Source organism: Methanobrevibacter sp., from assembly GCF_017431965.1.
Taxonomy (GTDB): domain Archaea; phylum Methanobacteriota; class Methanobacteria; order Methanobacteriales; family Methanobacteriaceae; genus Methanocatella.
The window spans coordinates 1-56,207 of sequence record NZ_JAFRKB010000049.1 but is presented as its reverse complement, the minus strand read 5'-3'; the positions used below and the strand labels follow the sequence as shown (position 1 = coordinate 56,207).

The window sequence follows — 56,207 nt, the reverse complement described above, 5'->3', positions numbered from 1 at the left end:
TGTGGATTTGATAGACAAATATCCGAATTTATCAGAAATTACATGTCCTCCAAGCGTCTATAACAGAACTTCAAAAAATTATATTGGAGCATTGAAGCAGCTGGATATTGAAGTCAGCAAGAAATATAACTGGGGAGCTAAAAGCAGAACAAATGGCATTGAGAAGACAGTTTTGAATTTGGCAAAAGATGGGATTACAGCTCGTGAAATTTCAAGGAAATTAGAAATTAATATCAATCGCGTTTATTATTTGCTCAGAAAAAATAAAGAAGATGTAAAATTTGATAATTACAAAAGAAAAAATAATCACTCCGAGGTTAAGGCTCTAAAAGATGAGGGCTTTTCTGCAAAGGAAATCTCTCAGAACTTGGATATTCCATTAAGAAGTGTTTATTATATTTTAAATAAGAAGTGATACTATGGTGATTCTTCCGCAACTTCCGTTATACGCAATTGCAATAATCTGTGGGTTACTTTCATTTTTTGTAACCAGATTTTCAATGCCTAGGATAATTAAGAAATTAGAAAATGCAAACATTGTTGGAAAAGATATTCATAAGTCATGGAAACCGATTGTGGCTGAAATGGGTGGATTCGGAATTCTGTTCGGATTTGTCATTGGAATATTTTCAGGAATATACATGCACGATATTTTGGCATATCCGTTATGTGTCGTTTTAATTGTAATCTTGCTTGTGGGCATTATAGGAATAGTTGATGATTTGCTTGCTCTGTCTTCAAAGGAAAAGTTTTTCCTATTGTTTTTAGCAGGCCTTCCTTTGATTTGGGCGGCTCCAAATAATGTGGGAATAATATATCTAATTTCAATTCCTATTGCCTTGTCTATTGGATCCAATTTAACAAATATGTTGGCAGGTTTAAACGGAATTGAATCCGGTTTGGGCATTATTTCAATGGCTTCCCTTACAATAGCATGCATAATCTTGGGAAAATATGATGTGACAATCATTTCCATGAGTATGCTTGGGGCATTGATTGCATTTTTATACTTCAACAGATATCCTGCAAAGATTTTCCCAGGAGATACTGGTACATTAATCATAGGAGCGGCTATCGTATCAATTGCATTTATCGGAAGGGTAAAACTGATTGCATTGATTGTTTTGATGCCGAACATCATTGACGCTGCCTTAAAATTCTATTCAGCAGGCGTAATGAATCGTTCCCAACAAAAACCAACACAACTGAACGATGAAGGTAAACTGGTCAGACCGGAAACAGGATTCAAATCATTAATCAGATTAATCTTAAGAAAACCGATTGCTGAAAAGGATGCTGTAAGAATAATTTGGGGTATTGGCATAGTATTTGGAATATTAGGTATTTTGGTAGCTTTAATAATGCCGGGAATGCTTGAAAACCAAACATTGGCTAATTTTTTACATGTTAAAGAAATGTTTTATCATATTTAGGTGATTTAATGAAACCTTATGTAATATTGAGTGCGGCAATGACACTGGACGGAAAGATAGCAACTGAAACAGGAAGTTCAAATATTTCAGGACCTGAAGACTTGAAAAGGGTACATGAGCTTAGACGTGAATGTGATGCAATCATGGTTGGAATCGGGACTGTTCTTGCAGATGATCCAAGGCTGACAGTTCACAAGGTTGACGCCAATCCAGAAGACAATCCGGTAAGGGTGGTTGTGGACAGCAGATGCAGAACTCCAATTGCCGCAAGAATCACCAATAAGGATGCAAAGACAATCATTGCCGGTGCAAATGAGTATAAATATGATTTCATTGTCTCAGACAGGTACCAAACATTAACAAAGAGGGGAGTAAACTTCTTTTGGAGTGGAGATAAAAGAGTGGATCTTGTTGCATTAATGAATTACCTGCATGAAGAGGGAATCAATAAGCTAATGCTTGAAGGTGGAGCTACCCTGAACTTTTCCATGATAAAGGCAGGACTGATCGATGAGATAAGGCTGTGTGTTGCTCCGATGGTTGTTGGCGGAGCAAATGCAAAGACGTTATTTGATGGTGATGGATACCCATTGATGGATTTGGCCACCAAATTGGAACTCATTGATTCATATAATTTGGATAAAGATTTGATTTTAACTTATAAAGTTTTAAAATAATTTATTTTTATTTTAAACAAAAAATTGTCTCATTGTATTAAATTGCAGTCATTTACAACCAAAAATACTTAAATAGGAATTAATATATCTTTTAAGCACTGATAAAACCATTGTTCGGTGATTATAAATGTATGAGATAGATGAACAAGTCAATTTTCAAGCTTTAAAAGATGTTTATGATAATATTCAAAATTTTTTTAATTCATTCCAACCAAAAAATGATATTTCTATTGATGATTTAGTAGAATTGTATTCTAATGATGATGATTTTTTAAAAGAATTGAAAAGCATTGATAATTCTATGAATGAAATTTTAGGTATTTTAAATTCTATTGGGAGTTTAGACAATGAATTTTATAACTTTTTTTCTATAAGATTTATGGTAAATTATTTAGTAGAGCATATTCGGTTATTTCTCATAAACATTGCTTTTATTAATAATCTATTTAATGAGTTTTTTAAGTTGATTCATAGAAAACTATTAGCTAATGATAATTATGAAGATTATTACTGTAATTTTATTAAATTTTTAGAAAAACAAAAGGACTTTTTTTATATGGAGATTTATGAATATGATGGTGATTATGAAAATTTGATTATTGAAATTACTAATATTCTTTGGTGATATAATGAATTCCTTTTTAGATTCTAATGTTATTATAGGATATATATTTTGCTTGGATTCTTTATTTGAGGTATCTAGAGAATTTATTTTTAAAAGTGAAAATAATTATTTTTCAGATAATGTTAAAATGGAAGTTGAAAAAGTTTTTATTAGAAAATGTGATGTTTTTAATAGATTTTTATTTGATTTATTCTATGAAATTGAAAAATATGATGATTTTAAATTTTTAACAATGCAGGAATTGTATTATCCCATTAATTATTTAACAAATGTAGAAAAGTTGAAAATTGAAGATATGCATATAATTTTTGATAAAATTTGGAAATCTTTTGATTTTGGTGAATCTCAAGAGGTTTTCTTAATTAAGTTAAAATTTAAGAAATTTATTAATGACTTTGAAGGCAATCATAGGTTAAGAAAAGGAATCATTTTTAATAATATGAAATTAGTTCCAAATCACTCTAAAAAAGATAAAGTGGTTTTAGATAAAATTAAAAATGAACATCTTCGAAAAGCGCTGTTACATGAATCTGATGAAAATATTTTATTTGATGCAAATGAGTTTGCATGCAGAAATCCTAATTTGGATTTGAAGTTTGTCAGTGCTGATGAGGATTTCCTAAAGGCAATTGACATTTTAATGCAATATTTGTGTATTGATGAAACTATCAACCTAAAGGAATTTTCAAATAATTAAAACATTCCGGAAAAGCTCACGTTTTTACAGACGCAGTATCTGCACAATGACTTTTTATCATGAATGTATTTAACGCGCCCTTTACAAAAATAGTCTCCATTAAAAAAGTAAACATCATCTTTATTATCTTCGGTAAATGGATGAAGCGGCTTTTTGGCAATCAGCGCCAGGTACAGTGAAATATACTTTGTAAATTCACGGGTTTCCGCATCACCAGGAGCATATCTGTCAAAATAAAACCCGATATCTGATTGGATATTTTTAATTAGGCTATCTTTTATTTCAAAATCATCTTGAATATCTAGCGCATATATCTCATCATATACGGTTGAGTTATATTTTGCAAGTTTTTTAACTAGGGGATCTTTGTATCTGTCGTCAACTGCCTTATTTCTCAAGTAATCGATTGGATATTCTTTTAAATTTTGACGAATAATCTTTAATAATTTAGATGCTTTCATAAAATTCCTTTGCTTTTCAAAAGTTCTCTAGGATTGTCCACAATAGCTTTCATGGCTTCCTCATCACTTAAGCCGGCACCAAGTGCAACCTCATATGATTTTTCAAAAGTGATTATGTTGTCCGGTGAGTGGGTGTCAGTATTCACAAGCAGTTTATTTCCAACTTCACGGGCCACGTTTGCAACATGTCCGTTTCCAAGGCAATGGCCCTGGCGGGCTGATATTTCCAGATAGATATCATTTTCCTTTGCAATTTCTGCCTCTTCAATAGTAATTAAACCGGGATGGCCTAAAATGTCGACATGTTCTGATTCAACAGCAGCCCTATTGGTTCCGGGAGTCACAGGTTCATTTAATGTTTCGCCGTGAACAACAACAATTTTTGCCCCTAACTCCTTTGCCCTTGCAGCTATTCCGTCAATGGACTCGCAAGGGGCATGTGTCACTTCGGCACCTAAAACAACGGTAATGTCCCAGTTGGCATTTATGTCATCAATCGCATCCTGAATGGCAGGAATCATGTCAACGTTTGACCAGTCAACATGGTCTGTGATTGCAATAACTTCATGGTCTAATTTCAAAGCTCTTCTTGCAAGTTCTGATGGTAACAATTCTCCGTCGCTGAATAAACTGTGCATATGTAAATCGATTCTTTTCATTAAAACATATCCCCTTAATTATAACTATAATATTTTATATATTAGCTAGAATATAAATTTATATAACTTAAATTAAGTTGAGGTTATAAAAATGAAAGCAAAAGCAGTAAAGATGGCTGACGGTGTATACTGGGTTGGCGTAATTCATTGGAATAGTAGAACTTTTCATGGATATGGAATTCCAGGAACCACATATAATGCTTATTTAGTATTTGGTGAAGAAAAAACTGTATTGATTGATAATGTTTACAGAGGAATGTTCGAGCAGTTCGATGCAAGAGTAAAAGATGCTTTCGAACAAGAAGGAAAAGAATTTAAAATTGATGTTTTTGTTCAAAACCACTCTGAAATGGACCATTCAACATTCTTAAGAGAAACTATTGTTAAATATAATCCTAATGCAGAAATATATGCTTCTGCTAATTGTATCAAATTCCTAGAGGCTCAATATCATAACTTTTCTGATTTAGAAATTAATGCTGTCCAAACCGGGGACGAATTGGATATTGGTGGCAGAACCTTAAAGTTCGTATCTGCACCGATGCTTCACTGGCCTGACAGCATGTTCACATTGCTCGCTGAAGAGGGCATCTTATTTTCAAATGATGCATTCGGTCAGCATGTAGCTAAATCTAAAAGATTTGATGAAGATTATGATGTTGAATACCTGTTGAGGGAAGCTCAAAAATATTATGCAAACCTTGTAACATTAGGTTCTCCAATGCTCAGGATGAAATTACAGGAGTTAACCGATACAGGTTTGATTAATGATATTAAAATGATTGCACCATGTCACGGTCAAATCTGGAAAAACCCTGCACCAATTGTAGAAAAATACACAGAATGGGGATCAGGAGTATGTAAAGATAAAATTACAGTAATTTATGATACCATGCACCATTCAACTGAAAAATTGGCTTTCCAAATTGCTGAAGGAATAATGAGTGAAGGTGTTGAAGTTGTAATGTACTTCATGCAGGAAGACGGACCGGATGATGTGATTACAGATATTCTTGACTCAAAAGCTATTGCTCTTGGTGCTCCTACCATGATGAACAAGGCATTTCCAAGAATCGGTAACATGATGTACTGGCTTGACTGTGTCAACTTCAAGGGAACAGGCAGTGAGAAAAACGCTTTGATATTCTCATCCAAAGGATGGGGTGGAGGAGCAGTTAAAAAACTCCAGGATGACCTTGAAAAAGCAGGTTTTACTGTAACTGATACTATGGATGTTTTATTCGTACCTGATGAGGATGTTTTAGCTGAAGCATTTGAAAAAGGTGCGCAATTAGCTAGATCTATTAAAGAATAGATTTAGTTATTTTTTTATTCTTTTTTTTATTTTTCAATTCAATTGTTGTAATCAACAACATTTATATATTTAATTTTCTTTAAATAATTAATAATTGAGGTAATTCTTATGTCAAGTTTAGTAATTTATTTTTCAAGAAGCGGAGAAAATTACTTTGGTGGTGAACTTAAAAACATTGAAAAGGGAAACACAGAAGTAATAGCTGAGTATATTCAAGAATTCACATCTGCAGATTTATTCAAAGTGGAATCTGAAGTTGATTATCCTGAAGATTATATGAAATGCATTGATGTAGCTAAAAAGGAACTTGAAGACGATGCAAGGCCTGAAATTAAAGAGTCATTGGATGATATTTCAGATTATGAAACTATTTATATTGGATTTCCGAATTGGTGGGGAACACTGCCGATGCCGATGTGGACACAGCTTGAAAAATTAGATTTCACTGGTAAAACCGTAAAGCCTTTTGTCACTCATGAGGGTTCCGGCTTTGGAAAGAGCCTAAATGATTTGGACAGATTATGTTCAGGTGCTGAAATCAAAAAGGGCATTTCAATTCCCGGTGCAAATGTATATGAAGCAAAAGATAAAGTTAACTTATGGATAAATGATTAATTTTTAAAACTAAGTCAAAAGTTTTAATTAAATTGAAAATAAAAATATTACTATGAGTAATTCGGTTTTTGTTCCAGGCCATGTTACCGGTTTTTTCAATATTGAAAACCATGAAATCAGTTTAAAAAATGGGTCATGTGGCGCTGGTTTTCTTCTTTCTAAGGGTGTTAAAACGACAATATCTACCGCAGATAAACTAACCATTGAGGTTAATCAGGGTGATGATACTGTAATCAATGAAGTTTTGGACATTTTGGAAGTGGATGCTGATTTTAAAATCACTCAGGACATTTCCCTTCCGATTGGTGCCGGTTTTGGAACTTCGGCTGCATCTGCATTAAGCTTATCTTTGGCCATCAATGAATTTCTAGATCTTGGATATTCAAAGGAGTTATGCGGACAAATTGCCCATAGGGCGGAAATCAATTTGGGATCTGGTCTTGGCGATGTAATTGCACAAACAGGCAGAGGTTTGGTCTTAAGGACTCATCCGGGAGCTCCGGGGATTGGTGAGATCAAATCATTTGAACATGATGTTTATATTGCTTATAAGACATTTGGTGAAATTGAAACGTCGGACATTATTAATGACAATCATTTCAAAAGGGTAATTTCCGACGCGGGCTTGAAATATCTTGAGTTATTTCAAAGAGAACCGACATTAGAGAATTTTTTATCTTTTTCAAATAGATTTTCACATGACGTAAATTTGATGTCTGGGGAGGTTGAAGATCTAATTGATTATTTTAATTCTTCGAGTAATATTTTAGGTAGTTCCATGGCAATGCTTGGAAATACCGCATTTGCATTTGCATATGATGAAGAAGCATTCAAAAAGTTAGACATTAAAGACTTGCATATAGATAAACTTAACAACATTGGTATCGTTTATGATTAAACTTAGCTATGATATTGAAAATTATCGCAGAGATTTAATGGATTTGGTAAATTCACAGGATACAGTTATAGAGCTGGGGTGTCATGTTGGAGGTACAACCAAACTGCTTCCTAAAGGATGTGACATAATAGCCCTTGATAATTCTCCTGAAGCGGTTGATGAAATGGTTAAATTGGATTATGTGAAGTTCATTTCTGGTGATGTGCGTTTGCATGAGGTTTTGGCCGAAACATTTGAAATTATTCAATCCTGTGACGTGCTTGCAATTGATTTGGGTGGTGGATATCATCCTGATACTGTTTTTAAGGTGTTCTACATTTGGTCTTCCACATTTAAACCTAAACACACTGTAATTCGAAATCGTGGTCTTTTGGAATTTTTCAATTCAGCTAGTGGCAGCGGGGAAGAGATAATCTGTGAAGAGGGGTATCTTGAAACTTACCATGATTCTGGAATTCCTCCTTTAATCAAGGAATTTGACTTGTGGACTCCATCACTTAAAAAATAATTGCATTAAAGCTATTGTTTATTATTCGATTTTAATAAAAAGTAATTTGAACACATTAATAATTTATTTATATTTTATTTTAGGTTTAAACTTTAAAATGATTTCATTAAATTATTTTTTTAATCAAAACATGGATTTAAAATGATTTATATAATATTTTTAAAAAAATCAAGTATTATTCTTTAAATAAATATGTTTTGATATTAATTATAATAAATTGTTTATTTTTTAATATGAACTTTTAATTATTTTAAGATTTTTAATTTATGTTTTTTAAATATTTGTCCATTTTTGTACAATTAATATTATATACCTTGATTAAGAAAAATATAATTCATAAGTTTTAATGAGGTTAATATAATGATAGGTAAAAGGATTCGTTTAGAAAGAATCATTAACAGAAATACCGGTAGAACCGTTATTGCACCGATGGACCATGGTGTATCAAGCGGCCCTATTCCGGGAATTATTGATATGGATGAAACTGTTGAAGAGATTTCCCAAGGTGGAGCAGATGCTATTCTTATGCATAAGGGTATTGTAAAACAAGGTCACCGTGGTTACGGTGATGACATAGGTTTGATTGTTCACTTGTCAGCAAGTACTTCTCTTGCACCGGACCCAAATGATAAAGTGACTGTAACAAGCGTTGAAAAAGCAATTCAGCTTGGTGCAGATGCAGTATCTATTCATGTAAACCTTGGAAGCGAAACCGAAAGTCAAATGTTGCAGGAATTGGGAGCAATAGCTGAAACCTGTGACTACTGGGGAATGCCTCTTTTAGCAATGATGTACCCAAGAGGCCAAAAGGTGGAAAACGAACATGATGTGGAATTTGTTAAACATGCAGCACGTGTCGGATCAGAACTTGGTGTGGATATTGTAAAAACCAATTATACCGGAGACCCAGATTCATTTAGAGAAGTTGTGGAAGGAGCTATTGTACCTGTCGTAATTGCAGGCGGCCCTAAAGTAGATACTGATGAAGACCTGTTGAACATGGTTAAGGATTCACTTGAAGTCGGCGGTGCTGGAGTTGCATTTGGACGTAATTTGTTCCAGGCTGAAAATCCGGGAAAAATTACAAGGGCAATTGCTGAAGTCGTTCACCATGACTTGGAAGTGGAAGAAGCAATGAAATTCTTGAAATAGGGTGATTTGATGCAGAATAAATTCGCTTGGATAAGCACTCCTGATGAATTGTGGGAAGATAAAAAGGAAATGATAACCACCGCATTGGAATCAGGTATTGACCATGTTCTGGATTTAGACGATATAGAACAAATCAGAAAACTTGGTAATGTAAAGATTATTGCAAATAGTGATGATGCTGACATATATCTTGTAGGAATAAACGGTGAAGGGGATGGATTTCTAGACCTGAAAGATGACTTCACTGATTCAGTAGATATTGCAAATGCAAAAAAGGCTAAAAGCGAAGGAAAAACTGTTTGTGCATATATTAAAATTACTGATAAAGCTCATGAACAATTAGCAGTAAAATTAGGTTCTATTGTAGATTATATTATCCTTGTTGGAACAGATTGGACAATCATTCCACTTGAAAACATCATTGCTGATTTGCAAAAAGAAGATGTTGGCATTATTGCAGCTGTCAAAGACCTTGACGGTGCACGTGTTGCGCTTGAAACCTTGGAACATGGTACTGATGGAATCATATTTGAAGCCAATAACTTTAACAACACTAAAAAAATAGCTGAAGAAGTTGTAAAAGCATCACAAGTGAAATATGAATTAAAAGTAGCAACAGTTACTAACGTTAAACCATTGGGTTCAGGAGACAGGGTATGCGTTGATACGACAGACATGATGAGTCCTGGTGAAGGTATGCTCATTGGTTCATATTCAAAATCAATGTTTTTAGTACATTCAGAATCACTTGAAAGCGAATATGTGGCATCCCGTCCATTCAGGGTAAATGCAGGTCCTGTTCAAGCATATGTGATGGTTCCTGGCAATAAAACAAGATATCTGTCAGAACTTGTTGCAGGAGATGAAGTACTGATTGTAAATACTAAAGGTGAGACAAGAACTGCATATGTCGGTAGAAGTAAAATTGAAAGAAGGCCATTGATTTTAATCGAAGCGGAATATGAAGGTCAAACCATACGCACTTTACTTCAAAATGCAGAAACCATTAGAATAGTCGATGAAAACGATGAACCTTTATCAGTAGCTGACGTGAAAGCAGGTGACAGGGTAAAAGTATACATTGAATCAAATGCCCGCCACTTTGGAATAGCTATTGATGAAACAATTATCGAACAGTGAGGAGATTAAATGCCTGAAATCAGAGCTTTTCTTGCAATTGATATTGATGATGATTTAAAACCTAAAATAAATAAAGTCATCAAGGAATTTAAACAGATTGACGCAAATATAAGATATGTTGATTTGGCCAATCTCCACTTGACCTTAAAGTTTTTTGGAGATATTGACATTGAGGGAATTGATTTGCTTAGCAAAAAAATATCTGAGGTCGTATCCCAATTCGATTCTTTCAAAATCAAAATTAAGGGTTGCGGTGCTTTTCCAAACAGCAATCACATCAAGGTCATTTGGATTGGCCTTGAAGAGGAAGGCACATTAAAGGATTTGCATGATAAATTGGATGTTGAATTCAAAAAATTAGGATTTGAGGCAGATAAGAAATTCTCATCACACTTAACAATTGGACGTATGAAATCAGCAAAGAATAAAAATAAGGTTAAAGCTGCAATTGAAGAGTTTGGTGATGTTGAAATTGGTGAGATGGAAGTGGATAAAATCATTCTTAAAAAATCTACATTAAAACCATCCGGACCAATATATGATGACATTAACATATTTGAATTGTGATTATATGGACTATAAAGCTATTTTGAATGATATCAAACCTACTACAGAAGAGAAGGAAAAAATCAATGAAGTTTCATCCAGATTAATTAATTTTTTAAACGAGACTTGTATTGAAGAGGGTATTGATGCACATATGGCTTTAGTTGGTTCAGTTGCTAAAAATACAGCACTTAAAGGCAAATTCGATATTGACATTTTTATGGCTTTCCCGCTTGATACCGATAAAAAATATCTGAAGGAAAAAGGATTATATCTGGCCCATAAGTGCAGTGACGAGTTTGATGGTAAAGCTTCACATCATTTTGCATCACACCCATATGTTACAAGCATCATTGATGGATATGAAGTTGATATGGTTCCATGCTATGAAATAGAAGATGGAAGTCAGCTAAAATCAGCGGTGGACAGGACAATCCTGCACACCCGCTATGTCAAGGCCAATTTATCTGAGGGTCAGGAAGATGAAGTCTTGCTTTTAAAGAAGTTCATGCAAATGACAGGAACATATGGCTCCGAATTTAAGGTCGGAGGATTTGCGGGATATTTATGCGAACTGCTCATAATTCATTATGGCAGCTTTGAAGAAACCTTGAAAGCAGCAACAAAATGGAATTTCGGATACAGTATTGATTTGGAAAATTACGGTACTTCAAAGCTATTTAATGATCCGTTAATAGTTATAGACCCAACAGATATGAATAGGAATGTTGGTGCGGCATTAAGGCTAGATAAAATGGGTGAATTCATCCAATCAGCAAGAAATTACCTATCATCCGACAATAAAAAAGATTATTTTTACCCATTGAAGCGATCATTAAATAAAGAGGAACTAATTAACGAATTTGATAAACGAAATGGGGATATAATAATCATTCGTTTTGATATTCCGGATATTCCACTAGATACCCTTCATCCGCAACTTAGAAAAACAACAGAAGCTCTTGAAAGAAAGTTGAACGATGAGGAATTCAATGTTTTTAAAGCGGACTATTGGAGTGATGAAGAATCTGATGCAGTGATTTTACTTGAAATGGCTTCATCAAAATTAAATGACATTAAAATTAATGTGGGGCCAAAGGTATTTATTAATCAGGCCTGTGAGAATTTTGCAAATAAATATGGTCGTGAAAACATATATGTTCAAGGGGACTTTTTAGTTCACACGCAAAAAAGGGAATTTGCCTATGCATGTGATCTGATAAAGCATATCTTTACACAGGAGCATATTGGATTAATAAAAGTTGGAAAAAACCTCAAAAAGAACATAATTGATACTCATGAATTCATAGCTATCGATAAACTGGCCGTTGATAATGATTATTTGGAATTTTTAGATGACTTTTTAAATCCAGGGCAACATTTGGTAAGGTGAGTTATGGGGGAAAACAAGACAGAAGATATTGACCTTATTGTAAACCACCCAAAAAAAGCAATTAATAAGTTGGCTTTGCCTATCATCATAAGCTACATATTTATGATGCTTAATAATATCATTGATGGTATTTGGGTATCAGGACTGGGTCCAAACCCTCTTGCGGCTGTCGGATTTGTAACACCAGTATTTTTGGCGCTTGTCGGTTTTGCAAATGGTTTGGGTGCAGGTGCAAACAGCCTGATTGCAAGATATATCGGTGCTGAAGAATATGAAAATGCCGGAAACAGTGCAATTCATTCCATTGTACTTAGTATTGTCGTTACAGTCATCTCAACTATTCTGATATTGCTCATTTTAAAACAGTTATTAGTAATAATGGGTGCCGGTGAAGTGCTTTCAGAAACATTGATGTATGGTAACATTGTAATCGGAGGAATATTTTCCGTTTTCTTGCCGGCAATGATGGCGGCTATTTTCAGAGCGCAGGGTGAGGTGAAGCGTGCATCTTATCCTTTGATGTTAACAGCTTTCATAAACATAATTTTGGATCCGATTTTCATTTACGTTCTCGGTTGGGGAGTGGGAGGAGCTGCATTTGCAACAGTTCTTGCAGGAGCTCTTGCGGCATCTCCAATGGTTTATTGGATGTTCATTAAAAAGGATAGCTTTTTGAAAATCAAGATGAGTGAATATAAAAGAGATTTACAGATTTATAAGGATATACTTGTAGTCGGAATTCCTGCAAGTTTGGAACAGTTTATCATTTCCTTCGTATCCATATTGTTCAATTATTGGATTACAATTTTAGGCGGAACCCTTGCCGTTGCTGCATATACAGCGACCTGGAGATTGGTTTCAATTGGAATGTCTCCTATTATTGGTGTTGGTGTTGCAGCCCTTACGGTGGGTGGTGCGGCTTATGGAGCACGTAATCTTGTAAACTTAAAAACAGCTCTAAATTATGGTGTTAAATTAGGTTTGGTTTCATCAATTGTCATTTCCTCATTTTTCTTTATTTTTGCAGGTCCGTTATCATTCATATTTACATATTCAGCTGACAGCTCCGTTTTGGCTTCGAATATTGTCGAAGCGCTACGGATATTATGCTTCTTTATATTGCTGATGCCTTTTGGGGTTCTTGCAGGAAATATTTTCCAGGCCATGGGAAAGGGAACTATGGCTTTATCTTTAACAATATTGAGGTCATTTATAATGGAAGTGTTGTTTGGAGGATTGTTTGCATTTGTCTTAGGTTTTGGTCTTGTTGGCCTTTATTCCGGTCTTGTTTGTGGAATGGCAACCGGTTCTGTAATCGGATATGTATATATCAATTACTATTTGAACAAACATAGGGATTATTTTAAATAATTTAAAATTTTTTTTAAAATAATTAGAAATATTTATAATAATCTTTTTATAAATAATAAATTATGTCAGAGATTAAAAAACTCTCAATTGATGTTGACGTTGAAGAATACTATAAAAATTATGTTGATTTTGAAGAGGTTTCAAAACTTTGCATTGAAGAGCAGGAAATGTTGGGGTATAACTGGAATTATCCTCCATTTGAATTCGATGTTGACGAAGTATGGAATTCATATAATAAACTCAAGATTATTGCTTTTAAAATTGACTTTTCTGAAGAGGAATTGGCTCATACATTTGAAGATAAAGAATTGGAGTTCATTTTAAAAAGATTTGAGCGCATGAAAGTCAAATTTATGAATGATATTTATGCTCTTGAAAATGAGGATTCAATAGGTTTGTATTTGGGAAAATGTAACCTGTGCATGAGATGTACAAGGCAATTCGGCATGCCATGCAAAATGCCGTTCAAGATGAGATATTCTCTTGAGTCTTTAGGAGCATATGTTGATAAGACAATTGAAGATCTTTTTGGTCATAAAATCCTTTATGCAAAAGATGGAAAACTGCCTGAATATTTGATATTCGTCGGCGGTTTGCTCTATGATAAAAAATAGGTGATAAAATGATTGTAAGTGTAATCGGTGGAACAGGTCCGCAGGGATTAGGTATCGCTGAAAGATTAGCTATCGCAGGTGTTGAAGTCATTGTCGGATCTAGAAAAGAAGAAAAAGCATTAGATGTAGTTGCAAAAGCTAAAGAAGAATTAGCAGATTACGACTTATCTAATATGAAGGGTATGGCAAATGAGGATGCAGCAAAAGAAGGAGACCTCTTAATCCTCACAGTACCACTAGCAGCACAGAAACCAACACTTGAAGGAATCAAAGAATTCTGTACAGACAAAATCGTTTTAGATGCAACTGTACCATTGGAAACAGCTATCGGTGGAAAGCCATTCAGATTCGTTGACCTCATGGAAGGATCAGCAGCAGAAAGAACAGCAGCAATATTGGAAGGAACCGGCGCAAAGGTAATCTGCGCATTCTGTAACATCTCAAACTCACACCTTGCAAACATTCCAGAAGAAATCGACTGTGACTGTTTGATTGCAGGTGATGACAAGGAAGCCAAAGAAATCGCTGCAGAAATCATCGACAAAATACCTGGAATAAAAACAATAGATACAGGAATTCTTGAAAAAGCAAGAATCATCGAAAAAATCACACCACTATTAATCGGATTGAACATCAAATACAAATCCCATTACGGTGGATTGAGAATCACTGGTATTCCAGCACTTGACAAAGATTAAATTTAGATAATATGGATTCATTTAAAGAACTGATTGGTAAAAATATCAATGAAATGGATTTAGATGAATCCTCTGATTTTATTTTAGTGCCATTAGGCTATTTTACAAAACGTTGCGGTAGAAAATACCCATCATCAAAGTTCAAACTAGCAGATTTGGATTATTTTAATCTGATTTCATTTTCCGAGTTGTTTAAAAAGGAAATTCTTTTTATAATCTGGTTTGATGAAAATGGGATAATAACGGATTTGGAAATTTATTACCTGAGCAATGATTTTGACATTCTCTTTAAGGATTATTACTATATCAAAAAGGCCATTGACAATGGTGAAGCCCACAGATTGAGGGAAGGTGATACAAAGTATCTCGGAGCTTCAAGACTATCTGAAATGGTCAGCCAACCAAATAGTGGCAAATTGGCCAATAAGCGTGAACTTGTTTTAAAGAAAAAATATTTGCAAAAGATAATTAATGAAATCAGCTATTGCAGAGAATATTAACTTTTTTTAAATAAATAAAAATTAATAAGTATTTAATTACTTATTAACATTAATCTAATTCATTAATTATTGTCCCTTTTGTTTCAGGGAATACCCAAATCCAAACAAACTGTAAGTTGCAAATGCAAGGCGCCTTCCAAGCTTTTCGCCAACAAAACCGAAGCTTATATAACCTATAAAATCCCCACTTTTATTGTAATTATTCCGAATGTGGTGCTGATTAATGCAAGACCACGCTCCTGTTCAAGATATGTCGGAAGCCAGGAATATGTATTCTGCATTGATATTCAAGCTGCTTTGAAGTTGTGATATTAGAAATGTAAATAGAACCAAATCATAGAAATCAAATACCCCGCCTGCCCCGCTCAAAGCAAAAATCCTATAGTGATTTTTATCTAGTTTTGTTTGTTCGTTCATTAACATTGCACTTACGCCCAATTGAATTTTAATTAGAAATAATAAGATTATATTTAAACTATCTGTTTTTTTCCAAAAGCCTGTTAAATAAAAAGTATGTATATAGAATTGTATACTTTTGAAATCATTATATATTATCAAGATTAATGTTTAATATAGTGATAATATGAAATTTAAGTTAATTTTAATAGTTTTTTTAATATTAGCTATTTTATCTATTGGAGCGGTTAGCGCATCTGATACGATTTCTGAAGATAGTGTTCTTGATGCGGATAACTGCACTTTAGAAATAGGGGAGAAAAATGTTTATTTAACTGATGATGCGGGTTCTTTCACGGATTTGATGAACGATATTCGTAATTCTGGTGATGTTTTTGAAGTTGAAAGGGATTACATATTCGATGATGAAACCGATGAAGAAAATTCAGTTGTTATTTCAAAGAATAATTTTGTTATCAATGGTAACGGTTATACAATTGATGGAAATAACCAATCTGGAATTTTTACAATTTCTGGAAATAACGTGACTATAAATGACCTTATTTTTGTAAATGCTAACTCTGGAGTAGGTAGTGCTTTAAACATTATGGCCGGCAGTGAAGTAACAACAAACAATGTGACTTTTGAGAACAATACTGCAAGGTATGGTATAGTTTTTTCAAGGGGGTATTATTTTAGTAATGATGATAAATTCTTGGATTCAACAACAACTGATATGGGAGTCATATCCCTGTACAATTCCAATGCAATCATCAATAATGCATTGATGATGAGCTCAAAAGAGTTGTCTTGGGGATTTATTTATGACTATCAAAATTCTTCCATATATGTTTTCAACTCAACATTTGCAAATACTACTTCAAAGTATTCCACTGCAGTTTACAGTGGTAAAACAGCAAGAATTGAAAATTCCAAATTCATTAACTTGCATGCTGTTTTTAGTGCAGGGGCTATCGCAGTAAAAAAGGCAGATGAATGTTTTATTGATAATTGTATTTTTATAAACGTCACTTCCGAGAAAAATGGTGGGGTAATACTTGTAGATATAAATGATCCGGATTATAATAAAACAGTGTTGATTAATAATTCTCTGTTTGTTGATTCCTATTCTGAATTTGGTGGAGCCATAATGCAATATGGCAGTCGTCTTTTTGTGGATAACTGTAATTTCACAAATAACTCAGCATTATTTGACGGGGGCGCAATTTATTCTTCTTATGCTACACTTCAACTTATGAATTCAGTATTTGATGAAAATTGGGTACAGTATGACGGCACTGATAGAAGCACTTATGGCGGTACAATATTTTGTGATATGGGTGGCTTTAATTTTATAAATTCCACATTAACCAATAGCTATGCTAAAATCGGCGGTGCAATCTACCTATATGATTCAAATTATTATGTTGTAAACAGTTTTTTTAACAATAATTTCAATGCAAATGAAAGTTATGATGATATTTTCTCTGAATTTGATATGGGTTATGCTTTTTTAAAAAATAACGTCTATAGTGGCATTGGTTCTGTCAGTTTGAATAATACAAACTATGAAACAATAATCAATGCTACAGGAATGGAATTGAGTTTAATCAACAATACAATTGATGTGACTTCACTTCCTTCAAAATTTGACTTGCGTGACTGGGGATGGGTCTCTCCTGTCGCAGATCAAGGCTATATGGGTTCATGTTGGGCATTTGGAACTACTGGGGCCATAGAATCTGCTGTATTGAGATATTTGGGACTTGAAATAGATATTTCTGAAAATAACATGCAGGACCTTTCATTACAGTATTCCAAATATGGATCAACAAGAATGGTAGAAGGAGGACCCGTTTTGGCAGGAGCTGCATATGCTTTAAGCTGGTTTGGTGTGTTTTCATCTGATTATGATGATTATGACCAACTTGGAAAAACTTCACCGATTATTGTCGCGGAAGACAGTATTCATTTTCAAGATGTGGTTTTAATACCTATTCGTAAAAATGTAACTGACAATATTCCTTTAAAAGAAGCACTTTTAAAATACGGTGCTTTAGCTGTTACATATTATGCTGCTCAAGAAACTCCTTATTTAAATGAGAAAACTTCATCACAATATTGCAATAAAAATTTATCTCTAGATCATGCTGTTACATTAGTTGGCTGGGACGATTCATATTCTGCAAAAAACTTTTTAATCACACCTCCTGGTGATGGAGCATGGATAATTAAAAACAGTTGGGGTGAAAGTTCTGGAGACGAGGGTTATTATTATATCTCATATTATGACCAGACTTTTTCAACTGAATTGGTTTCTCTTGGATTTATACTTGAGAATACTGTTGATTACAATAAAAATTATCAATATGACATTGGCGGTTATCTTGAGTTTAATGATTCTGTAAAGGAATATGCAAACATATTTGTAGCCGTTGAAGATGATTATATTGCAGGTGTTGGAACTTACTTCGATGATTCTGATGTGGAATATTGTGTTGAAATTTATGTCAATGATGTTTTAAAACTCAATCAGAGTGGTGTTTCCCCATTTTTCGGATTCCATACAATTCAATTGGATTCATACATTCCTATTATGGAAGGGGATATATTTGCCGTTAAAATTAAATCAAATTCAGTTCCAACTATGATAGGTTCAAGACAACATTATATAAAAGGATTCTCACAATATGTTGTTGATGGCAAATGGGTTAATGCATCTGATAAAGATAAAGTTTGTTCTATAAAGGTTTATACAGTTGATGAGGCGCCTGAAAAACAAGACACTTATCTCATAGCTGCCTATTACAATGCAAATGGCATGCTGGTAGCTACTTTAACTGATGAAGAGGGTGATGTAATTGCCGATGCCGATGTTGTGTTCGATGTTGGTGATGAGAGTTTCATAGCCGAAACTAATTTTGCAGGTCAGGCTAAACTTTCAACAAAAGACTTTGCTCCGGGTAACTACACTGCAATTGCTTCTTATGAAGGTAATTATAACTATGGTGCATCAGATGCAAGTATTGATTTTACAGTTAAAGCGGATACTAACATCTCAGCGGTTTATGATGATAATGAATTGATTGCCACATTGACCAATGATTTTACTGGTCAGCCTATTAAGGGAGCTAATATAAGATTTACCCTCAATGGCCAAAAATACACAGTAAAAACTAATGCCAGCGGTCAAGCCAAAATATCCATTTCCAATTTGACTCCAGGAACATACACTGTCATTGTCTCTTACAATGGTAATGCAAAGTATAATCCATATTCCCTAAGTTCAGAAGTTGTCATAAATAAAATATCTACATGCATTTACTCATATTATGACGATGAAACCAATGAACTAGTCGCTACTTTAATCAACGCTGAAACAGGTAATGCTATTAAAGGAGCTACTGTTGTAATCAATTTCCAGGGTGTAAAGACTGCTTTGAAAACTGATAAACTGGGACAAGTTAAGTTATCACTCAATGATACAGATTTAAAAACTTTTTCTGCGGCTTTCTCCTATGGTGGAAACAACAAATATCTCAAATCAACCGCAAAACTAAATGTGGTGGAAAATAAGATATCAACTTGCCTTTTCACAGTATATAAGAAACAAACTGAAGAATTGGTGTCTACCTTAATCAACGCTGAAACAGGTAACGCTATCAAAGGTGCAAACATCGCCTTTAATTTAAATGGTGAAAAAACTGTTGTAAAAACAAATAAGGAAGGCCAAGCTATAATTTCAGTTGCAGATTTGGATTCAAGTCAATATTCTGTCGGCAGTTCATATGCTGGAAACAGCAAATATGCTGGATCAAGCGTATCGATAAACATTATTAAAGATTAATCTTTAAAAGGAGATATTTTAAATCTCCTTACTTTTTTTTATTTTAAGATAGGGATTCTAGTCAAATATTTCATTTTCAAACTCTTTTTGGAGATTTTGATAAAATATTCCAAGTTCTCGACCATTGACAAAGATGTGATTGACAGTTATGGCCACACTCATTTCATAATCATCATTCACTTTGCCCCAGGTTATTAAAGGCTGAATCTGATTATGACTAACGATACAGGTGGTCAAAGTGTCAAAATCCACCCACGGAATGCATGAAAAGTTAGCAATGTTTTCAAAGTCTCTTAAATGCATCTCCAGATTAAAAGCTTCAGATTCATCACGTAATATCTTGGATGAAAGGTCCTTAACATAGTCATGCCATTTGAAAATATCGCTGAAGTTTTGTGGAGTTTCAACACGCATTTCACGGTAAATGTCATTATTTTCATCCATTATGGGGCATGTTCCTTCCAGATAGTCAAATTCAATAGCTTTATCATTGATGATTCTTCTTTTAAGCTGAGGAACACTGTTTACAGCATTCATTAAACAACCTAAGCTCATCACGAAAAAGGATTTGTCATTTTCATGAGTAAAATCCCATAATTTCTTAACGTTAACTCTTGCAGACATCGAGTATCTTGATGTTAAAATATCAATAAACGGATTTTCATCTAAATTAAATTCAATTTCTCTCATTTTTTAACCTAATCTTGTTAAATAGTTAGTTTTTTATATGTATTCAATAATAAATATTATTGTTATAAATCATAGATGGTTTTGTTATAATGAAAGTAGTAATAGTAGGTGGTGGAGCTGGAGGTATCTCTACAGCTTCCAATATTCGTAAACTTGATAAAGAAATAGAAATTACAGTTCTCACAAGAGATAATAAGGTAGCATACTCTCCATGCGCTATTCCTTATGTATTATCTGGTACAATTGAATCTTTTGATGATATCATAATGAGAACTCCTGAAGATTATAAGAATAAGGGCATTGATGTAATCACAGAAGCAGAAGTAACTGCAGTAGATTCAACTAAAAAAACAGTAACCTATGAAAAAGAAGGTAAAGAAGTTGTCATGGATTATGATAAATTGGTATTGGCTACTGGAGGCAACCCATTTGTCCCTCCTATGGAAGGAGTTGATTTGGATGGAGTATATAGAATACGCAATATCGATGATGGTATCAAGGTTCAGGAAGCTATGAAAGAGGCTAAAAGCGCTATTGTAACTGGTGCCGGTTTGATAGGTATTGAAATTGCATTTGCTCTTAAAAAACAAGGTTTGAATGTAATTTTAAGTGAAATGTTGCCTCAAATTGTCCCAAGATCTTTAGATAAGGATATGTCAGATATATTGGTTCAATATCTCGAACAGGAAGGCATACAGGTTGTCTTAGGAAAACCAATCACTAAATTAATTGGTGATGGAAAAGTGGAAAGGGCATGCTTTGGTGATGAGGACATTTATGACGCTGATATGGTAATCATGGCAACTGGTGTAAGGGCAGAGTTGGATTTGGCTAGAATGGCAGGCTGTGAAATTGGAAGATGGGCTATTCTTGTAAATGACAGAATGGAAACTTCAGTAGAAGATGTGTATGCTGTTGGAGATTGTGTAGAATCAAAAGATTTGATTTTAGGTTCTAATACTATTTCACAATTGGGTACTACTGCTGTAAGGGAATCAAAAACTTTAGCCCGTACAATCTGCGGTAAAAAATCTAAATTTAACCCAGTTTTAAATTCAATGGTTTCAAAAGTTGGCAAATTGGAATTTGGTGCTGTTGGATACACTACCGGTTTTGCTCAACAGAATAGAATCAGACCAGTTGTGCAGAAAGTTCAAGCGCTTACAAGAGCTCGCTACTATCCTAATGCAAAACCAATGGATATTAAGGTTATTTGTGATGGAAATGGAACTATCATTGGCTGTCAAATTATTGCTGAAGAAAGGGTTGCTGAAAGAATTGATACAATGACTCTGGCTATTACAGAAGGTTTAACCTGCTTTGATTTAAGCAATATGGAATTTGCATATGCTCCGCCAGTTTCAATGGTTACAGACCCATTAATCCTTGCTGTTGAAGAGGTAAGTAAAAAGTTTAACTAATTAATAATTTTGGAGATGATAAAATGCCGGAACATGGACACGGACATCACGGTCACGGAGGTCAGATGACTCCCGAACAACAAAGAGAAATGATTGCACAAGAGTTAAGATTAGCTAAAAATTTAGGCAAAATTAAGCATAAGATAGTCGTCATGAGTGGAAAAGGAGGAGTTGGAAAATCTACTGTAGCGGCTAATATTGCCGAAACCTTGCAAAGCTTAGGCTTGAAGACTGGTATTTTGGATGCTGATATTCATGGACCTAACATACCTAAAATGTTGGGCATAGAGTTATATGGCGAAGCATTCAGCAACCATCAGTTTGAAGTGTTTAAAGAAATTACCGAAGCGGGTTTAGCTAAGGAAACATTTGCAAATGATGAAGAAAAAGCGGAATATATCAAGGCAAAACAGGAAGAATACAAATACTCCATGTTTCCTGTAGAGTTGCCTAGCGGTCTAAAAGTAATGTCAATGGCTTTCCTTTTGGAAAGTATTGATACTCCTATCATTTGGAGAGGACCTCAAAAAACAGGAGCTATCAAGCAATTGATTTCTGATGTTAATTGGGGTGAACTTGATTATCTGATTATTGATAACCCGCCTGGAACCGGTGACGAACCATTAACAGTATTGCAAACCATTCCTGATGCAGATGCTGTGATTATGGTAACAACTCCTAATGTCGTATCTCAAGAGGACGTTTTAAAATGCGTTAAGATGGTTGGCATGATGAATATTAAGAAAATAGGCCTTATTGAAAATATGGCTTATTATATGTGTCCTCATTGTGGAGAAAAACTTCATATATTCGGTAAAGGTAATGGAGAAGCTTTTGCTGAAGAAATGGAAATTGAATATTTAGGCGATTTGCCTATTGAAGAGCAAGTTTCTGAATCTCCAAACAAGGATGCTGTCATATCAGTACTCAATCCTGATGATGAGGTTTCAAAAAGATTCAAAGAAATAGTTTTGGAAATTCAGGAAAAGTTTGCTAAATAAGAGTAATGTTGATGATATAACTTACTCTTGCAATATTAACCAAGTATCCTAAGAAATTAGGATCTTCTTTTAATTTTTTAAAGTAATCCAGTTTTTCAATAATATACTCCTTATTTTCATCCATTACATTCAATGAGAAATACTGCATTCCGTTTTCATACTCCAAAGCATCAGTAAAGATGGGAACGATATATTTGCCATCATTGCCATATGGGATTCTTACGGGTTCATTGTCTTCAATGGATATTATGAACTCTTTATCGGAGATATATTCTTTTATTTCGTTTTCAGTTCTTTCAATAGCTTCCTGATTTTGATTTTCGCTATGCATATAAATCATATTTATATGATTTTTAAGCTCAGGATGTTTTACTTCTTCTAATTTCATCATATCTAACTTTTGTTTTTGTTGTTAATATATTCTTCAATTTCATCTTTTGGAATAAATTTCAATGCGGCAGAGTTTATGCAATACCTTTTAGTTCCGCCGGGTCCGTCATTGAATACATGACCCAAATGGGAATTGGCTTTGGCGCTTCTTACTTCAACCCTTGTTGAGCCGTATGAAAAATCTCTGTTTAATGTTATTGCATCTTCAGATATCGGTTTTGAAAATGCTGGCCACCCGCATCCGGAGTCGAATTTGTCCTGTGAAGAGAACAGAACTTCACCATTTACAACATCCACATACACACCATCTTCAAAAAAGTCATCATATTTTCCACTAAAAGGTGGTTCTGTCATAGCAAGCTGTGTTATTTCATACTCTTGTTTGGTCAAGTGGTCGAATTCTTCACAGTTTATTAAATTTAAATCAACATGACAATAGCCCTGCGGATTTCTTTCCAAGTATTTTTGATGATAGGCTTCCGCCGGATAAAAGCAATGAATGGGTCCTACTTCAACAACAATTTTTTTCTCATTTTCATATTGCTTTTTTGCAAAAAACTTTAAAACACATTCCTTTTGACTGTCTTCCTGCCAATACACTCCAGTCCTGTACTGTGATCCGATATCATTGCCTTGACGGTTTAGTGTAAATGGGTCAATAATTCTGTAATAATTATCTAAAATTTCCTTTAAACTGATAATTTCTGGATTATAGGTTACTTTAACACATTCTGCATGCCCGGTTTTACCAGTGCATACCTTTTCATAACTTGGAGCCAAATCATGACCATTGGCATACCCTACTTCAGTTTGGTTAACTCCTTTCAGCCTTGAGACGAATGCCTCAACACCCCAAAAGCATCCTCCTGCCAGGTAAATGACTTGCTGTTTAGTGAACATGATTAATAATTCTTTTTTATTATTATTTAAATTTTTTAAATAGTTTGGAAAACGAATTTCCATCATAAACCTTTTTTATAATGAAAAATATATTTTATATAGGAGGAATTAGTCAATGTTTTACAGTACCATTATGAAAATCGATTCTATCGATAGGCTAAGAGATATTAGGGATGCATTGCTTGTTGAACAAGGTATAAATCCTACTCGTCAAGGAGAACAAGCTATTAAAGTGGTTGTTGAGAGAATTGATGAAATTCAAGCTACTTTAGATAAATCCGCTACAAAAAATAGAAATAGAAACAGATAAGTGATTTTTGTGATAAGGCGTGTTACAAGTAGCAGGCGATTACTTAGAAAAAGGATGTATAATGCACCGCACACTCGCCATAAAAATGCTACATATTACCGTGAAAATAAAAATTTGATTAAATCTCATCAAAAGGAGTTTAAGGATTCACATGCTCCTGTTATAAGACGTAAAAGAAGACCTAAACGTGAAGTGATGTCCGGGTTTAAAATGTCTTACAGATACAAATACTATTCTGATGATGTTGTTGATGATGAGGAAATTGATGAAGAAGAGTGCTAATCGATTTCCAATTTTTTTCTATTAACGTATAATAATTCTAATTTTTAGTCGCTTTTTTTTTAAAATTTAATCTTTTCATATTTAAATAATATTTTTATATTCTCAAGTCAAATATAGTTTTGAAGTATGTTTTTAATCAAGAAAAAAATGCGAGACTGAAGAAAATAATGGTATATGAGAGAAATTTTAAGCTATTGAATAAGAACTTCAAAAAATTGTTTTTTCCAACATTGATGGCATCAATTGCAGGCAATTTTGCAATTATTGTAGATGCATTTTTCATTAGCCTTTTTATGGGACCCATATATTTGTCTGTTGTTCAAAGCATGCAACCTTTGTTGTCTTTTGAAAATGTAATCTATTGGATGATGGGAATAGGCGGCAGTATTTTATGTACAGGTGCAAAAACGGATTTTGATGATGACAAGGCAAATGCAATATTTACGATTTCAATTGTAACTACGCTAATCGCCATTTTATGTCTGACATTGTTCTGTTATGTTTTTCCAGATTTCATAATTGGGTCGTTATCAGGTTCAAATCTCTTGAAACCTCTTATCAGTCAATATTATTACATGGTCATTCCTGGATTTTTATTCATGTCATATATGGCATGTTTATCTTATTTCGTTAAAACAGATGGTTTTATTAAACTACAATTCAATGCTTTTTTAATTTGCAATCTCCTAAATATGATCCTTGATGTAGTATTTATGAAGTTTTTAAACTTGGGAATTTCAGGTGCGGGACTTGCACTCACTTTAGGTTCAGTTGCATCGGCAATTTATATCACCATATATTTCTTCAATCCTCAAAGGTCATTAAAATTTATTAAAGTAAAATTTTCACAGCTAACAGGCTATTTGGCAGGTATTTGTAAAGCGGGATTCTCAATTTCTTCAATACCTTTGTATATAGCGTTAAAATTTTTATTTTTGAATGCATTGATAAGCATATATTTGGCAGAACTTGGTCTTTCAGCATTGAACATGTGTCAGAACACTTTATTTTTGGTGGAAATATTCATTCTAGGCACTTCTCAGGCACTTTTGCCTATTGTAACGGTTTATTATAATGAAGAGGATTATAATGGTGTAAAGTATGTTGTCGGTAAGTCCCTAAAGATAGTTCTTGCATTCGGAATATTCTTCACGTTGCTGTTTTTAATTTTCCCGCAAACAGTATTGTTCATATTCAATGTAACCAATCCAAATTATATTCCTACGGTGTTGAATGTTATTAGAATATTTTCTTTAAGTATTTTAGGATTCAGCATAAATTACATGTATTTATTCTATGCCCAGTCCGTGGAGTTTAATAAATTGGCGAATTTAATCATACTTCTTGAAGGATTTATTCTTCCTGTGATTTTAGCATATGTATTGTCAGGCCTCTTTGGCGTGAACGGCTTTTGGATTTCATTCGCAGCGGCTGAAATATTGACATTATTGTTCATTTTCATATATTCCAAATATGTTGCCCGAAAGACAGAGGGCGAATATTCTGGATTCTTCCTGAATAGACGTTATGATGATAATGAGCGCAGGTTTGAATTTACAATTGAGGGAAGTAAAGAGGATGCCATTAACTTATCAGGGGAGGTTAAAAAGTTTTTATCTGATTCCAGATTTGCCTATAATGTAAGTTCGGCTATTGAGGATATTGTATTTTATATTATTGATGCAAACGAAAAGGTGGATTTCATTGATATAATAATTCGTGAAAAAGATGATTCTATAAGAATTTCAATTAAAAATTCTGGAATTAGCTACAATCCAAAGGAGAATATTGATTTAGACTCTGGATATATTTCAAAATTAAATGAAATAGCCGATGATATAGAGTTTTCTCAAATTTTAGGTTTAAACAATACTGTAATTACAATTAAAAATTAAAAAGAAAATAAATTAATATTATTTCATTCTTAAATATTTCCAAATAAGTGATAATCATGAGTAATATAATCATTGTTCAATGCATGTCAACGGGTATTAATTATGTTCAAGACATTATCGATAGAAATCACAATCCCATTATTTTGGAATTGAAGCTTCAAAATGACTCCGATGAAGCAAGGCATTACCTCGAAGAAGTTAGAAGTTGCTATGATTTAATAGATAATGATTTTGAGTTGATTTATGAAAAGGATTCCTATGAAGAAACACTTGAAATGGTTAAGGCATATGATCCATTATTGATTGTTCCCGGAACTGAAGAAGGGGTCATACTGGCTACCAAATTATCCAATGATTTGAATCTTTTATGCAATCCTATTGAAAATATTGATGCGATGACTTTAAAAGATGAAATGCATAATAGATTGGCTGAAAACGGTCTTCGCTACATTAAGGGAAGCGTTGTCAAATCAGTGGAGGAAGCCATTGATTATTATGAAAGGGAAGGCTTGAAAAAAGTTGTTGTAAAACCTGTTTACAGTGCGGCATCTGTTGGTGTTAAGATTTGTATGAATAAACAGGAGATGATTAGGGATATTGATGAATTGTTTTCATTGAAGGGTGTTTATGGAAATGATATAAATGGCATATTAATTCAGGAATTTATTGATGGTGTGGAATATGTGGTAAATACTGTATCCTGCAAGGGCATTCATCGTGTAACTACAATCTGGAAGTATAATAAGGTAAATACATCTGAAGGGGGCCATATTTATGATTATGATGAAACTGTTGATGAATTGTCTCTTGGCGAATCAGAACTTGTAGAATATGCATATGATGTTTGCGATGCTTTAGGAATTCAATATGGTCCAGTTCATGGAGAGTATATGGTTGATGAAAATGGGCCTGTTTTAATTGAGGTGAATTGCAGGCCGCATGGAGGTAATTTGGAGGCAAATTTTTTAGATAAGATTTCCGGTCAGCATGAAACCGACAGTTGTCTGGATTCCTATTTAAATCCGGATAAATTTAATCATGAACGAAAAAAGAAATATGAGCTATTTGCCAAGGGGGTCATCAAATCTTTCATTGTTCCAAAGGATATGATTGCCAAGTCTGCACCAATTGAAAATATCAGCACCAAATTAAAAAGTCATTATAAAACCATGATTACTCAAATAACCGAGGTTCAACCATTTTTAAAAACACAAGACCTGGAAACAAGCTGTGGGGATGTTTATTTAGTTCATGAAGATCCATATCAGGTTTATAAAGATGTTAATCTTTTACGTGATATTGAAAGAAAAGCCTTTCAATTGGTATTGAGTGAAGAAGATGACAACGAAATTCCTGTTGAGCAGGATGAAATTTATAGGGACATTGAATCTCTATGTAATCAGGCTACTACATATGGAACAGGATTATTGGTTACAGACAATGTGTTTGAAGATTTAAATATATTGCAAGTGAGTCCTGAAAATATAAAAGAGCTTAACGGAAAATTTGATTGTGTCATTGTTAATTTAAACAAAAGTTTATTAGATATACAGGATTATGGTACTGTAAGTATATTTTTGGAAATCTTGGATAAAGTTAAAGTAGGCGGTTTGATCATTGTTCCAAAGACAACTTATGAATTCATGCCTAATTCAAGAGTTGGTGCAGAAGCCTTAATTAAGTCTTTGGATTTAAAAATAGAATTGCCTTTGCACCATATGCCAAGAATGATTATAGCATCTAAAAGATAATGAATTCTAAAAATTTCCGTTTCTGTCCATATTGAAGTTTTGTGAATGCGGATTTATTACAAAACCTTGGAAATGCTCATCCTCATCAGCCATTTTAGAAATATCCTCTGGAGTTAAAACTTTCATTTCCAATTTATCTAAAAATAAGCCAGATATTTTAGCGCTTCCAACAGCATATTCCCTAATGTCTGTAAATATTGGGATGATATATTCCTTGCTTGCCTCAGTTAGAGTTAGTTTAACTGGTCTGTCTATTTCATCAACCAAAGTAAAGTAAATCTCTTTGGGATATGTATTTTTGATGTTTGCCTTAACAGCTTCAAGCTCAACTGCATCTTCGGTTTTAAGCTTTTTAGCCATATCCGCATAGATTTGGATATAGTCTTTAAGCTGGCTTTTGGAAGCTTTCACATTGTTTTTTTGATAATCTTCATAATCTTTAGGGTTCATATTTACTCACAACAATCGTGAACGTCTTCACCACCGATAACGAAATCCCATTGTGGTGCATTGATTGCAAGGCCAATAAATCCTTCATCTTCAGCATAATCGCTAATGATTTCATTGCCTATTTGCTTATCGCAGATAAATTCATTTTCTCCGAATTGCTCTTTAAAAACTTCAATAGCTTCATCAGCTTCCGCTTCATCAGTATAAACAGGAATGACAAATTCTTCTTTTTCTTCATCTTCTTCACTAATGATTAATGCTACAATTTCCTTATCTTCACTGTTCGCATTCAATACGACGATGAATTCTTCATGGAATACTTGGTGTTCGATTTCATGGTAGATTTCACCTAACTGTTCAAGTTGTTCCTTGTTATCATCTTCAAAGGAGTCGTCGAGTTCATCATTTTCATCCAAAGCATTTTCGATTTTTTCATTCAAATCGTCATCAATTTCAATAAATTTTTCCACTAATTCTTTAAGTTCGCTCATAATATCACTGAAATATAATTATAAAATAAGTTTTAAAAACAAATGAACATTCTCTTCCTAAACACCACTAAAGGAATACAAACGAATGCTCATTTCAACCATCACCATTGTTCATATTATAAAAAAATAGTATATAACAATATGAACAATACTATTTTAATTTTCAACATATATAAAGGTTTAGTATAATATTGGTTATTTAAACTCATTTTCAATAGATTTGATTAGATTATAGATGATTCTATTTGTACTGACATCAACATTATTTTTTTCTCCCAGTTCTATAACCTTACCATTCAGAGATTCAATTTCGGTTTTAATTTCCCTTTGGATATCTTGGTGTGTTGATGAGTAATGTCCATATGTATCCGGAACTAGCTTTGAATAGAATACCTCTTTGTACTCATTTGCCGTATTCCAAAGTGTTGAGTATCCTGATGCCTTGATGACATCAAATATTTCATCTATTATATTGTCCATTATCTGTTTTGAATATTCGTTTTCGGTTAATTTTCCATAGTTTACGTCAAGTATGGCTCCCAAAGGATTGAGTGCACAGTTATAAAGCATTTTTGCCCATAAGTATCTGTCCAATTCGTTAGTGAGTTCACATCTGATTCCTGAATTGGTTATCATGTCAGCTATTTCCTGAAGACATTTCGGATTTTCATGCTGCAGAGATCCAATTAAAATAGGTTCGGTATATACTGTCACTTCACTGATATTTCTTTGAGGACGTGTAAAGCCTGTAATCACACGGGCTGAGAAGACTTCCTTTTTGGAAAAGTATTTCAGATAATATTCATCGTTTCCAAATCCGTTTTGGAAAATAATTATTTTTCCGTTTTCCTTTAATATTCTTTTATTTTCATTTAGATTATGAGCAATTTCTTCATTTGCAGTTGTTTTGCTTGTAATGAAAATATAGTCAAATGAATCACTTTTTATGCTTTCGTAATCTTCGTATACATTAATATCTTTACTATCAAAACGGTAATGTGTAAACAGTCCGCATCTTTCAATTCCATTTTCCTTAATTGCAGTGGCTGTTTTTCCTCTTGCAAAAATTGAAATGTTTGCGCCCTGTGATTTCACGGATGTTGCAAGACCAATTCCTACAGCTCCTGCTCCAACTATTAAAATGTTCATATTAATTGATTTATAGCTTTAAGAATATATTTTTTTGGATAACTCAAATTATATTATTTTTTTAACCTAAACAACTTTCTATAATAGAATAATTTAAATATAGTTAATTTAAATATTATTTCAAGTAATATTTGGGGTATGCTACATGGATAATTTTGAATTTTTACTTAGAAAAGACAATATTCAGAAAATCTATCTAAGTGAAAATAATTTTGATGTTTTAGATATTTTAAAAGAAAATTATGATTATATTCTGAAATCCATGTATGAAGAAGGATTAAATGTCAAAAGTCCTAACTGCAGTTTATTTAAAGAGATAGTCTATGACAATAGGGTTGTTGGTTTTTGCTCATATGATTTTTCAAGAGAATTTATAACTGCTGCCTTAAACAATATCTATGTAATGCCTCAATTTAGAGGAAACAGGCTATTTTTATCGGAACTCGAAAAAACAATGGTTGAACACAATAAGCCGAGTATTGTGGAGCCAACAAGATTAATTGTTGAACTTTTAATTAAATATGGTTATGCTGAATATATTTGCAGGGATATTGTTGCAAGTTCAATAGAATTCATTGTTCCCGGTGAGCATGTCATATCAAACGCTGATTATGATTCAAAAGAGGAATTATCAACCCATTTTTATGATTTGAATACCTGTGCCAGCATTCATTTTCTAGATTTGGAAAAATCTTTAATTGCTTATAGTTCTCCTTTGAATTACGATATAAATCATTATGACTGTTTGGAGAAAAGAAAATCTATTGACGGGGAATATCTCTCAAAAATTAAAGAAGTGTTTAGCGATGAAGAAAAACTGATGAAAATTGTTTTGGACCTTGAGGGAAAGCTTTCCTTAAAGTCATATACCCTTGAGGAAATTATAGGGTCTGACGATGAGTTGTCACCCTATCTCGAATCGTTAATTGATGATGCGCATGTAACTTTTGATGATGCATTGAAAATCAAACAGCAAATCAAAGAGGAATATGAAGCTGGAATGATTTTAAATGATTCACTGTTAATAAGATTGGCTTATCTATTTGAAAAACCAACTGAACCTGCCATTAAATCACATAGTGATGTTTGCCAATACTGTAATATGCCAGTTGATAATCATGATAAGTTTTGCCATTTCTGTGGAATAAACTTAAAATATAATCCAGATGAAATGTTTGACAGCTTGTCTGAAACTATCAAGTATCAGAATTCTGATTTTAAAGAGGATATAAGATATGTTGCTTATAAGTTTTTAAGGTTAATCAATGAAGGAATAGAATTTGATTATGCTGTTTTAACCATTGAAAATACATATAACATAGATTGGGTTAAAATTAATGAGTTTTTAAATGATAATGGCTATTTCACTGATGAAATCACTGAAGAGGGTTATGATTTCTTGTTCAATCATCCCCTTAACTATTATGAGGAATTTAACATGAGCTGCATTGATTATACTGATTTTGAAAGGTATTTTTATGAAAATGACAATTTGCCTGGAATTGAAATATGTCTGAATTATTTAAATCAGTTTAAGCAAGATGAAGACGTTCAAGAAATCATAGATGAAATTAATAGTCTCAAGTAAATAATTTCAGATTCAATATTCATCACAAAGATCGCTATAGGTGCAGTATTTACATAGGAATTGCCTTCGACGAGGAAATATCCCATTGTTGATGTCCTTTCTGACTTTACGCAATGTGTCAACAGCTTCATTGATTTCATTTTGATTCAGGTATTTGCGTTTATTGTCCTCATCACAAACGTCCAATAGCCTTAATTTTCCATTTTTTGTAAAGAATATCCCTACTGCAGAAACCTTTCTGTCATATACATTTTCAACAAGGAGCTTATAATAACATAATTCCAGACGATATTTTGAAAATGAGCTTGATCTGCCGGTTTTATAGTCAATGACCACCAGTTCATTGTTTTCATCTTCCAAAATAATATCACAGATTCCAGAGAATCTGTTTTCTTCGTCAAGCAAATATTCTTCATTTGAAAATAGGGAATAATCATTTTCAACAAACATCTCATCAAAAAATGTGCTTAAATTATCAATATGTGCTGTTAAATCATACTCCATATCCAAATCATGGGCGATTTTTAAAAGTTCGTTGTATGTGTCAATATCGCAAATGTCATCACCGAACTTTTCTGTAAACTTCTCAGCAATCAAATGGACATCACTTCCAAGAGCCATATATTTGTTTTCAGGAACTTCGATCTCATCAATATACTGAAATTTAAACTCTAAAGGACACTTGAGATATGAATTAACTTTTGATTTTGATAATTTCATAAAATAGTTTTTGTAAAAAGTTTTTAAAATAATTTTTGAAGTTAAAAAAATAGGTTTTGAGAGATTAAACTCTCATTAAATTAATTTTATTAAATTGTATCAATAATCTGTTTACAATGGTTAATGAAATAGTCACTGTTTTCATAAGTTGTGTTGTATCCACTAATCTTGTAACTTTGACCATTCTTATTGAAATAGATGTCAGTATTGTAACTTTCAAGACCCTCTTGATATAAGAAATAAGCAGTTACTCCATTCTGATCAATTTGCTGGCTGGAAGTATAGGAGCTTCCGTTAGCTAAATTATTATAGATTGTTGAAAGATTCTCTGTGGGGTTAATTGTTTGAACAAGAATATTTACACCGGTATTGTTATCAACATATCTAGCGGAAGTATTATTTATTGGGATCATTGTAAAGTTGCTATCAAGACTTGGAAATGCATTTTCACTAACTACAGTTTCATTTGTTTGTGGGGAAGTAATATTAAATCCGTTAACACCAACATTGATACCTACATAAATAACAATTAGAATTATAAGTAAAGCATATAGCTTTTTCATAAATCTTCACCTTATTACTTTATTTGATTTTTAAGTATATATAATTAATTTAATCATTAAAATAATATTTATATATTTTTTTAGATAAACTATTATTATCAAATTATTTGGAGAGAAATAAATGAAAATTATAGCACTTCAAGCTAGTCCACGTAAAGGCGGAAATTGTGATGTATTGATGGATGAAATGATTAAGGGAATTGAGGAAAATGGCGGAGAAGTAGTCAAATACTACCTTGAAGGTGAAGACATCGCCCCATGTAAAGCATGCATGTACTGTGCTGAACATCCGGAATGTGTCCGTGATGATGACGGAAACAAGATTTTAAATGATTTGGTTGCTGCAGATGGCGTAATATTTGCAACTCCAATTTATTATGGTCAAATGTCTGCTCAGGGCAAGTTAATAATTGACAGATTCTATAGTATTGGTCAAAATCCAGATAAAAGCTTATCCGGAAAGGCCGCTTTAATTTTCACTGAAAACCAACCTGAAGGAACATATGCAGACTACATTGAATTGACTAAATTTTCACCGTTTACCTTCATGGGATATGAGGTTATCGGTCATGTGGATGCAGGAAGCGCCGGACCTGCTGGAATTGTTGCAGAAGAGCAAGCTGATAAATTGAAAGAAGCATATGAACTTGGCAAAAAGTTTTAAATTAACTTAAAACTTTTTTTTTTAATTTTTTTTGATTAAAATGGGTTTAGGTTCTTTTTTTAGAAGAAATAAGGAAGACAAAACTGAAGAAGTTGTTGAATCTCACATTGATATCAATACTGATGATTGTGGGGGATGTGAGAAATGCTCTATTGCATGTCCCAATAATGTGCTTATTATTGTAGATGGCATTTCATCTGTCAGGGACCCTCAGGTTTGTAAAAGCTGTAAGGTATGCATGGCGATTTGTCCAAATGACTGCATTACTGTAAACTAATTTTCAAATATATTGATAAAATATTTTAAGATAGGTTGTTTTATGAGAAAAGACATGTGGGGATTGTCCGTTCGGGGAATCTGTGAAGCGGATGATAAGATTTTGCTTCTTAAAGTAAGATCAAAATCCGGCCACGATGCAAACAAATGGGAAATTCCGGGAGGCAAGGTCAAAAAAGGAGAATTTTTTGACGATGCACTTAGAAGAGAATTTTTAGAAGAGACAGGTCTTGAAATTACAATCGAGTCCCTTTTTAATGCTATTCAGAATGACTATACTGCATGCAAGACAAATGAGCAGGTAAAATCCATACAGCTCATCATGAAAGTAACTGCTGAAATTGATGAAGTCAATATAAGTGAGGAACATGACGATTTTAAATGGTTTGCAAAAGAAGAGATAAGAGAATTATATGAAAATGATTTGCTTTCAAAAGCAGCTTCAAACGCTTTAAAAAAAGTAATAGATTAAAAAATAGGGAGATTATAGGTTTAAATCTTCAGCACCTATAACTTGAATATCCATCTTTTCCACGAAATCTTCGGTTTCACTGCCAAACAATTGGAAGTGAGATGAGGCCATATGTTCTTTCAACGCATCCAATGATTGCCATTTTTCAATAAATGTTAATGTATTGTCATTTAAAGATTTCAACAACTGATAATCAATATTTCCTTCTTCACAAAGAGTATTTTCTATCAAATCATCTGACAATTCAATGACTGTATCTTTACAACCTGATTTAGGATATACTTTAGCAAGAACGAGAATGTAATCCATAATTTTTTTCTCCTATAAACTTGTTAAATTTAGTTAATGCTTTTATAATATTTAATTATTTTGTTTATTTTTTCTCAATAATTTTTATATGGAGTTTATTTTTTCATTATTAGAAAAATGTTTTCTAATAGTAAATAATTGAAATTTTATTAAAGTTTTTTATAGAATAATTTACAAATTAAAAATATGGTAAAGGTAAGTATTTTAGGATCAACTGGTATTATAGGAAAGAATGTCGCATTTACATTAGCAAGAGCCGATACAGTTGATGAGATAGTTTTATATGCAAGGCCTCAAAGTGTGGAAAAAGCCAGAGGTGAAACATTCGATATGTATGATGCTTTGGCTGCGGAGGATATTGACTGTACATTAACTCCTACTTCTGATTTTAATGATATTCATGGTTCTGCTATTGTATTAATTGCTGCGGGCACTCCAAGACAAGAAGGAATGAACAGACGTGATTTAGCTCTTCCGAATGCAAAAATAGTGAGGGCTTATGCAAAACAAATAGCTCTTCACGCGCCGGATTCAATCATCTTGGTTGCAACTAATCCAGTTGATATAATGACAACAGTGGCATTGGAATATTCCGGTTTTGATAAAAAGAGAGTTATCGGAATCGGCAACCACTTGGATTCTTTAAGATTAAAAGCATATATATCCAACTATTTAAACATTAACAGTTCAGAGGTTCATACCAGGGTTATTGGCGAACATGGAGACCATATGGTTCCGCTTTTAAGTTCGACAACAATAGGAGGTATTCCTTTAAAGTATTTTATTCGAGAAGTTGATATTGATGTAATGAGACTTATCAAAAGGCTTAAGAATGCAGGAAATACCATTATCAGTAAGAAAGGCGCTACGGAATATGGTCCGGCATTTGCAATTTCAAACTTAATTTCCACAGTCATTACTGATAGCCATAAGATTTTAACTGTAAGCACTTATCTTGATGGTCAAATTGAGGGTGTCAGTGATGTTTCATTAGGTGTTCCGGTTGTTTTATCGAAAAAGGGAATAGCCATGATTGTGCCAATTCATATGAACGATTATGAAAAGGAAAAGTTTTTTGAAGCTGCTAATGTTGTTAAAGAAACAACTGATTTTGTTTTAAATGAACTAAAAGAAGATTAGAAAGTAAAATTACACCAAAAAGTGAATTCTACTTTTATCCATATCTTCAAGGGTATGCGGCTTGACTTCACCTTCAGGCATTCCTAGTGCAAGTATTCCGACAACTCTGAAATAGTCATCAACGCCAATAATGTCTTTAACTACTTTTTCGGAATCTTCACCATCGGCAGTTTGCCTTAGGTGAATTTGAACCCAACAGCTGCCGACATCCAGGCTTGCAGCCATCAGATGCATATAACCGAGGGCTATTGAAGAGTCCTCAATCCAGGTGTCTGAAATTAAAGTATTTGCAACCACAACTATTGCCTTGCTTGAATTTGCCAACATTTCAGCCCCTGTCTTTTTAGATTTGGATAGTTTTTTGAGGGTTTCTTTATTTTCCACAATTAAAAAATTGCATGGTTTTCTGTTTCTGCTGGTTGGAGCCAAAAGCCCTGCCTGCAATATTTTGTCCAAATCCTTTCTTAAAACATCTTCTCCGCTGTATTTACGAACACTTCTTCTTTTGAGCAATAAATCAATGAATTCCATTAAATCACCGGGTAAATCTTTCAATGTATTAACAATTTAAATACAAATATTTAAAAACATTAATATAAATATATCTAAATATATTTTCATTGGAGAATTGCAATGGCTATTGAAAACTCAAAAACTGGTGAAATAGATAAATTAAAATCTCCCTTAAAATACGATGATTTAAAGGTTTATGATATTAAGGGAAGTCAAATAAACTGTATTGAAACACTTTCCGATTTAAAATTCATCATCGAACCTGATCCAAATATTTTAAGTGAGGAAGAAATATTGGAATATGCTCCTGAGTCTCGGGAAGCTGCTAAAATCAGGCTTCAGAGGGGCGTTGGCAGCAACTCTGATGTTTTGATTATCAATGATTCCGTTCCCTATGTATTGGGATTATATTATACGATTTTAGTCTGTATGGCAATTCCTGTCTTTTATGGAGGAAATGGTCTTGCAATGTTTTTAGTCTTGATATTGGCTATTATTCCATTGCTTTATTTATATTATATCTTTAACTTAAAACAGTATGTAAGCAAAAGCTCAAGTAAAACTGGCAAATCTAAGACAGTTAAAACCACTCGAAGCCAAGGAATTGCAAGTCCTGATGAAGGTTTGGAATCTCTTAAAAAATACACTAAGGAAGTTGAAGAGTTAAGGGACATATTTGACGAAAAAGAGGAAACTGTCAGGGGCTTAATTGAAAAACGTTTTAAACCTCCTCAAATCACATATGATAGATTCATGGCGACAATTGATAAGTCACACGATCTGTTTTATAGTGAGGCGGATGGCGCATTGAATATTGCTAAATTGGCCGTTGAGGACACTCCAAGAGTTGAAAGTGAACTTGAAAATAAGATTGGTACCTTAAAATCAATCATTGACCAGATAGAGGATTTAACCAATGAACTTGTAATCAATATAAGTTCAGATGAAAAATCACATGATGATGTTAAAAATCTGATAGATGATATGGAAAACTTGATTGATTCCGTTAAGGAGTATGAGTGATTGAAATGACAAAACGCTGCCCGAAATGTGGAAAGGAAATACCTGATGAATCAAATTTCTGTCTGTCTTGCGGATACGACATTAACAATGATTCAAGAAAATCAGACATATTTTCAAACGGAAAAATATTTCTTGCACTGATTTTTGTTGTGCTTATTGTAGGCGGTATTTTAATATTTTCAATGACGGGCAATAACAGTCAGGCTAATGCGGGTGATGATTTAAGTAGGGAAGCCGGTGAATTTTCATTGACCATTAGCGATATTAATGGTTATTATAGTGATGAGAATAAAGATTACTTCTATTGGGTAGAAGTGTTGTTCCAAAAAGTGCCTTCCAATAAAAATGATTATATTGTTAAAACAACGTATTTGGATGAAAATAATACTGATTTGGGTCATGAAATTGAATCTCTATCAAATGTTTATTATGAAACAGATTATCCTATTTCAGTAGGTTATCATACTTCTTATAAATATATTGATGTTGATTCTGTTAAAGTTGAAATAATTAGAGATGGAACAGTTATTAAACAATGTTCTGCAAAAATGGATAAGAATACATTGAATTTTGATAAACCAGAAATTAATGAAACAAAATAAAGGTGATAGAATGGCTGAATTTTCATTGGATGTTGATGAAATAAAAAAAGATGTTGAAACTACTCTTAAAGAGGAAGAAGAAAAATTAGAAAATTCCAATCTTAAAGATAAAGCTAGTGAAAATGCTGTTGCAATTTTTGAAGCTGATTTAAATAATCCAACTGAAAGAGAAGGAATTTTAAGACCTTTAGAAAGCTTCGGTTTAGATGACATGTCTAAATCCGCTTCTAGAAATGAACTTTTAGCTACCCGATTTGCGGATATAAACAAAGGCGGCAAGGAAGCTGAAAATATTGGAGATAAACTTTCTGAACTTGACAGGCAGATGAAAGATTTGGATCCAAGTAAAGTGGACTTCACTAAAAAAGGCTTTTTAGGAGACCTGATGAATCCTGTCCGCAAATACTTCGCGAAATATGAAAAGGCGGAAACAGCTATATCAAACATTATAGAATCATTGGACCACAGCGGCAAAGTATTGCAAAATGATAATGTTACCTTGTTAAATGAAGAAAACTACTTGAGGGAAGTTACAAATAAGCTTCTTGCAGATATTGAACTGGGAAAAAGCATGGATGAATCCATCGAAATGCAAATCCAACAGGCCGAAATCGACGGGGTTGAACCGGAAAAGATTGCATTTGTTCGTGAAGAGATTTTATTCCCGCTCAGGCAAAGGATAATGGACATGCAGCAAATGATTGTTGTAAACCAGCAAGGTATTGTTTCACTAAATGTTATTAGAAGAAACAACAAGGAATTAATCCGTGGAGTCAACAGGGCTAAAAACGTAACAGTATCCGCATTAAGAACCGGTGTAATGGTTGCTAGTGCATTATATGATCAAAAAATTGTAATGGATAAGATTAATATTCTAAATTCCACTACTGAAAGCATTATAGAATCAACTTCCCACATGCTTAAAGAGCAAGGAAGTGAAATCCAAAAGCACAGTGCCGAGGCTATGATTTCTCCTGATGTTTTAAAGGCTTCCTTTGCAGAAGCACTTTCTGCCATTGAAGATGTAAGTACCTATAAGGAACAGGCTCTTCCTAAAATGAAGGAAACAATACTTATGTTCAGTGACATGGCTGATGAAGGTCAAAAAGTGGTTGAAAAAATCGAAACTAAAAATACAGGTGCAATTGAATAAGTATTGATGATTATGAATACATTTGAAAAAATTAAAAAATCATGGTGGGTATTGTTCCCATTCACATTTATATTTCCAGGATTTGGTTTTATCTACATAGGATTAAAGGCATCAAACAAAAACTGGATTATAGAGGGAATTACATATGAAATACCTTGGCTTTTTTATTTCATAGCTTGCAGTATGTTTCCTGCAAGAATAATGGTACTTTATTATATATGGTTGTTACTTCTAGCAGCGTTTATAGCGTTAGTAAGGTCAATAATGGTGGCCTTAAAGCTTATTGAGGTATATGAAAAAAATGATACTCCACAGATAAGTGCAACCACCACTTCAAGCGGGTCTGCCACTACAGCAAACAAAGACAATGATTCCAATTGGGCTAATTGCTGCGGTTGTTTAATTTTAATATTCATAATTTTTGCGATAATATCAATTCTATAGAATGATTAACCAAAATCATTCTTCTCTTTTTTTTAAAAAAATTTATTTAAATCAAAATTTATAGTATATCTTATGAAATTAGTTGTTCAGAGAGTTACAGATGCAAGCGTTGAAGTCGATGGTGAAATAGTCGGCGAGATTGGTGAAGGATTAATGGTTTTGGTTGGATTTGGTGTTAATGATACTGCCAAAGAGGCAGACTATCTTGCAAAAAAACTTGTAAAATTAAGAATCTTTCAAGATGAAAACGGGAGGATGAACAAGTCTGTAAAAGATATTGGAGGCAAACTGTTGCTTGTTCCTCAATTCACATTATATGGTTCAACCAAAAAGAACAGACCATCATTTCACAAGGCTCTAAACCCTGAAGATGCAACTGAATTATTTGACTATTTTACAAATCAGTGCTCTGAGAGTGTTGATGTTGAAACAGGTGAATTCGGAGCATACATGAAAGTTAGCTTATTGAACAACGGTCCTGTAACGATTCTGCTTGAAAAGGAATTTGAGGATTAGAATAGCTTTTCACCACTATACTCATTTTCCTCAGTATATATTCTAATCAGAGTATCGACAGTGTCGTCATACATCAGCCTATATCCTATGGCGCCGCCTGCATCGGTTTCCACATTGTTGATTGAAGTGTCGCTATACTCGCCGCAGTTGTTAATAATATACCACATTCCGTGGGGGGTATAAATGAACAGTTCCCCTTCACCGTATTCAGCACCATTCTTAAAGCTGTCTGCAGGGTCATAAATCTTAGTTGAATGAACTGCCAGTCTTGAGAGGTCCTGTTTAGGATGGGTTCCGGTTTTCTTAAACAATATATTTAACCAGTTATATGCATTATCCTTAAGATTTGCTTTGGCTATAGGGTCTTCAAACGCTTTTTTAATTTTGTTTTGTCTTTTTTCAAGAGTGTTTTCTATTCCAAGAATCTCTTCAACTTTTGCAACGTCCTTTTCAAGGCACCTATATCCTTCAGGCCTTCCTGTAACTTTGATGATGCCATCGACAAAGTCCTTTCGTCTGAAGTCCCTCATATATGATTTGACCTTTTCAAAATCTTCATCAGGTATTTTTTGGTTTAATCCATAAAGATATCCGTATTCATTGGCGTCATAGCATTTGGTTTCTAGTTTCAATTCTTTTTTATCTTCCATTCAAACCACATTTTAAAAGTGTTAATATTATTTAATAGTAAACAGACATAATATATTTTATGGGATTACTGGACAAAGTTTTTAATAAAAAATCAGATGAAAAAACTAAAAGGGAAGTTAAGGATGGCTTCGATAAAAATGAAGCTAATGAAATTTTCGACATTCTTGACAAACAGGACACAAAGGAAGCTAAAAAGTTAAGCAAAAATATGCAAAAGGAAGTTGATTTAACCAAAGAGGTTTCCAATTTATTGAAACAAGCCAAAAAGACAAATTCCATTGAACTGTATGAAAAGGTATTGGTGATTCAGCCGGAAAATGCTGAGGCATATGAAGGATTGGCCAACATTTATAAAAACAATAACGATACAGATAATGAGATTAAAGTTCTAAAATTGGCTGTACAAAAAATTGACGGCAATAATAAAATAAAAAATAAGCTGATGCAAAGATTAAAGGAAATCAATTAATCTTCGGCAAGCTTTTTTAGGTTATCTCCTGTAAGGTGGAATACGTTCCAGTCTTTTTGCTCTGCTCCAAGTGAAAGATAAAAGTCAATGCTGGGTTTATTCCATGAAAGGCATGTCCATTCAAACCTGCCGTATCCCCTTTCAACTACGATTTTGGCAAGTTTTTTAAGGAGTGCTTTACCATAGCCTTTTCCCCGATATTCCGGATCAATGAAAAGGTCTTCCAGATGAAGGTTGACATTTGAGATATAGGTTGAAAAGCTTAAGAAGAATAATGCAAATCCAATCTCATTTCCATCTTCAAGTGCGAATATAACTTCGGCCTGATGTTTATCAAAAATCCATTTTTCCAGTTCATCTTCTGTTGCAATAACTTCATCCAATCTTTTTTCGTAATCTGCAAGCTTTTTGATGAATTCCAAAATTAAGCCAACATCTTCACGTGTTGCATCTCTAAACGCTAACTTATTCATTATAATTCCTCATTTAAAAATTTCTAATACTTGTTTTTAGTATATATTTTAATGTAGTTAAATATTGTTTTTAATAGTAGGATAATAAAATATTTTTAAAAGTTTTATCATATAATAAAGCATGTTTAGAAAAATGAGACGTCTTGGACAGCAGTTATCAAATGAGGAATGCATTGATATTTTAACTAATGAACCTCGTGGAGTTTTAGCTGTTTTGGGCGATGATGATTATCCCTATACAGTTCCTATGAGTCATGTTTATGTGGACGGTAAAATCTATTTTCACGGAGCAAAAACAGGCCATAAGATTGATGCAATCAAAAAACATTCTAAAGTCTCATACTGTGTACTGGATAAGGGTGTCAAAGAAAAGGACAGCTGGTGGTATACATTCAGAAGCGTGGTGGTATTCGGAAGAATCACCATTTTATGCGATGATGGGGAAAAAATCGATAAGCTGACTCATCTTGGAAACAAGTTTTTCCCGACACCTGAAGAAACTCAGGATGAGATTGACAGATTGCTGGATAGGACTGAAGTTTTTGAAATAACAATTGACCATATGACCGGCAAGGTAGTTAAAGAAAAATGATATTATGGATTGGAAACTAAAAAAATTTGATGAACTCAGTGTCTATGAGCTGTATGAAATTTTAAAGTTAAGATCAGAAGTCTTCGTTGTAGAACAGGATTGCGTCTATCAGGATTTGGATGACAAGGATAAGCTGGCTTTTCATCTGTTTTTACAGGATGGTGATGAAGTCATCGCGGTATTGCGAATTCTTCCTGAAAACGTTTCGTATGAGGACATGGCCATTGGAAGAGTCATTGTTGAACAGTCCCATAGGGGTCAGGGGATTTCACGTGAGATGATGAAGAAAGCTATTGATTTTATAATTGAAGATTTTGGCAAATCCAGGATAAAGCTTTCAGGACAGGCGTATCTTAGTGAATTCTATCAGAGTTTGGGCTTCAGGAAAGTTTCAGACTGCTATCTTGAAGATGGCATTGAGCATTTTGAGTTTTTATATGAAATTGGCTGAAGGTCGATTGTTAAAAAAATGTTAAATTTGCCATAATTTAATTGTTTTATCTACATCTGCTTTTCATTTAAATTATATTTTTAACTTTGATATTAATAAAATATATTTGGATATTGTTAAATTTATAGATGTTAATCAATTATCAATTTAATTAATCGTTATTTAATTTAAATTGCATAGTCAAAATGAAGAAAAAATATATACTTTCAATAACAAAATCATTTTCATGATAGGTAACGATTGGGACGCTGCACTTGAAGAAGAATTCAATAAGGACTACTTTTTAAAAGTCAAAAAATTTGTAGATGATGAATACCGCACAAAAACGATTTATCCTCCCTATGAAGAAATTTTCAATGCTTTTAAGTTAACCCCATTGGGCAACGTTAAAGTGGTAATATTGGGCCAGGATCCATATCATGAAAAGGGCCAGGCTCATGGGCTTGCCTTTTCTACACCTGAAGGCCGTCCAATCCCAAGGTCCCTTAAAAATATCTTTAAGGAAATTAATGATGAGTATGGCTATCAGATTCCTGAGTCAGGATGTCTTGAAAAATGGGCATGCCAGGGAGTATTTCTGCTGAATACAGTATTGACAGTTGAGCAGGGAAATGCAAATTCTCACAGCAAATGCGGATGGCAAACATTTACGGATAATGTTATTAAAATATTGAACAGTCAAACCCAACCGATTGTGTTTCTGCTTTGGGGAAAACAGGCAGAAAAGAAAAAAGAGTTAATTACAAATCCAAATCATCTGGTGTTGATAACATCCCACCCGTCTCCTTTTTCTGCAAGAAGGGGTTTTTTAGGATCCAATCATTTTAAGAGGGCAAATGAATTTCTAAGCCGAAACGGTGTAGATGAAATCGATTGGAAATTGTAGTATCATTTCATAACTCTTTTTAGTATATAGTACATTACTTTTGCAAAGATTTTTTTAATGAAATTAAGTTTCACAATTGGTGAAAATTCATGATTTATCAAACCGCTGCTTTCCCAATATAGTTTATCTGCCTTAATCGGGTCATTGGATGCTGCAAGTGCTCTCCAAACATTGTAAAAAATCAAATCGCCTATCTTTGGGGAATGCAGTTTTTTCGATTTCACATCATCGCTGAATTTTCGAGAAGCTTTATCAATATCTTTTGTCTCCAATTCTTCCTTTCCACCACATTTGACGGTTGCTTTATATATTCTGTTAAATCCCCAGTGTCTTAGAGTTTCATCAATGTAATTTGCAACTTTTTTTTCTCCGGCTCCGGCAGTTGAGACAAGTATCAATGCTTTCTTGTCAAAAAATGCCGGCCTGTGGTAGAAATAGGCAGTATGGTCAAAGAAATTTTTTAAAAGTCCGGTTACGTTCATTGCATATACCGGAGAAGCAATAATCAAAGCGTCACAGTCTTTAATTTTCTCAACAATCGGATTCATTTTATCAAAGTGCGGGCATTTTGTTTCTGATTCAAAGATACAGTTACAGCATCCATTGCACATTGGTATTTTTTCTTTCATTAACTGTATCTCTTCGAATTCTCCTTCTAAATTGCTTTGTGCCTGTTTAACCATATTCCAGGTATTTTTCTTTCTTGGTGAACCGTTAATTATCAGATATTTCATTGTTTCATCTCGCTTAACTGTCCTTCTTGGACCTTTTTTTGCTTATATTCAAATTTTTTGTCAAATTCATCAACGTCGCTTTCACATACATTAAACACATCAGGATTTGAAAATGTAGCCTCTTTGCAGTTGATTTCATCTTTATCAAATATTTTTATCATGAAAAAAGGGCATTCATCGTCATGGTCTGTGCCTTCTAAAAACATGTTGTATTTTGATGCGCTTTCAAATCCAAATCTCCTGTAATAATTTTCATCTCCAACTACAAATACGAATGGGATACTTTCATCTTCAATTATGTTTAGTGTATATCTAATTAATTTAGAGCCGTATCCCTGATTTTGATAATTTTCATCAATTGAAATCGGACCCAATATCAAACCCCTTTCGCTTTTCCCGTCATCATAGTCTATTGTACCATAGGAATAGTTAATGTGGCCTATGATTTTATCGTCTTTTTTAATCACATATGCCAATTCCTTTACAAAGGAGGGGTCATCTCTTAAATTGTGCACAATATAATGCTCCCATGCACCTGGGCGATATATATTCCAAAAGGCATTTCTGACGAGGTTTTCTACTTCCAGATAATCGTTTTCATTTTCCAATCTTATTTTCATGTTATTCACTCAATTTTAACGGAATTGTATATCAGTTCCATATGCTGCTGGCTTTTTTTTGCCAATGTGGCTAAAAATTCTTCATCATCTTCAGGATAATTAATAATGAAGTGTTCGATTAGCAGGAATAATCCATAGTAATAAAATGATCTGGCCAGTTGCACGGATTCATAATCATTATTGATAAGATTTTTTTCCTTCATTAAATCAAACAGCTCACTCCATCCCCTGATTGCATGTTCGATAATAGCCACTTTTACAAAATCTTTGATTTTTTCATTGTGGTATGATTCAATCAGGATTATTCTTGTTATTTTCATCATTTTATCTTCACTTAGCTTTGAGATATACAAATCTAAACCTGCCTTATAGAAGTACTCGAAACTGACATCCAGATTTTTGCTTGCCTGTGCAAGAGGAATCTCCTCTTTGGTCATTTCCTGAATATAATAGTTCAGTATCTCATCTATAATAGATTCCTTACTAGGGTAATGATTATAGATGGAACTTTCCTTAATTCCAACTTCACCTGCAATTTGGCGAATTGACACACCATCATAGCCATATTGTGAAAATAAATCAATTGAAACGTCAAATATCTTTTCTTTCGTTGTCATATCATCATCAACTAACACTTGTTAGTTATAATTTTATGGGTAGCATATATAAAACTAACGATTGTTAGTTTAAAAATTTCAAAAAAATATAAATTAAGTCATAACTCCAAAATTGATTCCGCCTGTTCCCAATGAAACGAATGTGTGAGAGCCGCTGCCGCTTGACGGATAATCGGACCTTTGAGATTCGATTGCATTGACAATCTGATAGTTCTTATACTCATTATCCAAAATGGAATAGAACTCTGTGTGATTGTATTTTGATGGTGATGCGCTTTTTACAATCTCTTCAATAGTAGGTGTTATTTCACTGCCTCTCCAGGTTATGTAGTAGAATTCTTCGCCGGCTGAAAACCATAGTTTTGAGTTGTTTGTACCGTCATGGCGGTCATAGCTCATGAAATGAATGGCATCATGGCCTGAAACATTAACCTTTTCTGCATAGCTATTGTGCTCTAGAAAATATCCGTATAAGCTCATAATTTGGGGATTGACAAATCTGATTGTAAATTCATCGATATCCTCATCAAACTCATACATGTTAAAGTCGCTTGAATAGGGATTTTCGTATTGTGGAGGAATTTTGAATTCTTCATATCCTACACTGACTTCGGTCCAGTTTGAGCTGTCAACGGCATTTGCAACATTAATTACGATTAAAAGTGAAAATAAAAAAATTAGAATTTTCTTAAGCATGATAATACTATGTGTCTAATGATATTTAAATCACTATTTTATATGAGGATGTTCTCTTTTCACGGTCCTTGGAGTCCATATCAACCAAATCATAAACCAGAGGATTTCTGATTAGCATTTCCCATACTTCATAAGTAACTTTGATAAAGTCATCATTCAATTTAATATGATCTCGCAAAATTGGACATTCATAGGGAAATTCTGTTTCATCTAAGATAAGATGGAATTCGCCATTTTTTGATATATGGGGAACTAACGGGAAAGTTCTGCATTGTATCGGCCTGATGGACCTGTCACATTTTGGCGGGTTAACGCATTTGACCAGGTAAATGCTGTCTTTCCAGGAGTGGGGATATCTAATTTCTGATGAATCCATGTAATACAGCTCGAACTCAGGGCTGTCTTCATACATCAGCTCCTCACCGGGCAACAAATATAAGACAAGCTCTTCTGTGTGATTAGTGTCGGCATCATAAACGCAACAAACCTCGCCGCATAATTTGCCGCAGTCAAAATCAACCGGCGTGACCTCATCAAGCCTTTCGTATATCTTTTTGATTGATTTTTTCATTTCAAGAGCACTGATTTCCATAATATCAAAAATATTTATTTAAAAAATAATTTGAATGTATTGCATTTTACAATAAAAAAAGAAGATGATTGGGGGGATAATAATTATTTATCCGCCAATGTCCAATAGCATCTTTTAGGTGAAACTATAGTTTCGTCTTTTTTAAGATCCTTCATGATTTTGTCCACTTCTTTTTTCTCGACACCTGAAAGTTCACTAACTTTTTTAGCGTTCAATGGTTCATCTGAATTTTTAAAGGCTTCAATAACTTTTTCTTTGTTATCCATAATATCACCTAATTATTATTATGTTTAAATAATTATATAAATTATAAAATTGAAATTAAGTTCATGGTTAAAAAAGAGCATATTGCAGTTTTAATATTGATACTTGTTATTTTTCTTTTCAGTATGCTTATCGTTAATGAAACTCTTTTTAAGGGGGATGCTGAGATAAATGCTACTTCAACAGCTACGCATGAAGTCCTATCAAATTCAACAGATGAACCTGGTACGGTTGAAGTAATAAGAAATATTGGAAATCCCAACGGCAAAAAAATAGCCTATGTGGTTGGAGTTCATCCATTGGAGTATCAGACCCATCGCACATTAGTCAAATTATTGCCGAATATGACCAATTTAACTTGTTGCTATGACATCTACATAATCAATGTTACTGAAGACGTAGGCTATTATGGTGACGGCTCATCGGATAACAGTCAGGGAAGGCAAAACGGACAGATTCTGGCTTATAAATATGTCTATCCTGAAATTCTGAAAGGTGATTATGACCTGGCCATTGATGTTCACTCGAATGTTGGAGCATATCCTTTCAAAACATTTGTCTTCAGTCCGGTTAAGGAGGCAGCCAGTGCGCAATATGCAAGAGATGTCGCAAACAGCTGTGAAAATATTTCATATTATGCGCCCGATTCAACAACAAGCGGTCCGTATTTGACAGTTCCTTTAAATGAAAATGGAATTCCGGCATTTTACTTTGAAGAATACAGTTTCGCCAGTCAGGATGTGAAGGACAGTCATATGTTGGAACTTATTTCAGCCATTGATAAACTGAAATTCAGTTAAAAATTTATATTCTTTTAAACATATTTTTAATAGATTATCACATTAGAGGTTAATTCATGGATTATGATGTAATATATATTGGCAGTGGAAACGCAGCATGGCAAGGTGGCCGATTTTTAAGAAAGGCTGGGCTCAAAATTCTAATCGTTGAAGAAAGCTTGTATGGCGGAGCATGTGCAAACAGGGGTTGCAATTCAAAGGCATTGCTTGATGCTCCATATGAGATTAAGGCATTGGCCGATAATTTTGAGGGAGTTGGAAAATCCGGCAACTTTGAAGTCAACTGGTCAGATTTAATGAAATTTAAACAAAAACGTATTGCCGGCATGTCATTGTTTTTAGACGGCAAGTTCGATGAATATGACTTGGATGTTGCCCATGGAAAAGGGGTAATTGTCGATGAACACACCGTCCAGGTTGGAGATAAGAAATTCACCACAGAGAAAATAGTTATCTGCACTGGATTGAAACCTGTTATTCCAGATATCAAAGGCAGTGAATATCTGCATGACAGCACTGACTTTTTAGATATTGCCGATTTGCCGAAACACACAATCATTATAGGTGCAGGTTTTGTAGGGATGGAATTCGCTTCAATACTTGCTGAAGCCGGCCTTGAGGCTGATGTGATAATCAGGGGAAACATGGCTTTGAAGTATTTCCACCAGCCTTATGTTCAAAACGTGATTCATATATTGGAAGATAAAGGAATCCGCTTCCATTTCAACCAGCAGGTTAAAGAGATTATTGCAAATGTTGACATTGACAATCCAGAAGATAAGGTTCAAAATGCTGTTCAGGGATTGAATGCTAATGAGGATTTAAGAGATCCTGATGCTAAGGATGATAACAAAGCCTATGAAAACGGATTTACAGTCAATTGCGAAAGTGGACTGAGCATCACTGGAGACTATGTTATCGCAGCAATTGGAAGAGAGGCAAACGTGGAAGATATCGGTCTTGAAAATGTGGGCTTGACATATACTCGGCAGGGAATTAAAGTAAACGGTCACCTGCAAACAGAAGTTCCAAATATCTATGCATCCGGAGATGTTGCCGACACGGGCATCGCCAAACTTGTAACAGTTGCAATACATCAATCCAAATATCTTGCAAAAGAGCTATTGGGCGAAGCTGATGAGATAACATATCCTGTTGTTCCGGCGGTTGCATATACAATTCCTAGAATAGCCACAGTTGGCATACCTGCTTATATTGCAGAGAAAAGCGATGAATATGAAGTTCATAGAATTAGATATGGCAGGTCATACTCCTTAGAGCTTAAAAATGATTTGACTGCTGAAGCAAAAGTGATTGTAGATAAGGACTTGCAGATTGTAGGAGCGGAGATATATGCTGCGGATGCAGAAAATGTAGCTAATATGTTTGCTTTCATCATAAACAAGAGGATTACTTTAGAAGAGCTTGATTATATGATTTATGCATTCCCTTCAAGCAGTTCTGTATGCTTGTACAAATTGCACAATATTCATTATGATTTGTAACTTAAGTTTGATGAGTGTACATGAATTTTTAGTCAAAGCTATAATTATTTGGGTGTGTTGGAATTTTATCAACATATTTAAATATAAGATGAATTTAAGTATATTTACTGACAAGAGAACGATTTGTAGAATAATATTTCGGTGATTTTAAATGAGTGATGAAAAAATTACTTATAGGGATGTTGAAGAGTATGAGAAATTTTTCACATTGGCCCCAACATTTTTGCTTGAAAGATTTGCTAAAAAGAATACCAATATAGTTTTAAAGTTCGAATCAAAAGCCGAATCTTATTTATCTAAATTAACTGATAGTCAAAAAAGTAAATTGGACATAGTTTTAAATACTAAAATCGATGAGTTACAATCCATTATGGATGAAGCATATCGAAATACCGGTAAAAAACAATACCAGATTTTCGCTAATCCCAAATACAGGGAGTTCATTGAGATAAATCTTAAACAATTAGATAAGATGGTGAATAAATAATTAGCTTCTAAATTACCTCAAAGTCTATAAGCCTTATTTTATTAGAAAGCAGTTTAGGATCATCATCAATTTCTTCTGAAAGCTTTGTAGTAATATACTTTTTATTGTCATCTGCAAAGACGGTGGCGATATTCAAATTATCATCATCAATCAAAACGGACGCTAGGAAGTTTGCTCCACTGGAAATGCCAATTCCCAAACCAAACTCTTTAGCTATTCTTTTAGACATGTTGATTGCATCCAAATCATCAATCAAAACAATATCGTCTATTATATCTTTTTCAATTATGCTTGGAATAAAGTCATCACCGATTCCTTCAATCATGTGGGTTCCCTCTTCCATTCCCATTTTAAGGATTGATAATGTTGATGGTTCAAGAGCGATTATTTTTGAATCTGGATTATTTTCTTTCAATCTTTTCCCGATTCCCATTAAAGTTCCGCCAGTTCCGATACCTGAAACGAAAGCGTTTACGTGAGGTGCGGCGTCAATGATTTCTTGACCTGTTGTTGTATATTGCGCTTCAACGTTTAACATATTATCAAATTGGAGAGGTCTGTATGCGTCAGTTTCTTTGGCAAATTCTTCTGCAAGCTCCAATGCTTTTTTGAATCCGCCTTCTTCTTTAGATACAAGATGAACATGGGCACCATACATTTCTATGAGGTTTCTTCTTTCAAGAGATACCCAGTCGGGCATGAAAATATGAACGTCATGGCCGAATAGTGCACCGATGGCGCTAAAGGAAATGCCGGTATTTCCACTTGTTACTTCAACAATAGCTTGACCTTCTTTTAAATTTCCGTTTTCCTTTTCTTTTTCTATAATATATAAAGCAATTCTATCTTTTATACTTCCTGAATAATTGTAGAATTCAAGTTTTGAGTAAACGCTGCCAATTTTTCCTTCATACTCATAATCAATTTTTATCATTGGAGTATTGCCAATCAATTTACCAATATTCATAATATTCAATCCAATTTAATAATGTAACATTATTATATTTGCATATTTATAATAATATATTTTTTTCATTTTTTGCTTTTTTAGAGTGATAAATTTATTAATTAAAAAATTTATATTAGATTTAATGTTAAAAAGAAGACTCAAATTGATATTATTGATAGCTTTGGTGGTTGTAATTTTTGCGATATTGGTTGTTAATCCTTTTAAGGTAATTAATGATGAATTATCAGCAAATGGCACTTCTGCAGTAACTCATGAACTTATTGCAAATAACTCTTCTGATGGAGGGTCTGTTGAAGTTATAAGAAATATCGGAAATCCCGATGGTAAAAAGATAGCATATATTGTTGGTGTTCATCCATTGGAAAATGATACTCATAAGACACTGCTTAAGCTTCTGCCGACAGTAGATAATCTGAACTATTGCTATGATATATATGTCATCAATGTCTCTTTGGACTTTAGCCAATATGGACACTTATTGCCTGACGATGAACCTGGAAGGGCAACAGGACAGGATTTGGCTTATAAATATGTATATCCGCAAATAGTTAATGGAAGCTATGAATTGGCTGTTGATGTACATGCACACGGCGGTGCTTATGGCGATTACAACACATTTGTTTTCTGTCCGGTTGATGGTGAAACAGGTGAAAGCTATGGACGAAACGTTTCCCAAAGCACACAGAACATCTCATATTATAACCCATATCATACAACAAGCGGACCTTATCTGACAATTCCTTTAAATGAGCATGGCACACCTGCATTTTATTTTGAGGAAAATAGCTTCATTACTCAAAGTATTAAGGATAATCACATGCTGGAACTTATTCACGCTGTCGATAATTTAAAATTCAGTTAAGTGTTAAAATGGATAGTGGTTTATTGTTACAGGCAACAAAAAAATTCGTTTTAGGATTGCTTGTAGTTGGATTGTTGATATTTCTACCTGCTGGAACAATAGATTTTCCGAATGGATGGCTATTTATAGGATTGTTGTTTATTCCCATGTTGATTATGGGAATAATAATATTTATTAAAAATCCTGCCTTATTGCAAAAGAGATTAAATGCGAAGGAAAAGGAATCCGAGCAAAAACTAGTTGTTTTGCTCAGCGGTCTGATGTTTATATCTGCATTTGTTTTGGCCGGTTTAAACTATAGATTCAACTTGACTAAACTTCCATCAATTATCGTAACAATATCATCCATAATATTTTTGTTGGCATATGTGATGTATATTGAAGTATTGCGTGAAAATGAGTATCTGTCCCGAACTATTGAGGTAGATGAGAATCAAAAAGTAATTGATAAAGGTTTATACGGCATTGTTAGACATCCTATGTATACTTCAACAATATTCCTGTTTTTATCAATGCCCTTGATTTTAGGTTCCATATATTCATTTGTCATATTGCTGATTTATCCTATTTTAATTGCATTTAGAATTAGAAATGAAGAAAAAGTGTTGGAACACGAATTGGATGGCTACAGAGAATATAAAAATAAAGTAAATTATAAGATTTTCCCATTGATATGGTAGTTATTTTTTCGCGACGAAACATATCCAATTGGCATAATCGCCTGTAAATGAATCTATTGACTCTTTTTTAAAACAGGCAATATCACAAAAACCCGCATTAGTTAATGAGTCATTTAATTCCTTTTCAGAATAGATATTGGCATCCAACAGTTCAATGAATTCCTTTTGGCGTTCATCATCTTTTATTGGAAGTGCTTCATTGGCTATGAATATGATTCCACCATCTTTTAGGACTCGTTTGACTTCTTTTAAATCATTTTCAAAATCAGGCCAGAAATAAACGGTTTCAAAAGCGGTGATGATATCAAAGCTGTTATCTTCAAATGGCAGTTTTGAAACGGATCCCTTTATGATTTCACATCTTTTATCTTCAATTGCTTTTTTGTTTAATTCGATGGATTTTTTGACTGCAACATCTGAGTAATCAATCCCGTAAACATTATTGTCAGTCATTTTTAGAAATCTTTTCACGTTTACTCCGCCGCCACATCCAATATCTAAAATAATATCCTTTTTGGAGATTTCTAAATGGTTTACACTCCATTGTGCTAGATTTTTATGATTTTCATTCATCATATCTATTAACTTTTCTCCAAGTTCGCCTTCAGGCTTTCGGGCATTGATTAACAGTTCATTGTTTAGATATTTTTCTTTATTGGGCATGATATTCCTCTCAGACTGTACTAATCCTATTTTGTTTTTTCAATTTATAATATTATTTTTCTATTATTAATTACATTCAGTGTACATTTATGTACTATAAAGCTTTATATAGTTCATTATATAATAATATAAATATAAATTTTAGCAATTTAATTTTAAAGAAAAAAATATATAACTATTGTTAACAATATTTATATGTTAATTAAATGTAATTTGAGTTGAAAAGATGAGTGAAACAACAAAAATTTTAACCATTCAAGATATTTCCTGTTTTGGGCAGTGCTCAATAACAGTTGCGTTGCCGATTATTTCTGCTTTTGGAATAGAAACTGCAATTCTTCCTTCTGCTGTTTTATCAACACACACTTCAGGTTTTGAAGGATTTACCGTAAGGGATTTGACAGAAGATCTCCCGGCTATCCAAAAGCATTGGGAAAAGGAAGGAATATATTTCGATGCAATATATACAGGATTCATTGCATCAATGGAACAATTGGATTACATTAAAGATATTATAGATTCAAGATTAAAGCCTGACGGGCTTGTATTTGTTGACCCGGCCATGGCAGACCATGGAGAATTTTACAATGGTTTTGACCAGGAGTTTGCAGACAAAATGGGGGAACTTTGTAAATTGGGAGATTATGTCCTTCCAAACACAACTGAAGCCTGCTATTTATTGCATAAACCTTGGAAAGAGGAATTTACAAGAGAAGAAATGTTGGACATGGCAAATGAACTTTCAAAGTTCACAAAAAGACATGTTATCTTAAAAGGAGATACCAATGAAGAAGATAAGTTGGGAATGATTGTTTTGGATAAACAGGAATCTTCCTTGGAAATTGTTTACAATGACAAGATAGATTATGTATCTCATGGAACCGGGGACGTATTTGCTTCAGCATTTGTCGGATCGACTATGGTTGGCAAGACTCCAACACAAGCTTCACAAATTGCAGGAGAGTTTACCAAAAGAGCAATTGAAAAAACAGTTGGTGATGAAAACCATAAATATGGAGTCAAATTCGAACAGGTTATTTTAGATTTAAAAGAATTGCTGATGTGATTTTAATATTAATTGAACTGGGATAATTATTCTTTTGTTCAAATTAATATTCATTCATATTTTTTTTATTGCTAATTTTTTATTAATTAAAGTATAAGTTGACTTTTCAATACTTTTCTTAAAAATAATATTTTTTCAAAGTCAAACAGTTATTTATATTAATTAAAAGTGAATATATTATATTTAATGCTCATTGAGTGTATGGAACTGTTTTTATTTAAGACATTTCTTTTTCAACGAAACTTTTCATGAAATAGGGATAAAATGGTTAATAAAGTTTTTAATTTAAATAAAAAGGATTATTTATATTTGGTAATTGTTTTTATTTTTTCTATGGGTTTGATTTATTTTAGAACTCAATATCATTTGTCTGGAGGCATTTTTTATCCGGATAAAGCCCTTTATTTAATCACTGCTTTAAAATATAGTGGATTGGATTATTACGGTATTGCCAATCCAAGTGATATTTTTTATAGTCCCGTTATTTCATTTTTAACATCATTGCTCTTTAGAATGGGTCTTGTTGACCAGTTGGCAATTTCGTTGGTTTCATCTTTTTTTGCACTATTCGGATTTCTTGGATTATACATCCTGTTGAGATTCAGATTCAATTCAATTTTATCTTTAACCGGTGTTGTGATTTATGGAAGTGTATCTGAACTGTTAATTAATTTGTCAAGTGGTTTATTAGATGTTCCTTCTGTTTCCGTATCTATTTTAGTGCTTTTATTTGGAATAATGGCTGTTGACAAAGATTCAAAATATTTCATTATCACTTTTTTACTACTGGTTATAGGATTTTTTACAAGATATACCGTTGGATTCATGTTGCCTGTACTAATATTGTATTATGTCATGAAAAGGGATCTTATAGGAAATATTGAGTGCATCATCCGGGATAAATCTCTTTTCAAGGAAAAATTGAATAATTATCTAAAAAGTTCTGAGTTTAAATATATTGTTTTATCAGTAATTTTAAGCATTATTTTATTTGCCGTCATATGTAAGTATTTGATTCTTGATTATGGCGGGGATTTGACTTTCATTCATCAGTCTGCAAGCACAATTAAGAATTCAAATTACGGCGTTAGTGGTGGAATTGATGTTGTATATGATAAATTATTTTATTTGAAAAATTTCTCGAAAATACTATTCAGTGAAAATCGTGCTTTAGATAGGGTTTTTTCAGTTATAATTTATTGTATTATTGGATTTGGAGCAATATTTAAATTAAATTATCTTATTAAGAATTTTTCTCAAATTGCAGGGCCTGTTAAAGAGTGGAGAACAGAAAACTTTAAAAAATTATTAATTGCATTATTGATTGTATTGATAATACTGACATTCATTTCATTTAAGGTGTTTTCCAGCCATATATTAACTAATATTTTATTTTTGATGTCAATACCTATTATTTATTATTTAATAAGTGAGTTTAATGTAAATAAGAATGAACAGGCTTTAAACTTATTATTCTTATCTTATTTTATGATTAATTTAATTTTCCTATCAATATATCAAACCAAGACTTTACGTTATTCAATACAGTTTTTACCTCCTTTAATTTATATCATCATATATTGTCTTGAAGGAATTTTGGACAATTTCAGAAATAAAAATGATTTTAAAGCGAATTTAAATGAAAATACATTTAATGAAAAGGAATATCCGAAGTATAAAGTAGGTCTTTTAATAGTGCTGATGATAGTTTTAGTAATTTCCTCATTTTCATTTATTGTGGGAGATGAAATTACAGGTAACCATTATGATGTCTCTCATGTAACGGATTTTATTATCAGCAACGATTCTGATTATCATCAAAAAACTTTTGCATCAAACCTTAGAGATTATAGGATAATAAAATGGTACTT

The 56,207-nt window shown here is 33.3% G+C and carries 68 protein-coding genes (1 of these 68 running past the window's edge); 45 read left to right on the top strand and 23 right to left on the bottom strand.

Features of this window, described 5'->3' with window-relative positions; all coding sequences use genetic code 11:
* The 5 genes from IJI93_RS07195 to IJI93_RS07175 form a co-directional block, all read left to right on the top strand.
* Positions 1 to 415, top strand: the 3' portion of a protein-coding gene (locus IJI93_RS07195) for a hypothetical protein (protein WP_292821654.1). The gene continues 56 nt to the left of window position 1, outside the view; 415 of the gene's 471 nt are visible here — the last part of the coding sequence; the start codon falls outside the window, past its left edge; the stop codon is at positions 413 to 415.
* Positions 416 to 419: 4 nt separating this feature from the next.
* Positions 420 to 1,433, top strand: coding sequence for a glycosyltransferase 4 family protein (locus tag IJI93_RS07190; RefSeq protein WP_292821652.1), 1,014 nt, complete (start codon positions 420 to 422; stop codon positions 1,431 to 1,433).
* An 8-nt stretch (positions 1,434 to 1,441) separates the two neighbouring features.
* On the top strand, positions 1,442 to 2,110 hold the full coding sequence (locus IJI93_RS07185) for a 2,5-diamino-6-(ribosylamino)-4(3H)-pyrimidinone 5'-phosphate reductase (protein WP_292821650.1): 669 nt from the start codon (positions 1,442 to 1,444) through the stop codon (positions 2,108 to 2,110).
* Between the two features lie 127 nt (positions 2,111 to 2,237).
* Positions 2,238 to 2,735, top strand: a complete 498-nt coding sequence (locus tag IJI93_RS07180; RefSeq protein ID WP_292821648.1) for a hypothetical protein — start codon at positions 2,238 to 2,240, stop codon at positions 2,733 to 2,735.
* A 127-nt stretch (positions 2,736 to 2,862) separates the two neighbouring features.
* Positions 2,863 to 3,432, top strand: a complete 570-nt coding sequence (locus tag IJI93_RS07175) for a hypothetical protein (protein WP_292821646.1) — start codon at positions 2,863 to 2,865, stop codon at positions 3,430 to 3,432.
* Here IJI93_RS07175 and IJI93_RS07170 read toward each other — a convergent pair.
* Both IJI93_RS07170 and IJI93_RS07165 read right to left on the bottom strand, forming a co-directional pair.
* On the bottom strand, positions 3,429 to 3,893 hold the full coding sequence (locus IJI93_RS07170; protein WP_292821644.1) for a DUF2115 family protein: 465 nt from the start codon (positions 3,891 to 3,893) through the stop codon (positions 3,429 to 3,431). The two genes, IJI93_RS07175 and IJI93_RS07170, sit on opposite strands and share 4 nt — an antisense overlap.
* Positions 3,890 to 4,552 (bottom strand): histidinol phosphate phosphatase domain-containing protein, encoded by a 663-nt coding sequence (locus tag IJI93_RS07165; RefSeq protein WP_292821642.1) that lies wholly within the window; start codon positions 4,550 to 4,552, stop codon positions 3,890 to 3,892. Before IJI93_RS07165 ends, IJI93_RS07170 begins: the two co-directional genes overlap by 4 nt.
* Before the next feature lie 91 nt (positions 4,553 to 4,643).
* On the opposite strand from IJI93_RS07165, the gene IJI93_RS07160 reads away from it, so the two are divergent.
* The 12 genes from IJI93_RS07160 to IJI93_RS07105 all read left to right on the top strand — a co-directional run bounded on the left by IJI93_RS07160 (position 4,644) and on the right by IJI93_RS07105 (position 15,302).
* A complete protein-coding gene (locus IJI93_RS07160) occupies positions 4,644 to 5,867 on the top strand; it encodes an FprA family A-type flavoprotein (protein WP_292821640.1) in 1,224 nt (407 codons plus the stop codon).
* A gap of 108 nt (positions 5,868 to 5,975) precedes the next feature.
* A complete protein-coding gene (locus IJI93_RS07155; RefSeq protein WP_292821639.1) occupies positions 5,976 to 6,482 on the top strand; it encodes a flavodoxin in 507 nt (168 codons plus the stop codon).
* Positions 6,483 to 6,534: 52 nt separating this feature from the next.
* A complete protein-coding gene (locus IJI93_RS07150) occupies positions 6,535 to 7,380 on the top strand; it encodes a pantoate kinase (protein ID WP_292821638.1) in 846 nt (281 codons plus the stop codon).
* Positions 7,373 to 7,888: a class I SAM-dependent methyltransferase gene (locus IJI93_RS07145; protein WP_292821636.1), complete on the top strand. Its 516-nt coding sequence runs from the start codon at positions 7,373 to 7,375 to the stop codon at positions 7,886 to 7,888. The genes IJI93_RS07150 and IJI93_RS07145 overlap by 8 nt, the downstream gene beginning before the upstream one ends.
* Positions 7,889 to 8,245: 357 nt before the next feature.
* Entirely contained in the window at positions 8,246 to 9,040 is a 795-nt protein-coding gene (locus tag IJI93_RS07140) for a 2-amino-3,7-dideoxy-D-threo-hept-6-ulosonate synthase (RefSeq protein WP_292821698.1), read from the top strand.
* A gap of 9 nt (positions 9,041 to 9,049) precedes the next feature.
* Complete coding sequence (locus IJI93_RS07135; protein ID WP_292821634.1) at positions 9,050 to 10,180, top strand: 3-dehydroquinate synthase II; 1,131 nt, start codon at positions 9,050 to 9,052, stop codon at positions 10,178 to 10,180.
* A 9-nt stretch (positions 10,181 to 10,189) separates the two neighbouring features.
* Complete coding sequence (thpR, locus tag IJI93_RS07130; protein ID WP_292821632.1) at positions 10,190 to 10,747, top strand: RNA 2',3'-cyclic phosphodiesterase; 558 nt, start codon at positions 10,190 to 10,192, stop codon at positions 10,745 to 10,747.
* 4 nt (positions 10,748 to 10,751) lie between these two features.
* Positions 10,752 to 12,119, top strand: a complete 1,368-nt coding sequence (cca, locus tag IJI93_RS07125; RefSeq protein WP_292821630.1) for a CCA tRNA nucleotidyltransferase — start codon at positions 10,752 to 10,754, stop codon at positions 12,117 to 12,119.
* Positions 12,120 to 12,122: 3 nt separating this feature from the next.
* The gene (locus IJI93_RS07120) at positions 12,123 to 13,490 is read left to right on the top strand and encodes an MATE family efflux transporter (protein WP_292821629.1); all 1,368 of its coding nucleotides are present in this window, start codon (positions 12,123 to 12,125) and stop codon (positions 13,488 to 13,490) included.
* Positions 13,491 to 13,552: 62 nt separating this feature from the next.
* Positions 13,553 to 14,104, top strand: a complete 552-nt coding sequence (locus IJI93_RS07115; protein WP_292821627.1) for a DUF2284 domain-containing protein — start codon at positions 13,553 to 13,555, stop codon at positions 14,102 to 14,104.
* 8 nt (positions 14,105 to 14,112) lie between these two features.
* Positions 14,113 to 14,802: an NADPH-dependent F420 reductase gene (gene npdG, locus IJI93_RS07110; protein WP_292821625.1), complete on the top strand. Its 690-nt coding sequence runs from the start codon at positions 14,113 to 14,115 to the stop codon at positions 14,800 to 14,802.
* A gap of 11 nt (positions 14,803 to 14,813) precedes the next feature.
* Complete coding sequence (locus tag IJI93_RS07105; protein ID WP_292821624.1) at positions 14,814 to 15,302, top strand: hypothetical protein; 489 nt, start codon at positions 14,814 to 14,816, stop codon at positions 15,300 to 15,302.
* 243 nt (positions 15,303 to 15,545) lie between these two features.
* On the opposite strand, the gene IJI93_RS07100 is transcribed toward IJI93_RS07105, so the two are convergent.
* Entirely contained in the window at positions 15,546 to 15,719 is a 174-nt protein-coding gene (locus IJI93_RS07100) for a hypothetical protein (protein ID WP_292821623.1), read from the bottom strand.
* Positions 15,720 to 15,885: 166 nt separating this feature from the next.
* Between IJI93_RS07100 and IJI93_RS07095 the strand changes: the two genes are divergently transcribed.
* Positions 15,886 to 19,545 carry a C1 family peptidase gene (locus IJI93_RS07095; protein WP_292821622.1) on the top strand — a complete coding sequence of 1,220 codons (3,660 nt, stop codon included), beginning with the start codon at positions 15,886 to 15,888 and terminating at the stop codon, positions 19,543 to 19,545.
* Between the two features lie 57 nt (positions 19,546 to 19,602).
* Here the strand turns inward: IJI93_RS07095 and IJI93_RS07090 are convergent, their stop codons facing one another.
* The gene (locus IJI93_RS07090) at positions 19,603 to 20,235 is read right to left on the bottom strand and encodes a CatA-like O-acetyltransferase (RefSeq protein WP_292821621.1); all 633 of its coding nucleotides are present in this window, start codon (positions 20,233 to 20,235) and stop codon (positions 19,603 to 19,605) included.
* An 89-nt stretch (positions 20,236 to 20,324) separates the two neighbouring features.
* On the opposite strand from IJI93_RS07090, the gene IJI93_RS07085 reads away from it, so the two are divergent.
* Together IJI93_RS07085 and IJI93_RS07080 are read left to right on the top strand one after the other, a co-directional pair.
* Complete coding sequence (locus IJI93_RS07085; RefSeq protein WP_292821620.1) at positions 20,325 to 21,656, top strand: FAD-dependent oxidoreductase; 1,332 nt, start codon at positions 20,325 to 20,327, stop codon at positions 21,654 to 21,656.
* 23 nt (positions 21,657 to 21,679) lie between these two features.
* Positions 21,680 to 22,657, top strand: a complete 978-nt coding sequence (locus tag IJI93_RS07080) for an Mrp/NBP35 family ATP-binding protein (RefSeq protein ID WP_292821618.1) — start codon at positions 21,680 to 21,682, stop codon at positions 22,655 to 22,657.
* Here the strand turns inward: IJI93_RS07080 and IJI93_RS07075 are convergent.
* Both IJI93_RS07075 and msrA read right to left on the bottom strand, forming a co-directional pair.
* A complete protein-coding gene (locus IJI93_RS07075; protein WP_292821616.1) occupies positions 22,650 to 23,045 on the bottom strand; it encodes a hypothetical protein in 396 nt (131 codons plus the stop codon). The genes IJI93_RS07080 and IJI93_RS07075 overlap by 8 nt on opposite strands.
* Positions 23,046 to 23,050: 5 nt before the next feature.
* Entirely contained in the window at positions 23,051 to 23,947 is an 897-nt protein-coding gene (gene msrA, locus IJI93_RS07070) for a peptide-methionine (S)-S-oxide reductase MsrA (RefSeq protein WP_292821615.1), read from the bottom strand.
* 115 nt (positions 23,948 to 24,062) lie between these two features.
* Between msrA and IJI93_RS07065 the strand changes: the two genes are divergently transcribed.
* From IJI93_RS07065 to IJI93_RS07050, 4 genes are all read left to right on the top strand, one after another.
* Positions 24,063 to 24,257, top strand: a complete 195-nt coding sequence (locus tag IJI93_RS07065; protein ID WP_292821614.1) for a hypothetical protein — start codon at positions 24,063 to 24,065, stop codon at positions 24,255 to 24,257.
* A complete protein-coding gene (locus IJI93_RS07060) occupies positions 24,258 to 24,539 on the top strand; it encodes a hypothetical protein (RefSeq protein WP_292821612.1) in 282 nt (93 codons plus the stop codon).
* 167 nt (positions 24,540 to 24,706) lie between these two features.
* Positions 24,707 to 26,434, top strand: coding sequence for an MATE family efflux transporter (locus IJI93_RS07055; RefSeq protein WP_292821610.1), 1,728 nt, complete (start codon positions 24,707 to 24,709; stop codon positions 26,432 to 26,434).
* Positions 26,435 to 26,490: 56 nt separating this feature from the next.
* Positions 26,491 to 28,185 (top strand): ATP-grasp domain-containing protein, encoded by a 1,695-nt coding sequence (locus tag IJI93_RS07050; RefSeq protein ID WP_292821608.1) that lies wholly within the window; start codon positions 26,491 to 26,493, stop codon positions 28,183 to 28,185.
* A gap of 6 nt (positions 28,186 to 28,191) precedes the next feature.
* On the opposite strand, the gene IJI93_RS07045 is transcribed toward IJI93_RS07050, so the two are convergent.
* The 3 genes from IJI93_RS07045 to IJI93_RS07035 all read right to left on the bottom strand — a co-directional run bounded on the left by IJI93_RS07045 (position 28,192) and on the right by IJI93_RS07035 (position 30,275).
* A complete protein-coding gene (locus IJI93_RS07045; protein ID WP_292821607.1) occupies positions 28,192 to 28,635 on the bottom strand; it encodes a hypothetical protein in 444 nt (147 codons plus the stop codon).
* A 2-nt stretch (positions 28,636 to 28,637) separates the two neighbouring features.
* Positions 28,638 to 29,126: a hypothetical protein gene (locus IJI93_RS07040; RefSeq protein ID WP_292821605.1), complete on the bottom strand. Its 489-nt coding sequence runs from the start codon at positions 29,124 to 29,126 to the stop codon at positions 28,638 to 28,640.
* A gap of 195 nt (positions 29,127 to 29,321) precedes the next feature.
* The gene (locus IJI93_RS07035) at positions 29,322 to 30,275 is read right to left on the bottom strand and encodes a ketopantoate reductase family protein (protein WP_292821603.1); all 954 of its coding nucleotides are present in this window, start codon (positions 30,273 to 30,275) and stop codon (positions 29,322 to 29,324) included.
* A gap of 145 nt (positions 30,276 to 30,420) precedes the next feature.
* On the opposite strand from IJI93_RS07035, the gene IJI93_RS07030 reads away from it, so the two are divergent.
* Entirely contained in the window at positions 30,421 to 31,863 is a 1,443-nt protein-coding gene (locus IJI93_RS07030) for a GNAT family N-acetyltransferase (protein ID WP_292821601.1), read from the top strand.
* A gap of 12 nt (positions 31,864 to 31,875) precedes the next feature.
* On the opposite strand, the gene IJI93_RS07025 is transcribed toward IJI93_RS07030, so the two are convergent.
* Complete coding sequence (locus IJI93_RS07025) at positions 31,876 to 32,583, bottom strand: PD-(D/E)XK nuclease family protein (protein WP_292821599.1); 708 nt, start codon at positions 32,581 to 32,583, stop codon at positions 31,876 to 31,878.
* 89 nt (positions 32,584 to 32,672) lie between these two features.
* On the bottom strand, positions 32,673 to 33,146 hold the full coding sequence (locus IJI93_RS07020) for a hypothetical protein (protein WP_292821597.1): 474 nt from the start codon (positions 33,144 to 33,146) through the stop codon (positions 32,673 to 32,675).
* A gap of 121 nt (positions 33,147 to 33,267) precedes the next feature.
* On the opposite strand from IJI93_RS07020, the gene IJI93_RS07015 reads away from it, so the two are divergent.
* From IJI93_RS07015 to IJI93_RS07005, 3 genes are read left to right on the top strand one after another with little or no spacing between them, the layout of a single operon-like run.
* Positions 33,268 to 33,810 carry a flavodoxin family protein gene (locus IJI93_RS07015; protein ID WP_292821595.1) on the top strand — a complete coding sequence of 181 codons (543 nt, stop codon included), beginning with the start codon at positions 33,268 to 33,270 and terminating at the stop codon, positions 33,808 to 33,810.
* Between the two features lie 40 nt (positions 33,811 to 33,850).
* A complete protein-coding gene (locus tag IJI93_RS07010; RefSeq protein WP_292821593.1) occupies positions 33,851 to 34,087 on the top strand; it encodes an ATP-binding protein in 237 nt (78 codons plus the stop codon).
* A gap of 42 nt (positions 34,088 to 34,129) precedes the next feature.
* Entirely contained in the window at positions 34,130 to 34,558 is a 429-nt protein-coding gene (locus IJI93_RS07005; protein ID WP_292821591.1) for an NUDIX domain-containing protein, read from the top strand.
* Between the two features lie 12 nt (positions 34,559 to 34,570).
* Here IJI93_RS07005 and IJI93_RS07000 read toward each other — a convergent pair whose 3' ends face one another.
* Positions 34,571 to 34,867, bottom strand: coding sequence for a putative quinol monooxygenase (locus tag IJI93_RS07000; RefSeq protein WP_292821589.1), 297 nt, complete (start codon positions 34,865 to 34,867; stop codon positions 34,571 to 34,573).
* Between the two features lie 186 nt (positions 34,868 to 35,053).
* Here IJI93_RS07000 and IJI93_RS06995 point away from each other — a divergent pair, with 186 nt between their 5' ends.
* Entirely contained in the window at positions 35,054 to 36,007 is a 954-nt protein-coding gene (locus tag IJI93_RS06995) for a malate dehydrogenase (protein ID WP_292821587.1), read from the top strand.
* Between the two features lie 9 nt (positions 36,008 to 36,016).
* Here IJI93_RS06995 and IJI93_RS06990 read toward each other — a convergent pair whose 3' ends face one another.
* Positions 36,017 to 36,538 (bottom strand): nitroreductase family protein, encoded by a 522-nt coding sequence (locus tag IJI93_RS06990; RefSeq protein ID WP_292821585.1) that lies wholly within the window; start codon positions 36,536 to 36,538, stop codon positions 36,017 to 36,019.
* A 102-nt stretch (positions 36,539 to 36,640) separates the two neighbouring features.
* Between IJI93_RS06990 and IJI93_RS06985 the strand changes: the two genes are divergently transcribed.
* The 5 genes from IJI93_RS06985 (at position 36,641) to dtd (ending at position 40,258) form a co-directional block, all read left to right on the top strand.
* Entirely contained in the window at positions 36,641 to 37,543 is a 903-nt protein-coding gene (locus tag IJI93_RS06985; RefSeq protein WP_292821583.1) for a hypothetical protein, read from the top strand.
* A gap of 5 nt (positions 37,544 to 37,548) precedes the next feature.
* Positions 37,549 to 38,145 (top strand): zinc ribbon domain-containing protein, encoded by a 597-nt coding sequence (locus IJI93_RS06980; protein WP_292821696.1) that lies wholly within the window; start codon positions 37,549 to 37,551, stop codon positions 38,143 to 38,145.
* 10 nt (positions 38,146 to 38,155) lie between these two features.
* Entirely contained in the window at positions 38,156 to 39,298 is a 1,143-nt protein-coding gene (locus IJI93_RS06975) for a toxic anion resistance protein (RefSeq protein WP_292821581.1), read from the top strand.
* A 6-nt stretch (positions 39,299 to 39,304) separates the two neighbouring features.
* On the top strand, positions 39,305 to 39,742 hold the full coding sequence (locus IJI93_RS06970) for a hypothetical protein (RefSeq protein WP_292821579.1): 438 nt from the start codon (positions 39,305 to 39,307) through the stop codon (positions 39,740 to 39,742).
* 72 nt (positions 39,743 to 39,814) lie between these two features.
* On the top strand, positions 39,815 to 40,258 hold the full coding sequence (dtd, locus tag IJI93_RS06965; RefSeq protein ID WP_292821577.1) for a D-aminoacyl-tRNA deacylase: 444 nt from the start codon (positions 39,815 to 39,817) through the stop codon (positions 40,256 to 40,258).
* On the opposite strand, the gene IJI93_RS06960 is transcribed toward dtd, so the two are convergent.
* Entirely contained in the window at positions 40,255 to 40,908 is a 654-nt protein-coding gene (locus IJI93_RS06960) for a hypothetical protein (RefSeq protein WP_292821575.1), read from the bottom strand. The genes dtd and IJI93_RS06960 overlap by 4 nt on opposite strands.
* Before the next feature lie 59 nt (positions 40,909 to 40,967).
* Between IJI93_RS06960 and IJI93_RS06955 the strand changes: the two genes are divergently transcribed.
* Entirely contained in the window at positions 40,968 to 41,378 is a 411-nt protein-coding gene (locus tag IJI93_RS06955; RefSeq protein WP_292821573.1) for a tetratricopeptide repeat protein, read from the top strand.
* On the opposite strand, the gene IJI93_RS06950 is transcribed toward IJI93_RS06955, so the two are convergent.
* Positions 41,375 to 41,851, bottom strand: coding sequence for a GNAT family N-acetyltransferase (locus IJI93_RS06950; protein WP_292821571.1), 477 nt, complete (start codon positions 41,849 to 41,851; stop codon positions 41,375 to 41,377). The genes IJI93_RS06955 and IJI93_RS06950 overlap by 4 nt on opposite strands.
* A 121-nt stretch (positions 41,852 to 41,972) precedes the next feature.
* Here IJI93_RS06950 and IJI93_RS06945 point away from each other — a divergent pair, with 121 nt between their 5' ends.
* From IJI93_RS06945 to ung, 3 genes are all read left to right on the top strand, one after another.
* The gene (locus IJI93_RS06945) at positions 41,973 to 42,443 is read left to right on the top strand and encodes a pyridoxamine 5'-phosphate oxidase family protein (protein ID WP_292821569.1); all 471 of its coding nucleotides are present in this window, start codon (positions 41,973 to 41,975) and stop codon (positions 42,441 to 42,443) included.
* Between the two features lie 4 nt (positions 42,444 to 42,447).
* Positions 42,448 to 42,894 carry a GNAT family N-acetyltransferase gene (locus IJI93_RS06940; protein WP_292821567.1) on the top strand — a complete coding sequence of 149 codons (447 nt, stop codon included), beginning with the start codon at positions 42,448 to 42,450 and terminating at the stop codon, positions 42,892 to 42,894.
* Between the two features lie 226 nt (positions 42,895 to 43,120).
* Positions 43,121 to 43,780, top strand: coding sequence for a uracil-DNA glycosylase (ung, locus tag IJI93_RS06935; RefSeq protein ID WP_292821565.1), 660 nt, complete (start codon positions 43,121 to 43,123; stop codon positions 43,778 to 43,780).
* A 2-nt stretch (positions 43,781 to 43,782) separates the two neighbouring features.
* Here the strand turns inward: ung and IJI93_RS06930 are convergent, their stop codons facing one another.
* The 6 genes from IJI93_RS06930 to IJI93_RS06905 form a co-directional block, all read right to left on the bottom strand.
* Positions 43,783 to 44,514, bottom strand: coding sequence for a flavodoxin family protein (locus IJI93_RS06930; RefSeq protein WP_292821563.1), 732 nt, complete (start codon positions 44,512 to 44,514; stop codon positions 43,783 to 43,785).
* Complete coding sequence (locus IJI93_RS06925) at positions 44,511 to 45,134, bottom strand: GNAT family N-acetyltransferase (protein WP_292821561.1); 624 nt, start codon at positions 45,132 to 45,134, stop codon at positions 44,511 to 44,513. Before IJI93_RS06925 ends, IJI93_RS06930 begins: the two co-directional genes overlap by 4 nt.
* A gap of 5 nt (positions 45,135 to 45,139) precedes the next feature.
* Positions 45,140 to 45,751, bottom strand: a complete 612-nt coding sequence (locus tag IJI93_RS06920) for a TetR/AcrR family transcriptional regulator (protein ID WP_292821559.1) — start codon at positions 45,749 to 45,751, stop codon at positions 45,140 to 45,142.
* 93 nt (positions 45,752 to 45,844) lie between these two features.
* Positions 45,845 to 46,447, bottom strand: coding sequence for a hypothetical protein (locus IJI93_RS06915; protein ID WP_292821557.1), 603 nt, complete (start codon positions 46,445 to 46,447; stop codon positions 45,845 to 45,847).
* Positions 46,448 to 46,472: 25 nt separating this feature from the next.
* Complete coding sequence (locus IJI93_RS06910; RefSeq protein ID WP_292821555.1) at positions 46,473 to 47,039, bottom strand: hypothetical protein; 567 nt, start codon at positions 47,037 to 47,039, stop codon at positions 46,473 to 46,475.
* An 83-nt stretch (positions 47,040 to 47,122) separates the two neighbouring features.
* Positions 47,123 to 47,305, bottom strand: a complete 183-nt coding sequence (locus IJI93_RS06905) for a MarR family transcriptional regulator (protein WP_292821553.1) — start codon at positions 47,303 to 47,305, stop codon at positions 47,123 to 47,125.
* Between the two features lie 63 nt (positions 47,306 to 47,368).
* Between IJI93_RS06905 and IJI93_RS06900 the strand changes: the two genes are divergently transcribed.
* The 3 genes from IJI93_RS06900 to IJI93_RS06890 all read left to right on the top strand — a co-directional run bounded on the left by IJI93_RS06900 (position 47,369) and on the right by IJI93_RS06890 (position 50,095).
* Positions 47,369 to 48,103, top strand: a complete 735-nt coding sequence (locus tag IJI93_RS06900; protein WP_292821551.1) for a hypothetical protein — start codon at positions 47,369 to 47,371, stop codon at positions 48,101 to 48,103.
* 56 nt (positions 48,104 to 48,159) lie between these two features.
* Entirely contained in the window at positions 48,160 to 49,608 is a 1,449-nt protein-coding gene (locus tag IJI93_RS06895) for an NAD(P)/FAD-dependent oxidoreductase (protein WP_292821549.1), read from the top strand.
* A gap of 151 nt (positions 49,609 to 49,759) precedes the next feature.
* Positions 49,760 to 50,095 carry a hypothetical protein gene (locus IJI93_RS06890; RefSeq protein WP_292821547.1) on the top strand — a complete coding sequence of 112 codons (336 nt, stop codon included), beginning with the start codon at positions 49,760 to 49,762 and terminating at the stop codon, positions 50,093 to 50,095.
* A gap of 7 nt (positions 50,096 to 50,102) precedes the next feature.
* Here the strand turns inward: IJI93_RS06890 and IJI93_RS06885 are convergent, their stop codons facing one another.
* Positions 50,103 to 51,062 (bottom strand): PLP-dependent cysteine synthase family protein, encoded by a 960-nt coding sequence (locus tag IJI93_RS06885; RefSeq protein WP_292821545.1) that lies wholly within the window; start codon positions 51,060 to 51,062, stop codon positions 50,103 to 50,105.
* Between the two features lie 124 nt (positions 51,063 to 51,186).
* Between IJI93_RS06885 and IJI93_RS06880 the strand changes: the two genes are divergently transcribed.
* Positions 51,187 to 51,927, top strand: a complete 741-nt coding sequence (locus IJI93_RS06880; RefSeq protein ID WP_292821543.1) for a hypothetical protein — start codon at positions 51,187 to 51,189, stop codon at positions 51,925 to 51,927.
* Between the two features lie 8 nt (positions 51,928 to 51,935).
* Positions 51,936 to 52,607, top strand: a complete 672-nt coding sequence (locus IJI93_RS06875) for an isoprenylcysteine carboxylmethyltransferase family protein (protein ID WP_292821541.1) — start codon at positions 51,936 to 51,938, stop codon at positions 52,605 to 52,607.
* Here IJI93_RS06875 and IJI93_RS06870 read toward each other — a convergent pair whose 3' ends face one another.
* Positions 52,608 to 53,270: a class I SAM-dependent methyltransferase gene (locus IJI93_RS06870; RefSeq protein ID WP_292821539.1), complete on the bottom strand. Its 663-nt coding sequence runs from the start codon at positions 53,268 to 53,270 to the stop codon at positions 52,608 to 52,610.
* A 226-nt stretch (positions 53,271 to 53,496) separates the two neighbouring features.
* On the opposite strand from IJI93_RS06870, the gene IJI93_RS06865 reads away from it, so the two are divergent.
* Together IJI93_RS06865 and IJI93_RS06860 are read left to right on the top strand one after the other, a co-directional pair.
* Positions 53,497 to 54,336 carry a pyridoxamine kinase gene (locus IJI93_RS06865; RefSeq protein ID WP_292821537.1) on the top strand — a complete coding sequence of 280 codons (840 nt, stop codon included), beginning with the start codon at positions 53,497 to 53,499 and terminating at the stop codon, positions 54,334 to 54,336.
* Between the two features lie 264 nt (positions 54,337 to 54,600).
* Positions 54,601 to 56,207 (top strand): glycosyltransferase family 39 protein (locus tag IJI93_RS06860; RefSeq protein ID WP_292821535.1); only part of this gene is annotated, 1,607 nt, incomplete at its 3' end.

Bases quoted from the DNA above. Each gene is read 5' to 3' on its own strand.
- IJI93_RS07065 (WP_292821614.1), top strand. From the start codon at position 24,063: ATGTTTTACAGTACCATTATGAAAATCGATTCTATCGATAGGCTAAGA.
- IJI93_RS07190 (WP_292821652.1), top strand. From the start codon at position 420: ATGGTGATTCTTCCGCAACTTCCGTTATACGCAATTGCAATAATCTGT.
- IJI93_RS07120 (WP_292821629.1), top strand. From the start codon at position 12,123: ATGGGGGAAAACAAGACAGAAGATATTGACCTTATTGTAAACCACCCA.
- IJI93_RS06915 (WP_292821557.1), bottom strand. From the start codon at position 46,447: ATGCTTAAGAAAATTCTAATTTTTTTATTTTCACTTTTAATCGTAATT.
- IJI93_RS06870 (WP_292821539.1), bottom strand. From the start codon at position 53,270: ATGCCCAATAAAGAAAAATATCTAAACAATGAACTGTTAATCAATGCC.
- IJI93_RS07145 (WP_292821636.1), top strand. From the start codon at position 7,373: ATGATTAAACTTAGCTATGATATTGAAAATTATCGCAGAGATTTAATG.
- IJI93_RS07025 (WP_292821599.1), bottom strand. From the start codon at position 32,583: ATGAAATTATCAAAATCAAAAGTTAATTCATATCTCAAGTGTCCTTTA.
- IJI93_RS07100 (WP_292821623.1), bottom strand. From the start codon at position 15,719: ATGAACGAACAAACAAAACTAGATAAAAATCACTATAGGATTTTTGCT.
- IJI93_RS06980 (WP_292821696.1), top strand. From the start codon at position 37,549: ATGACAAAACGCTGCCCGAAATGTGGAAAGGAAATACCTGATGAATCA.
- IJI93_RS07165 (WP_292821642.1), bottom strand. From the start codon at position 4,552: ATGAAAAGAATCGATTTACATATGCACAGTTTATTCAGCGACGGAGAA.
- cca (WP_292821630.1), top strand. From the start codon at position 10,752: ATGGACTATAAAGCTATTTTGAATGATATCAAACCTACTACAGAAGAG.
- IJI93_RS07020 (WP_292821597.1), bottom strand. From the start codon at position 33,146: ATGAAAAAGCTATATGCTTTACTTATAATTCTAATTGTTATTTATGTA.
- IJI93_RS07045 (WP_292821607.1), bottom strand. From the start codon at position 28,635: ATGAACCCTAAAGATTATGAAGATTATCAAAAAAACAATGTGAAAGCT.
- IJI93_RS06865 (WP_292821537.1), top strand. From the start codon at position 53,497: ATGAGTGAAACAACAAAAATTTTAACCATTCAAGATATTTCCTGTTTT.
- IJI93_RS07030 (WP_292821601.1), top strand. From the start codon at position 30,421: ATGGATAATTTTGAATTTTTACTTAGAAAAGACAATATTCAGAAAATC.
- IJI93_RS07055 (WP_292821610.1), top strand. From the start codon at position 24,707: ATGGTATATGAGAGAAATTTTAAGCTATTGAATAAGAACTTCAAAAAA.
- IJI93_RS07185 (WP_292821650.1), top strand. From the start codon at position 1,442: ATGAAACCTTATGTAATATTGAGTGCGGCAATGACACTGGACGGAAAG.
- IJI93_RS07080 (WP_292821618.1), top strand. From the start codon at position 21,680: ATGCCGGAACATGGACACGGACATCACGGTCACGGAGGTCAGATGACT.
- IJI93_RS07040 (WP_292821605.1), bottom strand. From the start codon at position 29,126: ATGAGCGAACTTAAAGAATTAGTGGAAAAATTTATTGAAATTGATGAC.
- IJI93_RS06955 (WP_292821573.1), top strand. From the start codon at position 40,968: ATGGGATTACTGGACAAAGTTTTTAATAAAAAATCAGATGAAAAAACT.
- npdG (WP_292821625.1), top strand. From the start codon at position 14,113: ATGATTGTAAGTGTAATCGGTGGAACAGGTCCGCAGGGATTAGGTATC.
- IJI93_RS07085 (WP_292821620.1), top strand. From the start codon at position 20,325: ATGAAAGTAGTAATAGTAGGTGGTGGAGCTGGAGGTATCTCTACAGCT.
- IJI93_RS06960 (WP_292821575.1), bottom strand. From the start codon at position 40,908: ATGGAAGATAAAAAAGAATTGAAACTAGAAACCAAATGCTATGACGCC.
- IJI93_RS06995 (WP_292821587.1), top strand. From the start codon at position 35,054: ATGGTAAAGGTAAGTATTTTAGGATCAACTGGTATTATAGGAAAGAAT.
- IJI93_RS07160 (WP_292821640.1), top strand. From the start codon at position 4,644: ATGAAAGCAAAAGCAGTAAAGATGGCTGACGGTGTATACTGGGTTGGC.
- IJI93_RS06945 (WP_292821569.1), top strand. From the start codon at position 41,973: ATGTTTAGAAAAATGAGACGTCTTGGACAGCAGTTATCAAATGAGGAA.
- IJI93_RS07170 (WP_292821644.1), bottom strand. From the start codon at position 3,893: ATGAAAGCATCTAAATTATTAAAGATTATTCGTCAAAATTTAAAAGAA.
- IJI93_RS06930 (WP_292821563.1), bottom strand. From the start codon at position 44,514: ATGAAATATCTGATAATTAACGGTTCACCAAGAAAGAAAAATACCTGG.
- IJI93_RS07000 (WP_292821589.1), bottom strand. From the start codon at position 34,867: ATGGATTACATTCTCGTTCTTGCTAAAGTATATCCTAAATCAGGTTGT.
- IJI93_RS07015 (WP_292821595.1), top strand. From the start codon at position 33,268: ATGAAAATTATAGCACTTCAAGCTAGTCCACGTAAAGGCGGAAATTGT.
- IJI93_RS07155 (WP_292821639.1), top strand. From the start codon at position 5,976: ATGTCAAGTTTAGTAATTTATTTTTCAAGAAGCGGAGAAAATTACTTT.
- IJI93_RS06885 (WP_292821545.1), bottom strand. From the start codon at position 51,062: ATGAATATTGGTAAATTGATTGGCAATACTCCAATGATAAAAATTGAT.
- IJI93_RS06890 (WP_292821547.1), top strand. From the start codon at position 49,760: ATGAGTGATGAAAAAATTACTTATAGGGATGTTGAAGAGTATGAGAAA.
- IJI93_RS07090 (WP_292821621.1), bottom strand. From the start codon at position 20,235: ATGAGAGAAATTGAATTTAATTTAGATGAAAATCCGTTTATTGATATT.
- IJI93_RS06970 (WP_292821579.1), top strand. From the start codon at position 39,305: ATGATTATGAATACATTTGAAAAAATTAAAAAATCATGGTGGGTATTG.
- thpR (WP_292821632.1), top strand. From the start codon at position 10,190: ATGCCTGAAATCAGAGCTTTTCTTGCAATTGATATTGATGATGATTTA.
- IJI93_RS06895 (WP_292821549.1), top strand. From the start codon at position 48,160: ATGGATTATGATGTAATATATATTGGCAGTGGAAACGCAGCATGGCAA.
- IJI93_RS06950 (WP_292821571.1), bottom strand. From the start codon at position 41,851: ATGAATAAGTTAGCGTTTAGAGATGCAACACGTGAAGATGTTGGCTTA.
- IJI93_RS06880 (WP_292821543.1), top strand. From the start codon at position 51,187: ATGTTAAAAAGAAGACTCAAATTGATATTATTGATAGCTTTGGTGGTT.
- IJI93_RS06985 (WP_292821583.1), top strand. From the start codon at position 36,641: ATGGCTATTGAAAACTCAAAAACTGGTGAAATAGATAAATTAAAATCT.
- IJI93_RS07010 (WP_292821593.1), top strand. From the start codon at position 33,851: ATGGGTTTAGGTTCTTTTTTTAGAAGAAATAAGGAAGACAAAACTGAA.
- IJI93_RS07175 (WP_292821646.1), top strand. From the start codon at position 2,863: ATGGAAGTTGAAAAAGTTTTTATTAGAAAATGTGATGTTTTTAATAGA.
- IJI93_RS07135 (WP_292821634.1), top strand. From the start codon at position 9,050: ATGCAGAATAAATTCGCTTGGATAAGCACTCCTGATGAATTGTGGGAA.
- IJI93_RS06875 (WP_292821541.1), top strand. From the start codon at position 51,936: ATGGATAGTGGTTTATTGTTACAGGCAACAAAAAAATTCGTTTTAGGA.
- IJI93_RS07050 (WP_292821608.1), top strand. From the start codon at position 26,491: ATGAGTAATATAATCATTGTTCAATGCATGTCAACGGGTATTAATTAT.
- IJI93_RS06900 (WP_292821551.1), top strand. From the start codon at position 47,369: ATGGTTAAAAAAGAGCATATTGCAGTTTTAATATTGATACTTGTTATT.
- IJI93_RS06905 (WP_292821553.1), bottom strand. From the start codon at position 47,305: ATGGATAACAAAGAAAAAGTTATTGAAGCCTTTAAAAATTCAGATGAA.
- IJI93_RS07180 (WP_292821648.1), top strand. From the start codon at position 2,238: ATGTATGAGATAGATGAACAAGTCAATTTTCAAGCTTTAAAAGATGTT.
- IJI93_RS06925 (WP_292821561.1), bottom strand. From the start codon at position 45,134: ATGAAAATAAGATTGGAAAATGAAAACGATTATCTGGAAGTAGAAAAC.
- IJI93_RS07075 (WP_292821616.1), bottom strand. From the start codon at position 23,045: ATGAAATTAGAAGAAGTAAAACATCCTGAGCTTAAAAATCATATAAAT.
- IJI93_RS07150 (WP_292821638.1), top strand. From the start codon at position 6,535: ATGAGTAATTCGGTTTTTGTTCCAGGCCATGTTACCGGTTTTTTCAAT.
- dtd (WP_292821577.1), top strand. From the start codon at position 39,815: ATGAAATTAGTTGTTCAGAGAGTTACAGATGCAAGCGTTGAAGTCGAT.
- IJI93_RS06990 (WP_292821585.1), bottom strand. From the start codon at position 36,538: ATGGAATTCATTGATTTATTGCTCAAAAGAAGAAGTGTTCGTAAATAC.
- IJI93_RS06940 (WP_292821567.1), top strand. From the start codon at position 42,448: ATGGATTGGAAACTAAAAAAATTTGATGAACTCAGTGTCTATGAGCTG.
- IJI93_RS07005 (WP_292821591.1), top strand. From the start codon at position 34,130: ATGAGAAAAGACATGTGGGGATTGTCCGTTCGGGGAATCTGTGAAGCG.
- IJI93_RS07105 (WP_292821624.1), top strand. From the start codon at position 14,814: ATGGATTCATTTAAAGAACTGATTGGTAAAAATATCAATGAAATGGAT.
- IJI93_RS06910 (WP_292821555.1), bottom strand. From the start codon at position 47,039: ATGGAAATCAGTGCTCTTGAAATGAAAAAATCAATCAAAAAGATATAC.
- IJI93_RS07035 (WP_292821603.1), bottom strand. From the start codon at position 30,275: ATGAACATTTTAATAGTTGGAGCAGGAGCTGTAGGAATTGGTCTTGCA.
- msrA (WP_292821615.1), bottom strand. From the start codon at position 23,947: ATGTTCACTAAACAGCAAGTCATTTACCTGGCAGGAGGATGCTTTTGG.
- IJI93_RS06975 (WP_292821581.1), top strand. From the start codon at position 38,156: ATGGCTGAATTTTCATTGGATGTTGATGAAATAAAAAAAGATGTTGAA.
- IJI93_RS07095 (WP_292821622.1), top strand. From the start codon at position 15,886: ATGAAATTTAAGTTAATTTTAATAGTTTTTTTAATATTAGCTATTTTA.
- IJI93_RS06920 (WP_292821559.1), bottom strand. From the start codon at position 45,751: ATGACAACGAAAGAAAAGATATTTGACGTTTCAATTGATTTATTTTCA.
- IJI93_RS07115 (WP_292821627.1), top strand. From the start codon at position 13,553: ATGTCAGAGATTAAAAAACTCTCAATTGATGTTGACGTTGAAGAATAC.
- ung (WP_292821565.1), top strand. From the start codon at position 43,121: ATGATAGGTAACGATTGGGACGCTGCACTTGAAGAAGAATTCAATAAG.